Genomic DNA, 57,671 nt, shown 5'->3' with positions numbered 1-57,671 from the left:
GTGGCTCCGGGGCTGGGGGATAATGCCGGGCTTGCTGGGGCGATTGGATTGGTTAAAACACTCCAAACATGAGTGTTGAGTGATTTTTTGAGCAGAAAGACATATTTAAATTTAATTCATTGAAAAGGCCCGTCTTGATGGACGGGCCTAAGCTTTTCTATATTATTAAGAACCGTTTTTCTTGAATCCTTTAATAACTTTCCGTGAATCATTTATATCCTTCAAAATCCGATAAGGCTTGCTCACAACGCGCACGGGCAATGAAAATAAAAAATGGCTGAGGTCTGCCTGGTATTCTTTCGTAATCCTTTCCGGCTTGGTGGCGATTCGTTTGTAGATTTCTTTGTAGAATTCCCGGTTTACATCAATGTTGATTTCCATCTTATGATGGCATTCGAGGCATTCCACACATTTGATTTTCTCGTTGACGTAAGTGATGCTGTGCTCGACCTCTTCTTTACAATGTACACAAAATAAATCTGCTTCCATGTGTTTTATTTTCATACTAACCACCTTCTCGCTTTTTGAATATAAGACAGGATAGAATTATATTCCATTAAATCAAAAAGAGGAAATTTCTGCAATACACAGTTACTCTTATTATACTTTATTTTTATTATTTGTTTCCTTCTTTTTGAAATTTTGAATCAAAAAGATGGACATGAGTTTTCACTCATATCCATCCTTGGCATTATACCTGTACTTCTTTCTTTTCTGGTGAAGATGAGGAGATCGTTTCATCCTGCATACGGCGCAGCCGCCATATCGTTGATTCCTTCATTTGAACGACATCATCATATGTGACGATTTCCCCTTTTTTGATGTTCCGCTTTACTTGTACGTTCTGATCCACCAAACCGAGTGGGAGTGCGTTTTTCTCTTTTGCATCAGAAGCGGTTAAAATATGTCCGTAGACGGTGAATCCACCGATGCTGTCAAGATAGTCTCCTGCTTCCAGGTCTTTTTTTGCGACTGTGACCGTTTCAGCCTGGAGCCCTTCCCACGGAGCGATCGTTGCTTCGTTATAGATATGAGCCCTTGCAATTGAGATGGGGGTTTCCAAGCTGGTCAGGTGATAAGGGCGGTAGAGGACGTAGTTCGGTCCTTCACCCATGCTCAGGTAATTCATTTCATGATTGACTTCTTCCTTTTCAGAAGAGATGATGGCGAATACGCCCGGTGCCACACCGTTGATGTATTCGACTATCTTTTTATTGTTCACCTGGCCTCCGTCTTCCTTCAGCTTGAATATCTCCGGAAGCTCAGCGACTGAACCAGTAAACCCGTGCATGCCGGGCTGATCCGGAAGAAATCCGGTGGCATTTGCGACTGCCGTCATCTCAACCATCGTTTTGGTACCGTCTTGGAAAGAAGCAAGCATTTTAGGGCTTGCCCCTTTTCTGGCAGCTTCTTCGGCCGCAGTCTCAGGATTAGCCGCCAAGTTAAGAGGATTGTTTTTTCCTTTTCCTAACGCAACTACTTCAAAACCGAGTGCATCCGCGAAATCGTAAAGTTCCATGATGGCACCTGGTTCGTCACCTGCAGAGCCGGTATACACGACACCGCATGAATCGGCCATTTTCTTGAGCAGCGGGCCGACGGTTACATCTGCTTCTACATTTAACATGACGATATGCTTTTTATTGAGGATTGTGTCCCAGGCGATTTTGGCTCCTATGTTTGGAACGCCTGTTGCATCTACGACCACATCTACTTCGGGAAGGGAGGTCACGAGTCCTGCATCCGTAGTGGCGACGACTTTCCCTGCCCTTACCGCAGAGGCAGCTTTACTTTCTTCACTTGTAACGATGATTTGTTTGGCATCGACGCCTGCTTTTACATAAGCATTGGTGACGTTATCGATTTGGATGTCTGCGGTGATGACGACCCTCATCCCTGCCATGCTTTCGATTTGCGAGATCATGCCTCGGCCCATCTGACCTGCCCCGACAAGACCTACTTTGATTATTTCTCCACTGCGTTCTAATTCTTCAAGCTTTCGATTGATTCCTAACATAGGATTCACCTCGCTCCTTTATTTTTTGACAATACGAATCTCTGAATCTACTGTTACGTTTGGAAGTGGCTTCTTTTCCACCGTCATGGTCCCCGGGAGATCAGCCGAGATTTCACCGTTGAACATGATGGTGCAGTGACCGAGCTCCTTCAGTGTGTCATTGACCTTGCTGCCTACAAACAGAATTTCATAGGCTTCCCCGGCTACTTCCAGAACATCACCTGCTTCAACGTCTTCAAGCAGATGTGCTTCTTTATGGATGACTCCGATCGTTCTCAGATCAGCCGGTGCGGTGTCATTGAAGATGACCATCATATTTTCTGAAAAGAAGATCTCTGCCTCTGCACCGACTTCTGTTACGGTTGATTGATATTTGTTGATCATAATTCCCTCCACGTGATGACCTCCTGTGTGTATTAGCTGTATAGTCCGAAACTGAATAGGTATGCGATGACGACTGCCAGTGGTCCAGTGATTAAGCGGGACATAAGAACCGCCGGTACCCCGACTTCAATTGTTTCCGGAGTTGCTTCTCCGAGTGTTAACCCAACCGGTACAAAATCCGCTCCAACTTGAGGGTTGATGGCGAATAATGCCGGCAGTGCCAGTTCAGGCGGGATGTTGCCTCTACCGATTTCAACCCCGATGAGGACCCCAACCACCTGCGCAATGACGGCACCCGGTCCGAGCAGCGGGGAAAGGATCGGGATCGCACATACGACTGAAATGATGAGAAGCCCAACGATATTCCCTGCGAGCGGGGATACGACGTTCGCAATCACATCACCGATCCCTGTGTAAAGGATGATCCCGATCAGGGTACTGACAAATGCCATGAACGGCAGGATGTTCTTGATGACCTGTTCGATCGTTTCACGGCCGGCCTGGTAGAAGACTCCGACCACTTTACCTGCACCGCGTCCTACTTTTTCAACGATATTGGTTTTCTTAGGCTGCTGGTAATGAGCCGCTTTCCGTTTTGCTTCTTCTTTTAACTCTTGAGGAGTTTTTTTCTGGGTGAGTGGGGTGTTCATTGGTTCGGCTGCAGCTGATGCTTCTCCTGTAGCGGCATCTTCTTGATCTGACGGAGAAATAGTTGATTCCTTTACACCCGAAACGAAATTCTCTTCATTGATGAACGCCATCAACGGACCGGATGGGGAAGTGGCGTTGACGTTAATTGTCATAACACCCATCTTTGGATAAACACCGCAGCGCGCTGTGCCGCCGCAGTCGATAATGACGCAGGCCATGGATTCTTTCTCATAGGATTTCTTAAAACCGTCCACGGCTTCGGCTCCTGTTAACTCGGCGATTTTCTCAGCGACCGGATGGATGCCTCCGCCTGTAACAGAAACGACGTACTTTTTAGTGTCAGTTGGATGGATGACCAGGGGACCGCCCCAGCCTCCCGGACCTTTTGAAATTTGAACGGATTGATATTGACTCATTTCATTTTCCCCCTCTCTATGCACTCATCGAGTTATTGTTTGTCGTGTCCATGCCTTTAGATTTCATCATCCGTACGGTCAGGAATTCAGTGACCACGCCGCGGATTAAGATGACGATGATCCCTACAATGAAGAAACGGATTGCGAGCGGTCCGAGTGACAGGCCAAGTTCTGTGATCCCTGCGGCAATCCCCATATAGACGAATAGCTCTGCCGGGTTCGCATGCGGGAATAATCCAGTAATCGGATGAACAAAGGAAACGGCTGAATCGTAGAAAGCCGGTTTTTGTTTTTCCGGCAGAAATTTACCGAAAGTATAGGCCATTGGGTTTGTTAAGAAGAATACCGCCAGAACGGGGAAGAGAGTATAGCGCAAGATGATGTTCTTGGTGGATTTTTGTGCGAGTCGGTTGATCCGTTCCTCACCAACCATTTTGATGATTGCGTTGACTGCGGTAATTAAACAAATAAGGGTCGGGATAATGCCGGTGAGAAGCCCCATAAAGGTTTCGCCGCCTTTTTGGAACATCCCGATAAAGCCTTCTGCTATCATGACCAGGAAATCCATAATAATTCCTCCTCTTTATCCTGCTTGTTTTTTCTTTCTTTGACTTTGAATCTTATCAAGTGCCATTTTAAAAGCCTGATCGATTGGTTCGTCTTTTAACTGCTGCTTCAGTTTGTTAATATGCATTCCTTCATATGCTGTAAATGGTTTGAATCTAGTGAAAACCGTGACACCTTGCATCACTTCACACTCTTCGATGGTTCCATTTTCGTTCGTGACAACAATGGCGATCACCCCGATGCCGATCTTTTGTTTTTGTATGCCGACACCAAGATAACCAGAAGGCCGCTTGCTCATTCGACGGATCGTTGCTTGATAGTTCTTCATCTGGAGCTTTGTTAGCAAGAACTGTATCAGCCACATCCCGATAAAGATGGCAATGAACCATCCCCAAGTATTCATTCCCCCAACTCCTTTACATATGTTCTATTGCGTGACCTTTGTATTTGATTATAAAAGCGCTTTCAGTATAAATCAATAGTAATTTTATAATTTTAAAAATTTTTAGGTAATTTAATGAATAAGGGAATTGGAACAGAAAAACTTAAGACAAATGCCGAAAAATCATTGGAAGGATCTATTTTAATGAGCGTTATAAAATAATTTTCCTGCTTCGAGCTGATGTTTGGAGGGGAAGAAGGACAATCCTTCTGGAAGAGTAAACAACTAGACGTTACGCAGGGAGGAGCGACCGGGGAGGCTCACAGGCTCCCCGCGGAAAGCTCGAAAGTGACCAGCTGTATTTAACACCTTATCGGAACATTTAATATAAGTGATTTATTAAAAGATTCTGTAAATAAACTTGACGAAGCGCCGGAATGATTTTATGATGTTTACAAATGTACTAAATACGAACAAATGTAAACAAGGAGGAATGGAGATGTTGAAAACGGTTGATGTTCCTAAACAGATCACAGAGGAAAAACTCGTGGGTCTCTATCAGCAAATGTGGCTGATTCGCTATTTTGAGGAAAAGGTGGATGAATTTTTTGCAAAGGGAATGATTCATGGGACTACGCATCTGGCGGTTGGCCAGGAAGCTTCGGCAGCCGGATCAATAGCGGTCCTTGAAGATAAAGATAAAATAACGAGTACTCACCGGGGACACGGACATTGCATTGCTAAGGGGGCAGAGGTCAATGGGATGATGGCCGAATTGTTTGGAAGGACGACCGGCTATTGTAAAGGAAAGGGAGGCTCCATGCATATTGCCGATCTTGATAAAGGCAACCTGGGGGCGAACGGAATCGTAGGCGGGGGATTTGCGATCGCGGCGGGTGCTGCGCTTACCTCTCATATGAAAAAGCTCGGCTATGTGGTTCTTTGTTTCTTTGGGGACGGTGCCTCGAATGAAGGAAGCTTTCATGAAGCCGTGAATCTTGCGTCAATCTGGAAGCTGCCGGTCGTCTTTATTTGTGAAAATAATCAGTACGGAATGTCCGGACCCGTGAAAGATATGGTGAATATTGAACATATAGCCGATCGTGCAAAGAGCTATGGGATTCCCGGGAAAGTAGTGGACGGAAACGATATCTTCGATGTGATGAACCACGTCAATGAAGCGGTACAGTACGCACGGAACGGTAAAGGCCCATCCATCATCGAAGCAAAAACGTACCGGTGGAAAGGCCACTCAAAGAGTGATGCAAAAAAATACCGGACCCGTGAAGAAGAGCAGGAATGGAGACAGAAAGATCCGATTGCACGTTTTCGTTCCGTGTTGATAGAAGAAGGGATTTTGACAGAAGAAAAAGCAGATCAATTGAAACAAGAGGCGAAACAGGCGATTGAAGAATCAGTGGAGTTTGCCAAAAACAGTCCGATGCCATCACTTGATACCTTATTGGAAGATATCTACGCGTAGGAAGAGGGGGAGAGACGAAGCATGAGAGAGATTACCTATTTAGAAGCAGTACGGGAAGCGATGAGCCAGGAGATGCGGCGGAATGAGGATGTATTTATTTTAGGAGAAGACATAGGGGTCTATGGAGGAGCCTTTGGCGTGACACGCGGCATGATTGAGGAGTTTGGGACAGAGAGAGTCAGGAATACCCCGATCTCTGAAGCGGCGATTTCAGGGACGGCCGTCGGAGCGGCTTTGACCGGGATGAGACCGATCCTTGAACTGCAATTCTCAGATTTCATCACGATTGCCATGGACAATATGGTGAACCAGGCAGCGAAGATCCGGTATATGTACGGAGGTAAAGGAAGGGTGCCGATGGTGCTGCGTACCCCGGCGGGATCAGGAACCGGTGCAGCGGCCCAGCATTCCCAGAGCCTTGAAGCATGGATGACCCATATTCCGGGTTTGAAGGTTGTTCAGCCATCGACTGCCTATGACGCAAAGGGATTGTTAAAGGCTGCGATCGATGACGACAACCCGGTCATCTTTTATGAGCATAAATTATGCTATAAAACAAAAGGGGATGTACCGGAAGAACAATACAGCATCCCTTTAGGGAAAGCCGATGTAAAGCGTGAAGGGACAGATGTGACGATTGTGGCTACGGCCATTATGGTCCATAAAGCGCTTGAAGCAGCTGACACACTCTCAAAAGAAGGGATTTCTGCAGAAATCATCGATCCGCGTACACTTGTGCCGCTGGACGAAGAAACCATTGTCGGGTCGGTGCGGAAGACAGGGCGGGTCGTGGTTGTTCATGAAGCGGTGAAAAGAGGAGGATTTGGCGGGGAAATTGCCGGTATGATTGCTGAAAGTGAAGCCTTTGATTACCTTGATGCCCCGATCAAACGCTTAGGCGGAAAACCGGTGCCGATCCCTTATAATCCGGAGCTTGAAAAAGCAGCGATTCCGCAAGTTGACGATATCATCCAGGCAGTGAAAGAAACATTAAACCGTGTGTAAGGAGGGATAGTGAATGGCGAAGGAAGTCTTTATGCCAAAGCTCAGCTCGACGATGGAAGCCGGAACACTTCTTCAATGGTTCAAGGAAGAGGGGGATTCGGTTGAGGTCGGCGATCCTTTATTTGAAATCATGACCGACAAGATTAACATCGAGGTCGAAGCATATGAAGAAGGAACTCTGTTAAAGCGTTATTTTAAAGAAGATGATGAAGTTCCCGTAAATCACGTGATCGGTTATATAGGTGAAAAAGGAGAAGAAGTGGCAGATGAGCCGCCTGGTGAATCCGGAGGGGAAGGTTCGGGAGTGAATCAGTCAGAAGCTGCTGCTGCCAGTGAGCCATCAGCTCAACTGAACGAAGAGTCAGAGATTCATAAGAGCGATAAAGTACGGGCAACCCCTGCGGCAAGAAGGGCTGCAAAGGAAGAAGGCGTAGTTCTTCAGGAAGTGACAGGTTCCGGACCCAAGGGACGTGTCCATGAAGCGGATGTGAAGGGATTCTCTCAATCTGGTAAAACCTCTCGGCCATCCATTACCCCTCTTGCCAGAAAAGTGGCTGAAGCAGAAGGCGTTGAACCCGGGGATGTTCAAGGAACAGGTCCTAATGGAAAAGTGTATCGCAGAGATGTAGAGAGCAGCCTTCGAGGTTCAGGAGAGAATTCAGGACCAGCTGCAGCCCGGGTGAAGATGGAAGGGATCCGTAAAATCGTTGCCAAACGGATGGTCGAAAGCAAAACGACGGCCCCGCATGTAACGCTCACGAGCGAAGTGGATATGACTGAAGCCATAAAGATGCGAGAGCAGCTGTTGGGGAGTATCGAGAAGAAAACGGGCTTCCGCCTCTCCTATACAGAAATCATCATGAAAGCTGCTGCTCATGCCTTAAAGGAGCATCCTGGTGTAAATGCATCCCTGGACGGGGAGTATATCGTCTACCATGATGAAGTGAATGTAGGGTTAGCCGTGGCTGTTGAAAACGGCCTGCTTGTTCCTGTGGTGAAGAATGCCGATGGAAAAGGATTGGCTGCACTGACGGAGAATTGCAAAACGCTTGGCAAAGCGGCGCGGGAGAACAAGCTGAAGCCTGACGAAATGAAGGGTGGCACGTTTACGATAAGTAATTTAGGCATGTATGCCGTCGATGCCTTCACACCTGTCATCAACCAGCCGGAGTCCGCGATTTTGGGAGTGGGCAGAATTCAAGAAAAGCCGGTGGGAGTGAACGGTCAAATTGCCCTCCGTCCGATGATGAGTGTCAGTTTGTCATTCGATCACCGCGTCATAGACGGGGCACCTGCTGCAGCGTTCCTTACTGACTTGAAATCCATTCTCGAACAGCCATTTGAACTTTTAGTCTAAGGAGTCGATATCAGTGAAAAAGTATGACATTGTCGTCATTGGAGGAGGACCTGGCGGTTATGTGGCAGCAATCAGGGCTGCTCAGTACGGGAAGAAAGTGGGGTTGGTTGAAGCGCGCGATCTGGGCGGAACCTGTCTGAACAGAGGGTGCATACCTTCTAAGACCCTGCTTCGTCACTCCGAGGTCATCGAAAGTATAGAAAAAGCGAAAAGCTGGGGGATCGAAACAGGCCCCGTCACGTTATCCTTAACGAAAATGCTCGAGCGAAAAGATCAAGTTATTCAAAAACTCCGTAACGGGATTTCTTTTTTATTAAAGAAAGGAAAGATTGATGTACTTAACGGGTACGGAGAGGTCATGCAGGATGGCAGTATCATCGTGAGGGCGGGGGAACAGGAAGAAACGATTACGGCAGGGAAAATCATTCTTGCCACCGGCTCAAGCCCCGTTATACCGGCTATTCCCGGATTGGACCAGGCCTCTTATTATACAAGTGATACCATTTTTGAAATAGAAAGGATTCCAGAGTCGATTGTCATCGTAGGCGGAGGGATCATCGGTGTCGAGTTTGCCTGCATCTTCTCGGGCCTGAAGGTACCCGTGACGATTGTGGAAATGGGGGATAGGATTGTGCCCGGTGAGGATAAGGATGCCGCAAGGGCTCTCGCGCAGTCTCTTAGAAAGAAGGGTGTCACCGTCATGACAAATTCGAAAGTGCAGGAGGTTGTGACGAGTGGGGGCAAACAGTCTGTCAAAGTAGAATCAGAGAGTGGGAAGGTAGAGATGGTAGAGGGTGAAGCCCTATTATTATCTGTTGGCCGGAATCCGAATACGTCAGCCTTCTCCCAATTAAAACTGGAAATGAACGGACCTTTCGTAAAAGTGGACCGGAAAATGCGGACCAGTCATCCCTCTGTCTATGCAGTGGGGGATGTAGTCGGAGGCTGGCAGCTGGCACACGTCGCCAGTGCGGAAGGGTTGATCGCGGCGGCAAATGCTTCCGGTGAAAAAGGAGAAGTGGATTATAAGGTTGTGCCCCGCTGTGTTTATACAAGCCCTGAAATCGCCAGTGTCGGCATCACTGAGGAAGAGGCTGAAAAACAGGGGCTCTCCTATAAAGTAACGAGAGTCGATCATTCAAGTAATGGAAAGGCCCTTGCTTCAGATGAAAAAGAAGGTTTTGTGAAGCTGATTGCTGACACGAAGTATGGGGAGATACTCGGGGTCACGATGGTCGGTCCTCATGTTACGGAAATGATTACAGAACCTGCAGCTTTTATGCATTTAGAAGGAACAGTGGAAGAGATGGCTTCAATGATCCATCCCCATCCGACCGTATCGGAGACTCTTTACGAAGCGGCTGCTTCCTGGCTGGGGAAAGGAATTCATCAGTAAGGTGACAGGCTCAAATGAAAAGCATTTGGGTCTTTTGCTTATTTTAAATTGTGTGAGTACATAATGATGTAATGCGTTAACATTGATATAATGAAAGAGGATTTTATTTTGTGTGAGTAGGTGTAAAGATGGTTAATTGGGAAGAGCGGAGATTGATTGTCAAAGTGGCGAACCTCTACTACTTTGAAGGATGGACACAGGCCCAGATCGCCAAGAAAATCGGCGTGTCCCGTCCGGTCATTTCAAAGCTTCTGAATAAAGCGAGAGAACAGGGAATTGTTGAAATTTATATAAAAGATGAGAATGCCCATACAGTCGAGCTTGAACAAAAATTGGAGAAGAAGTACGGATTAAAAGAGGTGATTGTCACCCCGACTGCCGGTTTGACAAGTGAGATGGTCAAGCGTTCCATAGGAAAAGCAGCATCCTCGTACGTATCGAAGCATATCGAAGGCATTCAATCCCTCGGGATTTCGTGGGGGAGTACGCTGTCAAACTTCGTTCAGGAATATCCATATGAGCAGAATCGCGGTCTTAAGATCGTTCCGCTGGTAGGGGGGATGGGCCGTGAGCTTGTCGAAATCCACTCCAATCTCCTTGCCTACCAGCTGGCGCAGAAAATGAACAGTTCTTGTTCTTACTTATACGCACCTGCCATGGTAGACTCGAATGAGTTAAAAGAAAGGCTCATCCAGTCCGAAGACATCGCCTCGGTACTCGAAGAAGGCCGGAATGTCCAGATGGCCGTGGTCGGGATCGGGAACCCCTTCAAAAATTCAACGATGACAACACTGAATTACTTGAAGGAGGAAGCTTTGGTGTCATTGAAGAAAGCAGGGGCTGTAGGAGATATCAGTTCCCGTTTCTACGATGCATTAGGAAAGCAGATTGACCATGAACTGAATGAACTGGTCATCGGATTGGATTTGGAAGACTTGAAGAACATACCGGAAGTTGTCGGAGTGGTTGAAGGTTGTCACAAAGTAGACAGTATTGAAGCGGCTTTGAAGGGTGAATATTTAGACGTTCTGGTCATTGACGATTCAACGGCCCATGCGCTGCTGACGGGGACAATCAATTGAAATGAAAGAACGGCAATAGGGAAACTCCTTCTTGCCGTTCTTTATTGGTTCTATTTTGTCAGCGTACGCTGTCTTTTTTGATGAAAATAAGCAATGACCAGCGAAATGACCCCAATGGCGATTAATCCGGCATAGCCAAGTTTAGCTCCCCATATAAAGATGGCAGTCGTAGGGACGGCCCCGTCCACGAGGGAAGAGATGGCTCTGGTGCCTTCAGGGAAATTGAAGTTTGCCGAGCGTGCCGCCTCCGTGAACAGCGGGGAAATGTAGGTCGCTAACAGTAGACCCAGTCCAAGCGCGATGGTACTGGCAAGGACTGTCCGGATCACATTTCCCCTGAAGATCGGCACCATCATACAGACGATGAACGGGATGGTGGCCAGATCGCCGAATGGAAGGACGTTGTTTCCCGGTACCAGTACGGCCAGCCCGAGGACGATTGGGATCAGGATCAAGGATGACGCAATCGCGGCAGGATGTCCGATGGCTAATGCAGAGTCCATTCCAATATAAACGTCCCGTCCCGGGATCTTCTTTTTAACAAAATCGCTGGCTGCTTCAGACACAGGTGAAAGACCTTCCATCAGGATGGCAACCATCCTTGGCAGAAGAAGCATGACGGCTGCCGTCGTAACTCCAAGGTTAAGAACGTCACTTACACCCCATCCTGCGAGTAACCCGATGATCACACCCAGGATAAGACCGATAACTGTCGACTCACCCAAGACACCCAGGCGTTTCTGGATACTTTCCGGATCTGCTTCCCAGCTTCGCAGCCCCGGGATTTTATCAAAAAGCTTGTTCAATGGGATGGCGATCAGATAGTAAGGGGAAGAAGTGCCGTGTGCAAACGTGATATTTTGATAGCCATAATAATCTTGTACGTGTTTCGCAGACAGATCGGCAAGCAGCAGCAGGACAATACAGTGGACGATCGACGTTACGATTCCCATTGTAAAGCTGCCGGTCATGATGCTTACCAGTGCTCCTGTAAACGCTATGTGCCATAAATTCCACAGGTCGATGTTTAATGTCCGTGTCAGGCCTACTAACAAGAGGACAAGGTTTACGGCCAATCCTATTGGAATTGCCAATGCCCCCACCGTCGACCCGAACGCAATTGCTGAAGTAGCGGGCCATCCGACATCGATGATGCTAAGGTCGACTCCGATCCTCGCGACCATATCCTGTGCGGCAGGTCCGAGGTTTTCCATCAATAAACCAATGATCAGGTTCACGCCGATGAATCCGATCCCCACAATGAGGCCTGCCCGGAAAGCGGACCCCGCTTTCATCCGGAGCAATAGACCGAATAGAAAAATTAAAATCGGAAGCAAAACGGAAGGACCTAAATCAACCACACTTTGCAACCATTCCATCATAACCCCTCCAATTCCATTATGTTAAAGCATTTTCAATTTCAGCGAATACTTCATCCTTCCCGACACCCGTCAAGATCGGTACCGCATTGATCACCCTCACCTGGGATGTGATGGAAGGGGGGACAATCGTAGTGGAAATGACGACATCGTACTGTGAAGCGATATTCAGCACGTCGGTGACCTTTGACTGCTTCAATTCTGCAGCGATTCCTTTCTCTTTTAAAAATTGCTGAAGCTTGCCCATAATCACGGTAGAGGTGGCCACCCCTGTACCGCATATGACCAGAACTTTTTTCTTCATAAAGTCATCCTCCTTTCTTCTCTTCTGTATTAAGGACGTTCAAGTGAAAGATGTTCGGTTAGCGCCTGGACTACTTCCTTTTTACTCTTTGCGCTTTTCAGTTGCCGGAGGGCTTCTGGTAACTGGAAAACCTCCATTAATTGCTGCAGGACCTGTATATGGCCGGATGGGTCTTGGATCGCAAGCAGGAGGACGACCTCGACTTGTACGATTTGATCGGTCGTCCCCATGACGGTGAACTCCGTCGGATTCTTGAGGATGCCGACCGCGATTCCGGTGCGGAGAACATGATGAGAATCGGTATGGGGAATAGCCACTCCATAAAGGCTGGTGGGAAGTCCTGTAGGGAAGTGTTCCTCACGATCGGCCACCGCTTGCGGGAAAGATTCCCTTACATAGCCTTTTTTCTGTAAGAGTTTAGAGAGTTCGCAGATTGCCTCTTTTTTCGATTCAGCTGCCAAATTAATGGCGACTAAATCTTCTTGGAGAATTGTCCAATTCGGGGGCAATTTTTTTCACCACCTTTAGGTATATTTATATATGTATACGTTGTGGTGGACAGGGATATTCGTTGGGGGAAAGCGAGATTCCATGATTTTGAGTCTGTTTTGTTAAATGGATCTCGAGCATTACCCCTTTTAAACTATGAAAGATAGTAGTACAATCATCAGTAATCAATTTTTACGTCCCTTTCGCGAGGGAGGATTCAGGAGGAAATTATGAGCCAACCACTATTTCTACAGCCCGTATTCCAGGAGCGAATCTGGGGAGGTACGGCGTTAAAGGATCAATTCAACTATGACATCCCGTCAGATAAAACCGGTGAGTGCTGGGCGATTTCGGGTCATCCAAATGGGCAAAGCACGGTTGTGAACGGAGAGTTTGCTGGAAAAACGATTGGTGAGCTATGGAATGAGCACCGTGAATTATTCGGCGGACACACATCGCCGGTATTTCCTTTACTGACGAAGATCCTCGATGCAAACGCGGATTTGTCTGTGCAGGTCCATCCGGATGATACATATGCGAAGGAACATGAGAACGGTGAGCTCGGAAAGACCGAGTGCTGGTATATCATTGACTGCGATGAGGATGCCGAGATGATTTTTGGCCACACGGCTGGGACGAAGGAAGAGTTTGTCAAGCTGATCGAAAAGGGCGAGTGGAATGATCTGCTCCGCCGTGTTCCAGTGAAGCCGGGAGATTTCTTCTATGTGCCGAGCGGGACGATACACGCGTTATGCAAGGGAACACTGGTTCTCGAGACACAGCAAAGCTCTGATACGACGTACCGAGTGTATGACTATGACCGCAGCGATGCTGAAGGGAACACGCGTGAACTTCATATTGAGAAGTCGATCGAAGTGACGACGATTCCCCACCGCAATGCGGACGTGCAGCCTTCTGTCGAGAAGCGCGACGGGGTTGAAGTGACGAAATTTGTGGAGGCGGAGTACTTTTCCGTTTATAAGTGGCAGGTTGATGGATATTCTTCGTTTGTGCAGGATCAGCCTTTCCAATTGGCGAGTGTGCTGGATGGAGAAGGGACGCTGAGGGTGCAAGGAGAATCGTATGCTTTGAAGAAAGGCGACCATTTTATTCTGCCGGCTGATGTTGAAACGTTTGAAGTTGAAGGGAATTTGGAATTGATTGTTTCGCATGTTTGATGTTTGGAGCGGTTGGATAAGAGAAGGGCGAAGCCTCCTGTGGAGGGGGCTTTGCTCTTTTTTGTTGTATTTAAATTTAAACAAACGTTTGATTAAATAGCTCAACCCTTGAAGCTGGAAAGAGTGAGCAGGTTAAACAAACGTTTGATTAGAGCGGGACAGTGGTCGGTACTGTACCTAATCCTGTAATGGAAATTCGACATGAAGGGCACAATTAATCATTTGAAGGGCGTAATTAGTTCGAAGAAAGGCGCAATTATTTTCTAAAGGGCCTATTAAATCGTCGGAGAGGCACAATCACGAAAGGGAAAGGCACAATTTTCTTTTAAGACCTCTTTTTTATTATAACCACGTCCCTAAATAGATGTTTCTAAGCTCAATCCTATCAAACAAACCGCAACAGTATGTGGATTCATGAATAAAATCGAGCAAAAACAAAGGGAGGGAACAGGTACCGTGTTTCACCGCTAAAAAAATGGGACAAGGTACCTGTCCCTCCGTCCCATCCTAAAGGCCTGTCCCCATCACTTCATCACCGTCTTCAAATAACACTCAAAAATTAAATCAATCAGCACGACGAGTGTGGAACGCGGTGTCAAATCATACCCTGCAAACTGCACTTTTTGCACGTCAGCACTGATGGAATTACGGGTAATCTTCGCCAGCGTGCTGTCCGCAGAGTTGGTGATGGCAAGGGAGTCTGCGTTCTTATAGCGGATTTTCTCGGCCGCACCGACGATCGTTTTCGTTTCGCCGCTGGATGAGATGAAGACGATCAGGTCATTCGGCTGCACCATATTCGGGAGCAGGTCGATGATATGCGATTCGTACACATACGAAGTCGGCTTGTTCACCTGCATGAACAACTTGCTGAAGTACTCCCCGACCATCTTGGTCAAACCGACCGACACGATCATCACCCGCCCGGCGCGTTCGATCTGCCCGCTGATCTTCTCAAGCTCTTCCACACGAAGCGACGACAGCGTCCGTCCCATGTCCTGGCTGTAGCGGTCGAGCATATTTTCGGCCGGCCCCACGTTTTCATCAATGCTTTTCAGGACAAACTTAAACTCAGAGAAGCCTTCAAGCCCGAGCTTCCGGCACATCCGCACAATCGTGGTCGTGCTCACACTGTTGCTCTCGGCCATTGCGGTCAGCGACTGATTTTTTGCCGTATCCAGATGTTCCTCGACGTAAAATAATACATGCTTTTCCGCATGCGTCAGTTCCCCGATGCTCGATGCGAACCGATCCAATACCTTCCCCATAAGAAATGCTCCTTTATAAAACCGTTCATTGTCATTACATTCATTATACCCAATCAGAAACATGACAAGGCTTTCATTCTGTACAATTATACTTTTTATGTACCGTTTCGACAAGATTCGCTATGTTATAACTAGATTGTAAGGGATTTCATAAATATCATTCATTTTTAAAATAGAGAGGTGAACCTCACATGGAACTAAGAAAAATGACAGATGAACAGCTTATCATGTTTGACGTCGATTCAACATCAAAACACGAGATCCTCGAGAAACTCGCCGGGGCACTCCATGAAAAAGACATACTTACTTCCAAGGAAGATTTTTTGAAAGCAGTTTTAGAGAGGGAACAGATTTCCCCGACCGGACTTGAAGCGGGGCTTGCGATCCCACATGGGAAAAGCCCTTCCGTCAAGAAAGCGGCGTTCGCCGTAGCAAGGCTCAAAAATGGAATCGATACGTGGGAAAGCATCGACCCGAATAACAAGGTCCAGCTCGTATTCCTGCTGGCGATCCCGGATGCAGAAGCTGGCTCGACCCACCTGAGCGTCCTGTCCGAACTGAGCACAAGGCTAATGGACAAGGCGTACATCGACAACCTAATGAACGCAGCGACACCGGCGGAATTCCTCGCAGCTCTCGACCGCAGGGAAACAGCGGTTGAAGAACCACAGGAATATACCAAAACGGTCCTGGCCATCACGGCATGTGCAGCGGGCATCGCCCACACATATATGTCCGCCGAGGCGCTTGAAAAAGCAGGCCGCGAAATGGGCATCCGCGTCATCACCGAGAAACAGGGTGCGAACGGGATTGAAGATGCCCACAAGGGAGCAATTTTAAAAGAAGCCGATGCTGTCGTATTCGCAACCGACATCGCGCCGAAGAATAAAGAGCGCTTCGCAGGCAAGCCGTACGTGCAGACACGTGTGGCAGAGCCATTGAAGAACGCAAAAGACATCCTGAACCGCGCATTGACGAACCCGGACGGAACTGTCGCGGGTGACGAAAACGAAGAAGACATGACAGCATCTTCCGGCAACAAGCAGGGTCTACTCGCCGAAATGACGCAGGCCGTCATGACGGGTATCTCGTACATGATCCCGGTCCTCGTTGCGGCAGGACTCATGATGGGGATCGCGAAACTGGCAGCGATGCCGTTCGGTCTCGTCGATCAAATCCATGACATCAAATATGCGACCCATTCGAACGAACTGTTCGTCATCCTGCATCACCTCGATAAATTCGGGGGCATGATCTTCAAGTTCATGTATCCGATCTTCGGTGCATTCGTCGCGTATTCCATCGCCGACCGCGTCGGACTCGTTTCGGGTTTCATCGGAGGGGTGTTCGCAGCAGGACTTCACTACACATTCTGGGGAGTGGAAGGCGGTATCCCGTCAGGTTTCCTGGGAGCATTGATCCTTGGTCTCACGGCCGGTTATGTTTCGAAATTTTTAAATGAAAAAATCAAGCTCAACAAAAACCTGATCGCCATGAAGCCGATGCTGATTATCCCGGCGATCTCGGTTCTGACCATATTCTTCTTGAATTTCTATATCGTCGATCCTGTCTTCGGAGGATTGAATGCATTACTGAGTGATTGGATCACAGCTGCACAGGGTGCCGGCAACGTCGTACTGGCAAGCATCATCGCCGCCGCGACTGCCTTTGACCTTGGCGGACCGATCAACAAAGCAGCAGGAGCCATCGCAATCGGCCTGGCTGCAGACCAGATTTATCCGCTGACAGCACGCGTACTGGCCATCGTCATCCCGCCGATTGGGCTTGGCCTGGCAACGGTCATCGACAAATACGTCGTCGGCCGCCGCGTATTCGACGCCAACCTGCGCGTCGCAGGAAACACATCACTGCTGCTTGGCTTCATCGCCATCAGTGAAGGGGCGATTCCATTCATGCTCCGCAACCCGCTGATCACGATCCCGATCAATATCATCGGTGCGATCCTCGGCTCAGTGACCGCAGTACTTCTAGGTGCCGTCCAATGGTATCCGCTTCCGGCTGTATGGGGATGGCCGCTCGTGGATAATCTCTGGGCATACCTGATCGGACTTGTCGTAGGTGCAGGCTTCATCGCCTTTGCGAACATCTTTATCCGATTTGCTATTTTGAAAAAAAATGAACGATGACAGGGGCTGCGCGGGGAATTGGCCGGACTTCCGGTCCGACCGCCGCGTATGGCCATTGTCACGAATATAACTGCAAAAACATAAAAGGGGGCCCGGGTCGAGTTTTTGACCTGGACTCCTTTATCTATTATTGGAGGGAACATCATGAAGAAACGTGTCTACGTCGTACCGCACTCCCACTGGGATCGCGAATGGTATTTTACAATAGAAGATTCAAACGTCCTGCTCGCGGAAAACCTCGATCATCTTTTGGACGTCCTTGAAAAAGATGAAGACTACACAGGCTACGTGTTCGACGCGCAGGCAAGTGTCGTCGAGGAATATCTGAAGGCCCGCCCGGAAAACCGTGACCGTCTGAAGCAGCTGGTGGAGGCAAAGCGGATTTTCATTGGGCCGTGGTACACCCAGACCGACTCGCTATTGGTGAATAAAGAATCGATCATCCGTAACCTGTTGTACGGAACAAAAATTTCCGGCAGCTTCGGCCACAGCATGAACTGCGGCTACCTCCCGGATATTTTCGGTCAGAACCAGTACCTGCCTTCAATTTTCAAAGGATTCGGCATCGACAACAGCGTGCTGCAGCGAGGGATCTATACGGATCAGCTGAAAGGCGACCTTAACTTCACATGGAAATCCCCTGACGGCGAAACCGTGGATGCAAACAACATTTACTTCGGCTACGGCCCGGGGAAATTCCTTGAAGCAACGGAAGAGTATAAGGAAGAGCGACTGCTCCCTATTTTGGAGAAACTGGCTGAAATGAATACGAGTACAGATAATCTGTTATTGCCTGCCGGCGGGGACCAGGTCCTTGTGCGCGAGCATTTTCCTGAAACAATCAAGAAACTGAACGAAGATTCTTCTGAGTACGAGTTTGTGCTGTCCGATTATGAAACGTTCATGAAGGAAACTTGGGAAGACGATGCCGGGTTTTCGAATGTAATCGAAGGCGAAATGACGGCTACCCAGAAGTCACGGATCCACAACACGATCCGCTCGCAGCGTTATGATATCAAGAAACTGAATTACGAAGTGGAACATAAAATCTTGAACGTGCTTGAACCGCTGGCGGTCATCGGCCAGTCACTCGGATTCCGCTACCCGCAGGCATGGCTCGACGGCATGTGGAAACAGCTATTCGATGTTCACGCCCACGACAGCATCGGCGGCTGCAACTCCGATGACACGAACCGCGACATCGTCCACCGCCTCGAGAAAGTGAACCGCATGGCGGACGGGCTTTTGAATATTTTAAAGAAGCAGATGACGGAAGCCGTCAGCCGGAAGCTTGGTCAGGATAATGTGTTTGTTTTCTTCAATACGAATGCTGACGTGTTTGCCGGTTCGGTTGAGGCTGTACTGTTTACGAAATCCAGTCATTTTAAGGTTTGCTGTCTGGATGGATCCGAGGTGTCCGTTGAAGCGGTCGACCAGGAATATATCAGCGGCGGGAAGAAAATCGTCGTAACCGCAGAAGGCGAGAAGCAGGTCGAGGTGCCGGGCTATTACCGTACGGTGGTGATGGCTGATGTGAAGGATGTTCCGGCACTTGGTTATCGCACGTTTGTGGTCGAGGAAGTGGAAGAAGGGTTGCGCAAGCTTTCGGAAGATGATGCGAAGACTTCGATTGAGAACGACCACGTGAAAGTGGAGTTTGTGGATGGGAATGTGACGCTGACTCAGAAGGAGACGGGTATCGAGATTCCTGGACTGCTGCGTTTTGAAAATGTAGCGGATGCCGGCGATTCTTATGACTTCTCACCGCTTGAGGGTGACGAACCGATATTGCTTGAACAAGGGGAATTGCTGTTTGTTGAGAATGGCGCATTGTCTGGGAAAATGATGATCAAACATGAAGCTCTCGTTCCTGCGAATCTCGAAGATCGCCAGGCCAAGATTAATTCCGAATCATTGGTCATCGTTACGACGCTCGAACTGCGTAAAGACGAGAAGGTCGTGCGAGTCCAGCATACAATTGACAACTCAGTCGAGGACCACCGCGTGAGGGTGCTTCTGAATACTGGAGTGGCCAATTCTGCATCGTCATTTGCCGATCAAGGCTTCGGTTTAATTGAACGTAGCGTTGAAAATCCTTATATGAAGGATTGGAAAGAGAACGGCTTCGCCGAAGCACCGGTTCCGATTTATTCGTTAGAGAACTTTGCAGGCGTATCCAAAGATGGCGTAACATTTGCAGCCATCACCCGCGGCATCAAGGAATACGAAGTCGTCGGCGGCTCATTGGCACTGACCCTGTTCAGAAGCGTCGGTCTTCTGGGAAGAGACGACCTGGCATGGCGCCCGGGCCGTGCATCCGGCATCAACAACAAAGTCGTATACACACCGGATGCACAAATGAAGCAGAAGATGGTGTTTGAATACGGGGTATACGTTGGATCTGAGGAGGCTGAGACGCTGTTCGGCGAAACCGATCACTTCGTCAGCCGCCATGTATCGTACCAGAAGCAGAGTTTGAACACATTTGAAGAACGCCTCGAGCGATTTGAAATCCCATATCCTGTGGCTGAACTAGATGATTCGGTGTCGTTGCTTCGTATCGTAGACAACCCTGCAATCGTGATGAGCAGCTGCAAACGTGCATACGACGATACTTCAGTAATTGTCCGGTTCTTCAATCCGACAGACGAGGTACAGACGTTTGAACTGGACAGCGTGTTTGACTCTATTGTCGTTGTTAATTTAGCCGAGGAAGTACTAGCTGGAGCCGGAAGTAAACTTGAGATTAAGCCTAAGGGACATTTGACGTTGAAGTTGTCTTAAAGTGAGCCAGGGGGACAGGTACAGTGGTCCAGATTGACATAAGGTGAGCCAAGGGGACAGGTACAGTGACCCAAAAACGAGCTATGGGATGAACAAGGTTTCAGGTAGTAGGATGCTGGACCTGTTCCAGCGTGTCTCACCCCTGCCAGATAAAGAATTTTCGACAATTGGCTCAATTACAGAGTGAAGTGGCGCAATTAATTTGAAAGTTGCGCAATTATCCGTAAAGAGGCGCAATTATTTCAGAACTGGAGCAATTATTCTGCAAAGTGGCTCAATCCAGTGGCCGAGACTGTGTCTCCTGCTGATTTTCACCCAATTCTTTAGAGTTAAAAAGCGGGTTTGACAAATTAATGTTTAAAATATGAGGTTATCCGTGCATCTCCAATGAGAAAAGCTGGATCCAGGGATGGCATCCTTAATAGGAGACACAGTCCCATCGACCGAAAAAAGAAAATCCGACATGAAGGGCACAAATAATAGTTTGAAGGGTGCAATTAGTCCGAGGAGAGGCACAAATAAATTTTTAACGGCCTAATAAATTGGTGAGAGGCCCAATTATCTGTTGGAAAGGCCTAATTGTCTTTAAAACCGCTTTTTGATGAAAACCAAGTCCCTAAATAAAGGGTTCCCACCCCAAGCCGATCCAACAAACTTCAAAAGAAGGTGAAACGATGACAAAAAACGAACTACTAACCAACATAGAAACCAGACTCAAAACCATTTACGGCAAAGAGTATAAAGAAGAGTATCTAACAAGCTTCAAGGAGCTGCTGGAAAAATGGAGCGGCCATTCCTTCGAAAAAACAGCTCCTGTTTCAGAAGAAAACGTCTACCTGATCACTTACGGCGACAGCATCTACGAAGAAGGAAAACCGACGCTTGAGTCGCTGCGCTCTTTTTTAAGCGAAAAAGTGAAGGGCACGGTCACAGATGTCCACCTGCTTCCGATGTTTCCGTTTACATCGGATGATGGTTTTTCAGTTGTTGATTATCGTCAGGTGGATTCAAACCTTGGTGACTGGACCAACATCGAGGATCTTTCTGAAGATTACCGCCTGATGTTCGATTTCGTGGCCAATCATATCTCGAAATCCAGCGAGTGGTTCCAAGGATATTTGAATGGTGATGAAAAGTACCAAAATTATTTTATCCCGAAAGATGACTCCTTCGATGCAAGTGAAGTCGTGCGTCCGCGGACGTCGCCGCTTCATCATGAGTACGAAGGGAAAGACGGCGTGAAAACGGCCTGGACTACGTTCAGTGAAGACCAGGTTGACGTCAATTTCCGCTATTTCCCGGTGCTCGTCGAGATGACGGACATCCTTTTGGAATACGTGAGCAAAGGCGGGACAAGCATCCGCCTCGATGCAATCGGATTTATCTGGAAGGAGTCTGGCACGACGTCGATCCACCTTCCGCAGGCGCATGAAATCATCAAGCTTTGGAGAGATGTTGTCGACTTTTTCAAGCCGAATACACAAATCATTACAGAGACCAATGTGCCCCATAAAGAAAACATCAGCTACTTTGGCGACGGCACCGAGGAAGCGAATATGGTGTATCAATTCTCGCTTCCTCCGCTCGTATTGCACTCGTTGACCACCCATGATGGTGCCAAGTTGACGGAATGGGCGAAGACAATTGATACTGTGTCGGATACGGCGACTTATTTTAATTTCCTTGCGAGTCATGACGGAATCGGCATGCGTCCGACGGAAGGCATCCTGACCGAGGATGAAAAGCAGATGCTTGTTGAAAAAGTGAAGGAAAACGGCGGCCGCGTGTCGTATAAAGCGAATAGTGACGGCAGTCAGTCCGTTTACGAACTGAATATCAATTATTCAAACGCGCTTGTGAATAAGGGCGAGGATACGACTGAGGAAATGGAAGTGGCAAAAATGCTCGCTGCCCATTCGATTCTTTTATCCTTTGTCGGTGTTCCGGCTATTTACTATCATTCTTTGCTTGGTTCCAAAAATTACGAAGCCGGGGTGGAAGAGTCGGGCATCAACCGCCGGATCAACCGCGAGAAGCTTGAACTCGGAACCATTCTGGAAGATCTGGATACAGACTCCCGCCGGAAAGGGATCTTCGGAGGACTGCAGAACATGATCGCAATCCGCCAAAAGGAATCTGCGTTTTCTCCCTATGCAGGGCAGGAAGTGCTGGAACTTGGTGATAATGTGTTCGGCTTGAAGCGTATGAATGATGACACGGGTGAAGAGGTTACATTTGTCGTAAACCTTGATTCCCGTAAAGGCGAAGTCGAACTTCCGGAAGAAGGAACCGACTTAATGAGCGGAAAAGAAATGAGCGGCAAGGTTGAATTGGAACCTTACCAGTTTGTGTGGATTAAATAAGGAAATGGGACGCGGGGACAGGTACACTGTCCCACCTGCCTATTTTCAAGACGGATTTTGGGACACGGTACCTGTCCCTCTGTCCCTTAGGAGTGTGTGAAGATGAAGTTTTTGATTGCGGCTGATTCGTTTAAGGATTCGCTTTCGGCGTTTGAGGTCGGAGCAGCGGCGCGGGAAGGAATCTTGGCTGCGTTGCCGGATGCTCAGGTTGAGAATTCCCCGATGGCGGACGGCGGGGAAGGGACGATTGAGGCATTGCTCGCCGGGATGGATGGTGAGGAAAGGGAAGTTTCAGTTCATGATCCGCTCATGAATATGATGAAAGCCCGCTATGCGGTACTGGATGAGGATACTGTTTTTATTGAAAGTGCACGGAGCAGCGGTCTTCCTCTTGTTCCTTTTAACCTGAGGAATCCAATGAAAACCAACACATACGGTCTGGGTGAGCAGATCAAGAATGCCGTCGAGAACGGCTACCGCACTATTGTCATTTCGCTTGGTGGAAGCGCCACGAATGACGGCGGGGTTGGGATGCTACAGGGACTTGGCTGGAAGTTTTATGATAATGATGGCAATCTCCTCGGTAATGAAGGAAACCCGTTACTGAAGGTGGCTTCATTCACGGATGAGGATCGTATCCCAGAGCTGGAACAGTGCTCTTTCACCATCGCCAGCGATGTCACCAACCCATTCTTCGGAAAAAACGGAGCAGCCCATATTTTCGCCAGGCAAAAAGGAGCGACGGACGGGGATATCGTTGAGTTGGATAGGGCCCTTCGGAATCTGGCCGTTCTTTTTAGAGACAAATATGGGATTGACCTCCAATCAGTCGAAGGCTCCGGTGCAGCCGGCGGCCTCGGCGGTGCTATCGTGGCCGGGTTGAAAGGCAAGCTTCAATCAGGTGTGGAAACCATCGCCGGACTGACCGGCCTGGAAGAAAAGGTCTCAGCAGCCGACGTGATCTTCACCGGGGAAGGCAGCCTAGACAGCCAGTCCCTCATGGGCAAGGTCCCTGTCGGGGTTGCGAAACTCGCAAAGAAGCATGGCAAGAAAGTGATCGGAATTGCCGGCCGTGTGGATACGGATTTGAAAGAAGTCAATCAGTATCTGGATGCGGTGTTCTCCATTCAGACCGAGTGCCGGATGCTTGAGGAGGCTCTATTAAAAGAGGTTTCCAGTGAGCAGGTACGGGTGACGGTGGAGCAGATTGTGAGATTGATCAAATAGAAGAGTGAGGGACAGGTATTGCGGCATTTAGCCACGGTACCTGTCTTTTTAGTAAAACGAACGGGAACCACGGTGCCTGTCCCCATGGTTTCTGTCCCTAATAATTGAATCGCCACCCCCACTTCTATATACTTTCCTTAAAAGAACTATTCGAGGTGAAAAGCATGACTGATGAACTAGCCTTAAAAAGATGGAAAGCATTAGAACCGGGGCTTAGAAAGAAGCTTGAATCGAATGTTTACTGTGGGAAATGCGGAGTGACGACAATCGTGGACTATGAAGTCGAGTACTCCAATTCCCAGTTCACATTAAAAGGCTCCTGTCAGAAATGTCATGGTTCGGTAGCAAGAGTGGTCGATTAGAGGGGACAAGGAGGGGAAGTGGACCACCGTTCCTGTCCCCAAGGTTCTGGCCAATCAGAAGGAAAAAAGATGTGGAAGTGGGTCGCGGTACCTGTCCCCGCGGCTCGTAAAGTAGGTGTAATCATGAACGATAGACAGCAGGAAATGGTGGGCATTCTTTTACGTCATTCGAATCGGTTTTTGCTTGTGAAGGACATTACTGAAGAATTGCATTGTTCTGAGAAGACGGTGAGGAATGATTTGAAAGTGATTGAAGCGGAGCTAAAGCGGTATTCTTCGGCGGCGCTGGTGAGGAAGCCGGGGCTGGGTGTCTGCCTTGAAGTGGATGAAAACGATAAAAGTTGGATTTATCGTGATTTTTATATAAGCGGTATAAAAGAAAACCGCATGGAAGAAGGGGACAGGCTGATCGAGATGGCCTTTGAACTGCTGATGAACCCCAGTGCCGTTACGGTTGGGGAACTTGCAGCTAAGTTTTATGTCAGCAAGTCTGTTATAAAAAAAGATCTGGACCTGCTTGGAAACTGGCTGGGTTCATTTGATCTGACTATGGAGACGAAACAGAGGATCGGACTGACGCTTGAGGGGACAGAAAGGGATAAGCGTTCGGCCTTGTCCCGCCTGCATGAGCTTGTGAACTCAAATATGCCAGGCAATGATTTTATTATAAATCAGTTCTCTCCTCATGAAGTCACTTCAATCACTGCCTGGATGAGGGATCTCCAAAAGAAATATGCTCTTTCTTTCACGGATGATTCCTTTGATCGGATTGTCATCCACACGCTTCTGATGTTGAAGCGGACCAAGCTCCAGCAGTTCATTGCGATGCCGGAGGAAGAGATTGCATTTTTAAAAAGGCATAAAGAATACCGCTGGGCCGTTGAGTTACTGAAGAGAATGGAGCAGGCTTTTTCCATCCGTTTTCCGGATTCGGAGCGGGCTTATCTGACGCTGCATTTCCTTGGCGGGAAATTTTTGCAGAGAAATAGTGTGGAGTCAAACGACAGTGACGAACTTCTTTCAAAGGTCATTACGGCCATGGTCACTTCTTTATCTCGAACGCATGAGGTTGATTTTAAAAAAGATGAAGAATTGTTGGAGGGACTGCGTGTTCATCTGCATTCCACCCTTAATCGGCTGAAGCACGGGCTGCCGGTTTCGAATGTGATGCTGCAGGAAATCAAGAAGATGTATCCCTATCTGTTTGATCAGATCCTTTTTGCAATCGATGAGATGAACCAAACACTGCCTCTGGAGATACCTGAAGAGGAAGCGGCTTATCTGACCCTGCATTTTCAGGCGTCATTGGAAAGGCTCAAGAATAAACATCTCGCCGTGAAAAAAGCGGTCATCGTCTGCCATATGGGAATCGGGATGTCACAACTGCTGAGGACGAAGGTGGAGCGAAAATTCCAGACGGTGCAGGTGGAAGACTGTATTGCGCATTCTGAATTGCAGGCCTTCTTGAAGCGGGACGAGGTTGATTTTATCATCAGCACAATCTCGCTGGAAGCTGTAGAGAAGCCTCATATTGTGGTGTCTCCCTTATTTGGTAAGGGAGATGAGGAACGACTTGCTGAAATGATCAGTCAGCTCGGGAAAACGCCGCGATCAAGCGAAAACTCAATGATATTAAGCTACACAGATCCATTCTTGGTATTCCCAAACCTTCAGGAAACAAATAAATATGAAATCATCAAAAAGCTCTCACTGGACCTTTTTAAAAAGGGTTATGTGGAAAAAGAGTACACGGAAAGCGCGATGATTAGGGAACGAATGGCGGCTACGACAGTGGGATCCGGGATTGCGATCCCGCACGGAAATCCCAAGTATATCAGGCAGTCCGTCATTGCCATCGCGACCCTGCCGGAACCGGTTGAATGGGGAGCGGAGAAAGCGTCACTAGTCTTCCTGCTGGCCGTCCGCGATGATAAGCAGGAAAAGGTGAAGCAGCTGTTTCGGGAGATTTCGCTGTTAAGTGAAGACCCGGACCGCATACAAGCTCTTTTAAAAGAGAAGGATCGGTTGCAGCTTCTATCAAAATTTAATGGATCTTAAAAAGATGGAGAGAAAAGTACTTTAGACTAAAACCCGAACTGATTTGCCTTAAAGCTAGCAAATTAGTTCGGATTTTTAGTATGAATGTACAGATATTTAGCACTTTCCAGCGGTTGATTGGAGTGCAAGACGGAGACTCCTGCGGGAAGAGTAGCATATGTGAGACTTGTCTAGCTACGGGGCTTAGAGGCACATGTCATAAGTCAAATCGGCCAAGAAGGCAAAGAACGCCTTCGTGGCCGATTCGCCTTATGCCAACCGCCTCTAAACAAAGCCCCTCCGCTTTTCTTCCCGCAGGCTTGCCGAGGAGGCTCACGGGCTACCCACGGAAAGCGAAGTCTTGCACGGAAATCAATAGCGGTGTAGAGAGCTATTTTATTTTTGCCATTTTACCGCAGCCTCCGGTAAAAGTTACTCCTTTTTAACTGATAATCAAGCGTTATAGTAAATGTAAGCGATTACGAAAAAGGAGAGACAGAGATGAAAATTTTAGCCATTACATCATGTCCAAACGGTATCGCCCACACTTATATGGCTGCTGAAAACCTTGAGAAAGCAGCAAAAGAGATGGGCGTCCAGTTAAAAGTCGAAACCCAGGGTTCGATCGGGGTGGAGAACGAATTTTCAAAGAAAGACATTGAAGAAGCGGACGGTATCATCATTGCCGCCGATAAAACAGTCAATAAAGACCGGTTCCACGGGAAGAAATTGCTCGTGGCCGGAGTACAGGACGGGATCCGCAAGCCCGAGCAGCTGATCAAGAAAGTGATGAGCGGCGATGTGCCTGTCCATCATTCGAGTTCTGCAGAAACGGCGGACAAGAGTGAGAAGAAGGAGAACCCGATCTACCGCCACTTGATGAACGGGGTTTCCTATATGGTTCCGTTCATCGTTGTCGGCGGATTGCTGATCGCCGTGGCGTTGACCCTTGGAGGCGAGAAGACGCCGGGCGGACTCGCCATTCCTGACGACTCGTTCTGGAAAAGCATCGAAGCGATCGGCGGGGCTTCCTTTACCTTCATGGTGCCTATCCTTGCCGGATTCATTGCCTACAGTATCGCGGACAGACCGGGGCTTGCACCTGGTGTAGTCGGCGGTTACATCGCAGCGAATGGAAGTTTTTACAATAGTGAAGCAGGGGCAGGATTCATCGGCGGGATCATCGCCGGTTTCCTTGCAGGTTATGTTGCCCTTTATATTAAGAAAATCAAGGTACCGAAGGCGCTCCAGCCGATCATGCCGATCATCATCATCCCGGTGCTCGCATCGCTGATCGTGGGACTCGCCTTTGTATTCCTGATCGGGGCTCCCGTAGCGGGCGTTTTCACCGTGCTGACGGACTGGCTCGCAGGTATGCAGGGGACAAGCTCCATTCTGCTCGCGCTCATCCTCGGAGCGATGATCTCCTTTGACATGGGCGGACCGGTCAACAAGGTAGCCTTCCTATTCGGTTCTGCCATGATTGGAGAAGGAAACTATGAAATCATGGGGCCGATCGCGGCTGCCATCTGTATCCCACCGATTGGTCTTGGACTAGCGACCTTCATCGGTAAAAAGAAATTCCAGGCCGCTGAACGAGAAACAGGAAAAGCATCGTTTACGATGGGGCTGTTCGGCATTACAGAGGGAGCGATCCCGTTTGCCGCCCAGGATCCTCTGCGAGTGATCCCAAGCATCATGGTCGGGTCGATGACAGGTTCCGTCATTGCCATGCTTGGCCATGTAGGGGACAGGGTCGCCCATGGGGGACCGATTGTCGCTGTTCTTGGAGCGGTCGATAATGTGCTGATGTTCTTTGTTGCTGTGATTGTTGGTTCGCTCGTTACTGCAGTAGTTGTGAATCTGTTGAAGAAAGATGTTAATGCTGAAGGATCTTTGGCTTTGGCTGGAGCAGGTAGTGCTGAAGAGAGTATGGAAAGTCAGGGGGTTCAACCTGAACCGGTTGAGGAAGAGATCGATAGGACAGTGACAGAAGTAAAGGAAATCAATCAACTGACAGACATTACAAACCTGGATCTGATCAACATTGATCTCGAAGGGTCGACACGAGATGATGTCATTGACGAAATGATCCAGCTGTTGAATCAGACCGGCAGTATCACGTCTGCCGCAGCATTCAAAGAAGCCATCCTGAATCGTGAAGCCGAAAGTACGACCGGAATCGGCATGAACATCGCCATTCCGCACGGCAAGTCGGATGCCGTTACAAAACCAAGCGTCGTCTTCGGAATCAAGAAAGCCGGAGTGGACTGGAACAGCCTCGACGGCTCCGATGCGAAACTGATTTTCATGATTGCCGTTCCTAAAGAAAGTGAAGGGAATGAGCATTTGAAGATTCTTCAGCTCTTGTCACGTCAGCTAATGGATGAAGAGTATCGTGAGAAGCTGTTAGAGGTTGGAAGCAAGGAAGAAGCTTATCGATTGTTGGAAGAAATTAAATAAACAACAAAAGGCCGTCCCTCGTTTAGAGAGGCGGCCTTTGTGCAGTAATTTGATGGCACGGTTAGTGCTTTGCTATCTAGTGCTGCAGCAGCGTTCCCGAATAGATGGCATTCGTCCTGACGCCAGGTTTGATTTCCCCATTGATTGAATAAATCGTTTTATTCATTAGAACCAAGCCTTCGCCACAAGGAGCATCGAATGGAATCTTTCCGATTGATCTCCATGAATCCTTTTTGGCATTGTAGATGAGGATTTCTTTATTCCAATTGAACTCTTGCGGGTCTGCATTGAAATATTGGGTTCTGAAAACGGCTAATTCTTCTCCTTGCAGGGTACCAAGTTTTTCTACGGCATCATCATAGACAGCCTTATTGAATCCGCCGATCACCAGCATTTCATGTTTGTTTAACGGAACCGAATTCGCCCCAAGCAATGAGATTTCCTTTCCGTCTGCTTCTACAGAGGCAGCTTTTGACCAGGAGTTTTTTTCGATATCATATTTGTATCCATCGGTATAAGCGGTTGAGCCTCCTCCGCTGAATATATAGAGATCTCCATTTAAAAGTTGTGCCACACTTTGGTTTCGGACACTTTCCCCTGGAATCGGTGCCAATTCTTTCGTTTTAGAGGTCTTCAGGTCATATTCATAAATCTTATTGCTGGCATTTCCATTTTGCTGACCGAGACCGATATATAATTTCCCGTTTTTCTCCACGGCGATTCCGTTACTGATCGTGAAGGGAAGGTCGCCGATTTTTTCCACTTTTAATTTTTTATCTTTATCAATCGTCAGGAAGAGGATATCGTCTGCATATTCTTCTTCTGGACTCCCGCCAATATAATAGACTCCTTTTTTGGTAGTGATCGAAGAACCATATCCGATTTCATGATCAAGGTTCGTGTGTTCTACCATCGATAATTGATTGTTTTCTTTTTTCAAGACGTAGATGTCGGAGTAGTGTTTTTTGGGGCCTCCATTTAAAACAGATTCATAGGGGAAGTTCGCACCGCCGCCAACGATTAAATAATCTTTGAACGATCCTGACAACACTCCTGCCGTACCGATATTTTCTTCAAATCCCTTTTGTGCTTCCAGCTCCCCTGCATGTTCCCAGGTAATTCGCTCGATCGAATTTGCATGCTGGACAGCACTTGCTGAGACTTTTCCACTTTCACTTTTGTTGGCGTTTGCATTCAAGCCCATGAACCCTCCGACAATAAATATTGACGCGATGGCGGCAATCTGAAATTTTTTCAAAATCAATTCCTCCTTTTTTTTCGTCTCCAGTGCTTCCAACTGAATCATGTTTGATAGTGTTTACTGCGGGAAGACCTGAAAAAACAGGTCCTCACCCGCAGCGTTGCTGCATTTATTTATCAGCTCTGATGATGACTTTTTCTGTGAAATCCGGCGAGCCTTCAAATAGTTCTCCGTACACATTATAGATGGAAAGATTGTCATCAAACTCAAACTTTGCTGTGTAGGCTTTTGGTTTCAGATCCGGGACGATTCCTTCGAAAACGAAATGGGAATCATCGATGCTCTCAACGAGGGTAAGCGGTATTTCCTTCCCGTCAATGGTTCCGGTTATCTCTTGCTCTCCCATTAATATGACAAAGTCATCAAACTCGACTTCTACTTGAATGCTCTCTCCCGGACGGTAAGGGACAGGTTTTTTAGCTTCCAGATTCAGTGATTTGACGGCTGGTTTTGGTGCCGGTTTATATCTCTCCCATTTCATGAAATCAAGATTGAATTTCATATAATCCATCACGGTATTGGCCGTCCCCTCATAAAACAGACCAATTTCCCCGTTCTGTAAGTTTGTGAGACTGGAATATCCATAGTGGCCTTCTTTTACCAGCTGGCTGTATTTCCAGTCAAATGAATACTTGGTCTCGCCATTTTCATGGGTTCCATCTTCTTCTATCAGTCCGACTTTAACGGTTCCATCGACTCTGCTGCTCGAATCACTTGCACTCGAGAAAATGATGGCTTCCTTGCCATCAACCTGTCCCTCATAACGGATAGCAGACATTTGACTGTATGGTGCAGTCAAAGCCTCTTCTGTAACAACTTCTGAATCCCATGTTTCGCCGCCGTCAAAGCTTGTTGCAATTTGCGCAAAGCCTGAATGATTCCTCATGAATAGCTTCAGCTGACCATTCGGCATTTCGACCACTTGCGACTCGGTGATTTCTTCTGAATAGCCAGTGAAATATCGTTCATTAATAATCTCTCCATCTACCACTCTTCCTTCATTCGGAGATTCGCCTCGGTTCCAGGTTTTTCCGTTATCGTCACTATAAATGACGGCGCTCGCCTGTCTGTTATATTCATTTAGGAAATATACCGGGAATACCAATCTACCGGCATTCCGTCCTTCTGTTAACTGAATGCCGTTTCCGGGACCTGTTCCCAAGAAGATCATCCATTCTTCTTTTACCTCATCATTCAAATCGATCGGACCTTCCCAGGTTTCTCCCTCATCATCGCTGTAATACAATTCAAGATAGGATGTTTTATAAGGCTTCAGGGGAGAAGTTTGACTGAAGTAATTGTCAATTTTATCGCCATCTACATATAAATTTCGATCCTCATCAACTGAATAACTGGTGGGATTACCCTGTTCATCATAGACGACGCCGTTTTCACGAATCGTATATTCATTGTTGTTTTCATCTTTCAAATACAAGTATTGCTGTCCATCTACACTCTTGAAACCGGTGCCTTTATAGGCGTTATTTCCAAAGCCGCCCATCAAGCCGGCCCCATGAGGGAACCCGTCAACGAGTGAAAAGATCCGGCCATTTGTTTGATCTTGCAAAAAGGACAAATCAATATTCGACGCTTGGTCAGGATAATCGTTGATCACGATCCCGTCCTCTTCCCATGTCAGTCCCTGGTCAAAGCTTCGGCGGATGACAGCATCAATATTGTTCGGTGAATCTCCTCCGTGCTCAACCCGGCGGTCAATTCCTGCGATAAGTGTTCCTTTCTGACTCTGAAGTAATGCAGGGATCCGGTAATTATTGGAGTCCATAAACCCCGGGTAAAAAACGGGGAAAGGCTCTGTGACGCTATCAGGCAATGTATTTTCTAATGACTTGGCTTTTGTTTCCCCTGTAACGGCTGTCAGAACTTCATTTGAAAGCGGCTCGTTGTATATCTTAGCGAAATCAATATTCCCGCTGAATGGATACTGATTGCCTGCTGCTCTTTCCGTCCTTCCCAGTTGAGAACTGTTTGGTGAATGAATATTACTTAGGAACTTTCGAGGTGATTGTTTATCCTGCTTGATTAACTCCCCATCTAAAAAGTACTTGTATCCTTCCTCCTTATCCATCACCATCGCGAGAGTGTGAACGGCATTTTCCTTAAGGTTCACTGGTGCACTCACGTGGACATTCGTCTTCGTTTCTCCTGCTTTCTGATAACGATTTTCACTTCCTATGGCAGAAGGCGAAATGTACAGATGAAAATGGCCGTCCGGGACTAGATTGTTACTTAAAGAAAAAAGGGACATTATTGATGAGCCCGTATACTGGAACCTTACAATAATGGTCCCTTCGTCGAGTGTTTTCAGCTTGTCGACCTGATCATTCAGGTCTGTGTAGTAACCATCTTTGATGATTTGGTTTTCAACAGATACAACCGGCTCAGGCATGTCTGCAGAAACGAAATGATCCGTACCGAAGGAGGAAAGCGTAAGAACCAAAGAAAATAGGACGATTAAAAGTTTTTTCACCAAGAATATTACTCCCTTCAAAAATGTTGTGTGATACCTTCTCCCAAAACTTCGTGTGTGAGCGCTTACAACTTTTCGCTGCTGATTCTCGTCATTTACACCTCCATCGTCGTGATTATTTGTTGTCATGATAGTAAAATTCCGGAATGTAAGTAAGATCGTAACAGAAATGACACTTAATTATCTAATTATTTTAAAAAATGATAATAAACTATCATTTTGGGTGTGCGATGTTCAAGGACGAAAGGATTACTGGCCTTACGGGGGTTCTGCTGATATTTATGTCCACCGATACGGGAGATGGAAGGTGTTTTATTTTTGACAATTAAAAATCATTTTTGAAATAAATATTGACGGTTTACTTTCAAAAACTTTATACTAAACTCACATCGATGAAAACGCTTTTTTCTATTCAAATAAATGAAAAGCGCAAAGGGAGGGAAAATGAACAAAGGGAATGAAACGTCGGGGAGTTTGGTCATACTGGCCGGGATTCGCTGATAGGGAGAAAAGAGGAAAGTTCATTCATGTTCAAAATAATAAAAAGTGAAAGGGGTTACTTGAAATGAAAAGTACTTTTTTGAAGTTTGGAATTATTTTAGTTGTAGTCTTTGGCTTGATCGCATGTTCCAATGATGAAGCGTCAAACAATGCTGAAGGGGAGAGCTTCGAATTGAAGTTCGGCATGGTCGCCGGTAACGCGCAAAATGAATATAAGGCTGCCGAAAAACTCGCTGATTATGTAGAAAAAGAAAGTGATGGTCGTTTGAAAGTGAAAATCTACCCAAGCTCGCAGCTTGGCGATGACCGTGCGATGCTTGAACAGACACGCGAAGGTTCTTTAGACATCACCCTTGCTGAAATGGGCCGCTTTGGTATCTGGGTGCCTCGTGCATCCTTGATGGGATTACCTTATGTAGTCGATGATTTTGATCATCTTAAAAAAGCAATCAATGATACAGAATATGGCGAAAATCTGCGAAAAGAATTGGAATCAGAATACAACTGGAAAGTGATGGGGACCGCATACAATGGAACCCGCCAAACCACTTCTAATCGTGCGATTGAGTCATTCGAGGATATGAAAGGCTTAAAGCTCCGGGTTCCTGAAGCAGACACATTATTGGATTATGCAAAATATACAAAAGCTTCTGCAACTCCAATGGCTTTCACGGAAGTATATTTAGCGCTGCAGACAAATGCCGTTGATGGACAGGAAAATCCATTATCAACGATTGATGCACAGAAATTCTACGAAGTTCAAGATTACCTGGCACTGACGAACCATGTGGTAAATGACAATGAGTATGTGGTAAGCAAGCAGACTTGGGATAAGTTACCTGAAGATTTGCAAAAGGTCTTGGAAGAAGGGATCAAGGAAGCTGCCGATTATCACACATCCCTTTTTGAAGAGCAGGAAGCAAGCTTGATTGAAAAGTTTAAAAAAGAAGGCATGAAAGTAACAGAACCTGATTTAGCTCCATTTAAAGAAGCGTTGGAAAAAGCATATCCTAAATACCTTGAGAAGATTGACGGAGATGCAGAAGGCTACCTAAAACAAATTCAAGAGGCGAATAAGTAAAAAAATTGGGTGATTAGGATGAAAAAGCTGTTTGATAATGTAGAGGAAATAATCGGCGGTACCTTGTTTTTAGTCATGCTGGCCGTCCTGACTGTTCAGATTTTTTCCCGGCAAGTATTCGATCATCCATTAACTTGGTCCGAAGGCTTGGCTAAATTTATTTTTATCTATGTCGGGTATCTCGCGGTGGCAGTTGGGATCAAAGAAAACGGGCATGTATTTATCGATTATTTCGTAACCAAGTTTCCCGTGAAGATTCAAAGGGTGATCAATTATGTATTTCAGTTCCTCATCGGCGCGGCCATTATATTGATGGGGTATATCGGCTATGAAATGGCGATGCGGAAAGTGCCGGTAGACATTGTTTCACTGAATATTTCTTATGTCTATATGTATATGGCATTGCCGCTGCTATCTGTTTTAATGTTATACCGTTTGATTGAACGGAATATAAAAGAAATTCGCAACAAAGGTGAGGAGGTGGGATAATTGGATGTATTGGTAATTTTTGTTGGCTGGCTGCTGCTTTTGTTTTTGGGGATGCCAGTGGGATTCACGTTGATTATTGCGGCATTCAGTTATTTTGCCATCACTGACTGGTCGTTGGTTTATTTCTCCGGTGCGAAGTTAATTGATAGTATTGACAGCTTTGCCCTGCTGGCTGTTCCCTTCTTCATTCTGACAGGGACGCTGATGAATTCATCGGGCATAACTCAGCGGATATTCGGCTTTGCCAAATCATTGGTCGGACACTACACCGGGGGGCTTGGACACGTCAACATCATGGCGAGTCTGATGTTCTCCGGGATGTCCGGATCTGCCCTGGCAGATGCCGGGGGGCTCGGTCAGCTGGAAATAAAATCCATGCGCGATGAAAAATATGATGATGATTACTCAGGGGGATTAACAGCGGCGTCTGCAATCATCGGCCCAATCATCCCGCCAAGTATTCCATTGATCATTTATGGCGTGATTTCGGACCAATCCATTGCAGACTTGTTCCTGGCAGGGGTTGTTCCCGGACTCTTGATGACGGTTTCCTTAATGGTCGTTGCGTATCTCTTTGCAAAGAAAAGAGGCTATCAGAAGGCTCAAAAGGCAACATCAAGTGAACGTTGGACTTATTTCAAGAAAGCATTTCTGGCTTTATTGACTCCGGTCATCATCATTGGTGGTATCTTTTCGGGTTATTTCACACCGACAGAAGCGGCCGTGATTGCAACGCTGTACGCGATGTTCTTAGGATTTTTTGTCTATAAAGAACTTACATTAAAAAAGTTATTCTTAAATGTTGTAGATTCGATGAAATTGACCGGCGTCGCTGTTCTGATGATCATGGGTGTTGAGTTCTTTGGACAAATGATCGCACACGAACAGGTCGCGATGAAAGTGGCTGAGTTTTTCTTATCGATCTCAGATAACCAAATCTTATTACTGTTTTTAATTAATCTACTGCTTATCTTTTTGGGGATGTTTATTGAATCCCTGGCGTTATTGATTTTATTGGTTCCAATACTTGTCCCGGTCGCAGTAAGTGCCGGTGTCGATCCAGTTCACTTTGGAATCATTGTTATTCTCAACTTGATGATTGGAATTTTAACACCCCCTATGGGGATGGCGTTATTCGTCGTATCGCGTGTCGGCCAAATACCGGTCCATGTGATTACGAGGGGAGTCATTCCGTTTATTATCCCGCTTGTTGTAGCATTGGGATTGATAACGGTTTTCCCGGAGATTGCGTTATTTTTACCAAATCTCTTTAGTCCTTGAAAATAGGAAGAGGAAAGCCCTGAATGGGTTTTTCTCTTCTGTATTTTACCGGGGAGGGGAGGAGAATGAAGATGTTGCTGGGTGTTTTTGATATTGGTGGAACATCAATTAAATATGGGGTTGTGAATCCGGAAGGACAGCTCTTATTTCATGATTCCCTTGCGACTGAAGCTCATTTGGGCGGCGAAGCAGTCATTGAAAAGGTGATAAATGTTTCAAAGGATTTAATGGACAGGTGGGAAATATCCGGTATTTCGATTAGTTCGGCGGGGCAAGTGAATTCTGAAACAGGAATGATTGTGTATGCGACAGATAATATCCCCCGATATACCGGTTTAAATATAGTCGATCTTGTAAAGGAAGAAACTCATCTTCCAGTAGTGGCAGAAAATGATGTCAACTGTACGGCATTGGGCGAATATTGGCTGGGGGCAGCCAAAGGCATGGATGATTTTGTTTGTGTGACAATTGGGACCGGGATTGGCGGGGCATTATTTTTAGATGGAAAACTGTACACTGGTAAAGGTTATTGTGCAGGAGAAATCGGCCATATCACGTTATATCCCGAAGGGAAAGAGTGTACTTGTGGAAGGACCGGCTGTTTCGAGAGCTATGCCTCAAGTAAAGCACTAACAGAGCTTATCACTCAGGAAACAGGTGAAATCGTTCCGTTGATTCAGTACTTTGAAGAAGTGAAAAACGGGGATACGGAATCTATGGCGCTGTTTGATAGATGGCTTAACGATTTAACAACCGGCCTGAGCTCAATTGTGCACCTCTTGAATCCTGAGCTTATTGTTCTTGGCGGCGGCATTTCCGCACAGGGAGACTTTTTATTGGATGCCATAAAGCATGCACTCTTACCGAAACTAATGCCGTATCATGCCCGTACATTGAAAATCAAACTGGCGGAAAACGGGAATGGCGCAAATCTCTTGGGAGCCGCCCAAAACTTTTACATGCATTCTACACATGGAGGAGAGAGTTAAATGGTGCAGGGTCAAACGGATAAATTGAACGGAATGAAACCAACGATGCTTATAGAACAACATAAGCATACGTTTACTAAATCAGAAAATAAAATATATGAATATATTATCGAAAATACTGACAAAGTTATTTATCATTCATTAACTGAACTTTCGGAGGCTTGTGAAGTAGCTGAAGCCACGGTGCTTCGTTTTTTTCGAAAATTGAATTTTAAAGGATTTCAGGATTTCAAATTTTTATTGGCGCAAGAAATTTCACAGACCAAACAGCACACCGGAGAAGAAACGTTTAAAGAAAAGATCATGAATAATATCATCCAGGCCATCACCGATTCTTCAGAACTGGTTCAAGTAGAAGAATTGAAAAAAGCGATTGACCTCATTGATCAATCCGATGATGTTGTCATTTATGGAATCGGATCTTCCGGGATTGCCGGCCTGGATATGCAAAATCGACTGATGCGCATAGGTAAGATCACTACGGTCATCACAGACTCCCATACACAAATCATGCGGGCTTCTTCAATGAATGAGAATACCGTGTTGATTGCGATCAGCTTAACAGGAAGCACAAAGGATATTGTCGATGCGATAGAAACTGCCAAGACCAATAAAGCAACCGTCATCGCGTTGACAGCATATGTGAAATCACCGTTAACCAGGTATTCGGATGTGGTGTTATTATCTTCGGCGAAAGAAAGTCCCCTCGATAGCGGATCATTAATATCTAAAATCTCACAATTGTATTTGATCGATCTTATTTGTACGGGGCTGTCGATGAAAAACGCTGACCAGGCAGAAACGATTAAAATGAAAATTTCCGATAACTTATCAATTAAGCTTTATTAACCTTGAATACCTACCTAAGGGGCGAAAAAAATGAATAAAAAAAATATATTAGAAAGTTTGAAAGGAGGGCTGGTCGTTTCTTGCCAAGCGTTGGAACACGAGCCGCTGCACAGCTCATATATTATGTCGAAAATGGCCCTTGCCGCTAAAATGGGAGGCGCAGCAGGAATACGGGCAAACAGCTACGAAGACATTGCCGCGATTAAACAAGAGGTCGACCTTCCAGTCATCGGCATTGTAAAACGGGATTATGAAGATAGTTCCGTATTTATTACCGCCACGATGAATGAAGTTGATGAAGTGATCCGTGCAGGGGCAGAGATTGTAGCTTTGGACGCAACAGTTCGCCTAAGACCGAATCAACAGACGCTGGAGCATTTTTATCATGAAATTAGAAAAAGATACCCTGATGTCTTATTAATGGCCGATATCTCAACGTTCGAGGAAGGGATGAAGGCAAGCGGGCTTGGATTTGACCTCATTGCCACCACCCTTTCAGGCTACACGGAGTATACAAGGGATATACAGCCCCCGAATATCCAGCTGGTTGAATCCCTGGCTGAAAAGGTGCATGTACCGGTAATGGCAGAAGGCGGGTACTGGAAACGTGAAGATTTACAGCGGGCCATTCTGGCAGGGGCATATGGCTGCATCGTCGGTTCGGCGATTACCAGACCGATGGACATTACAAGGCATTATGTGGACTGCTTGCAAACAGAAGAAATCAAACAATAAGAGGGAGCGATATTCATGGATGGAATATTTACAGCATTAATGGTTTCGTACGATCAGGACGGGACTATCAATGAACAAGGACTGCGTGAGATCATCCGCTACAATATTGACGTGTGTAAAGTAGACGGGCTCTATGTGAACGGCAGTACCGGAGAAAACTTCATGCTGTCAACCGAAGAAAAGAAGGAAGTTTTTCGGATCGTGAAAGATGAAGTGAAGGATCAGGTGAAGTTAATCGCCCAAGTCGGTTCCATTAATTTAAACGAAGCAATTGATTTAGCGAAATATGCAACGGATTTGGGCTATGACGCACTCTCTGCCGTGACGCCTTTCTATTATAAATTCGATTTTGAAGAAATTAAACATTATTACAACAGCATCATCAACTCAGTTGATAACAAAATGATCATCTACTCAATCCCGTTTCTGACAGGTGTCAATATGAGTTTGGATCAATTTGCCGAGCTGTTCGAAAATGAAAAAATCATTGGTGTTAAATTCACGGCCGGCGATTTTTATTTATTGGAAAGAATGCGCAAGAAGTTCCCATCCAAGCTCATTTATGCAGGATTTGATGAAATGCTCCTCCCAGCTGCTGTGCTCGGAATCGATGGGGCAATCGGAAGTACTTACAATGTAAACGGACAAAGAGCCAAGCAGATCTATGAACTTGCCAAGCAAGGTGAAATAGAGCAGGCAAAAGAGATCCAGCACGTGACGAATGACCTGATATCGGAAATCATAGAAAATGGTCTCTATCAGACGATCAAAGAAATCCTAAAAGATAAAGGGGTCAACGCAGGCTTTTGCCGCCAGCCGATGAAAAGATTATCAGAAGAAAAAGTGGCAATCGCTAAAGATATTTCGAAAAAGTACTTATAAGCGGTTGAAATTTCATTGACCTGGTCTAAAAAAGTGAGGAACGGTTGAAGGATGAAGTGAGGCGGCTTTCCGCGTGGAAGTATGTGAAACGGTTTTAGGAGGAGCAGGAAATGAAGATTATTGAAGTGAAGAATTATGAAGAAATGAGTAAAAGAGCCGCCGATTATGTGGTTGAAAAGGTACGCAGCTTTCCCGGCATTACATTAGGTCTTGCAACCGGGGGAACCCCGCTGGGTCTTTACCGCCATCTGATTGAAGATCATCGGAATAACCTGACTTCCTATCAAAACGTGACAACCTTTAATTTAGATGAGTATGCAGGCTGCGATGAAACCGATCCCCACAGTTATCGTTACTTTATGAATGAAAGCCTATTTAATCATATTGATATCAATAAGGCTAATACCTTTATCCCCCGTGGAGATGGGGAGGATATGGAACGGGAAGCACAGGAGTATGAACAATTGATTGCCAGCCATGGAGGCATAGACTTGCAAATCCTGGGCATAGGTAGCAATGGCCATATTGGATTCAATGAACCTGGTACTTCTTTTCAATCCCAAACCCATATTGTCGAGCTGACAGATTCAACGAGAGAAGCGAATGCCAGGTTTTTCGATCGAATCGAAGACGTTCCTCTAAAAGCGATTACCATGGGAATCGCCACCATTATGAGGAGCAAAGAAATTCTGTTGCTCGTTTCCGGACCTAATAAGCGCGAGGCATTTTCCAGGCTGATGCATGAAGAAGTGAATGAACAATTTCCCGTTTCCGTGCTTAAGAACCACCCGGCAGTTACCGTAATGATCGACCAGGCAGCAGGATGTCTTGATTATACTCCAGGGAGCGGGGACCTTGAATATGTCCCGCATGATTGACCGGGGCTCTATATTTCTCGTTGAATAGTAGTGATAGGGACCGGTCCGAATGGGATAGGGGATTGTGTGGCGGGAGATAATAGCGATAAAGGGAGCTGGGCCAGAATTTTTCTGACTCGGCTCCCCATATTAGTTTATAGCAAATTTTCGGCTATTAACGAATGATTAATAAAACTTCCCATCATTTTTCTATCAGCGAAAACTTCAATCCCGGTGGATTTCTCCAGAGGGAACACCCGCGAAGTGAATACCGTTTCTCCTCCGTTGATAAAAATCTCTACGATGCTGCGGTCAACAAAGATCTGGAGGTCAACAGATTCGCCGATTTCAAGTTTTGAGCTTCTTTCAAAGCCATACTCTCCGCCGAATGTTTCCGCGAAATTCTCCCGGTTCAAGGTGACGGTCTGCTCGGAGCGGTTGAACTCCAGCACAAGCCCCTCGGTTTCAGAAGAGAAAAGCCTCAAACCGAAAATCTCGGCTTCTATTGATTCCAAGGAAAGTTCAAGCTCATATTGATCAGAGCCTGCACCGATTTCTGTGGTTCCTTGAGACAGGCTGAACTCGCCTTTCGCTGGCTCCGTGCGAAGTTTCTTAAGCTCCTTTGCCGGCTTCTGAATCAGCCTGCCGTCCAAGACATCAACCTCGCGCGGAATCGTCAGGCAGTGCGCCCAGCCTTCCTTGTCTGAAGGATAATCCATCTCGCCCATGCCGGCCCAGCCGAATAGGAGGCGCTCCTTGTTTTTTCCTTCAAAGGTCTGAGGGGCATAAAAATCGAAGCCTTTGTCCAGTTCATGGTGGCTTTCGACCTTGAACGTGAGGTTTTCGATGTCCAGTTCACCATGAACATAGATGACATTATAGAGGTTCTGATAGGCATGTTCCTCGGGCTCAAGCCCCTGGGGTGAAACCACGAGTACATCCTGCCCGTTCAATTCAAAATAGTCGGGGCACTCGAGCATGTAGCAGGTGTCAGGCAAATTCAAATCCAGATCCAGTTCGCCTTTAAACGACCAGTCACGCGCATTGCTTGATTCGTACACAATGATGGCACCGGTCAGGTTGGAACGCTGTGCTCCGAGCAGCATATAATAGGTGTCATTTTTCTTGAATACCTTCGGATCGCGGACATGTCCCGTATATCCTTCGGGAACACCCTCGATGATCGGGTTCTGCTCATATTTGCGGATCGCGCCATCCTTGTCCATGATGGCAAGGCACTGGTTCGCCGACCGTTCTTCGGCGCTGTATTTAATGTTGCCGGTATAGTAAAGATAGAGTTCTCCGTCGACTTCAATCGATGCCCCGGAATAAGCTCCGTGTGATTCGTAGTCTTCGACAGGGACGATTGCAGTGGGAAGCCTCTTCCAATCTATTAGATCTGTTGATTTCACGTGTGCCCAGTGCTTCATGCCATGAGTGGGACCGAACGGATACCATTGGTAAAAAACATGGAATTCGCCGTTGAAGTATGCAAGGCCGTTCGGATCGTTCATCAAGCCGTAGCCGGGGTGGATATGATACGCAGGCTTCCACGTTGAAGACGTAGATTTTGCCTGCAGTTGATCGAGTTCATTTTCTTTAGCATCGTTAATGGTGCGGTATTTTGGTTCGGTGTATCTATTCATGCTTGTCAAATTCCTTTCGTGAAAGAGTTTTTCCCTTGCGCGGGAAGAATCGACGATAAGTGGATTTAGTTAAAAATATCAAATTGGTTTCGCTAATGAGGACTGGTTTTCGATATAAGGTTTAACGGTTTCGATAAAAGAACCCGGATTTTTGAAAATAAATCTTTTGATTTCGATAATAAAGTTTCGATTATCGATAATAAAACGGATGATGGTCATTCGGTGCCTGCCGGAAGTCCCTCAATTCAGGCTGGAACGCCCTAAGGCCACACCGAAACGCCTGATTCGTACAAAGTTTTTACCGTATAACTCAAAAAACCGGCCATATAACGCCAAAACCGACTCCCCTATAAAAGAAAAGCAGGCAAGTGAACCCCCACTAACCTGCTTCTATCAACTTTTTATAAAAATCAAGCTTCTTTTTTATCTGAGTATCCAAACATCCAAGTCAGCACGAATGCCACTGCAATCGCGACAAAGTTGATTAGGATGTATTGCAGGATCTGCCCGTTCAGGTAGAGCAGCGTGCCTGGGATGACAGTGATGGCCATGCCAGTTGCTTTCAGTCCCATGATGGAAGCGAGGAATCCTCCGACTCCGCCACCGATGAGTGCCATGATGAATGGCTTACCGTAGCGCAGGTTCACCCCGAAAATGGCTGGTTCGGTGATACCGAGGAATGCTGAAAGGGAAGACGGCAGTGCCAGTGCTTTCAGTTTCTTGGACTTCGTTTTCAAACCAACAGCCAGTGCCGCGCCGCCCTGTGCCGCAATCGAGCAGGTGATGATGGCGTTGTACGGGTTGTTTCCGTATTTCGCGAGCAGCTGAATTTCGAGCATGTTAAAAATGTGATGGATCCCGGTGACGACGATGATCTGGTTGAGTCCGCCGATTAGAAAGCCGCTGATGCCGAATGGCCATTCAAGGACTGCGATTGTACCGTTCAAAATGACGTTCTCCAGACTGTGGAAGACAGGACCAATCACGAACAGTGCCAGTGTGATCATGACAAGCAGCGTCAGGAACGGCGTGATGATTAAATCGAGCGCTTCAGGCGTACGTTTGCGAATTTGTTTTTCCAGTTTGGCCCCGAGGATCCCGGCGATGAAAGCAGGGAGGACGGAACCTTGATAACCGACGACAGGGATGAATCCGAAGAATTCAAGCGGCTGTACGTCTCCGCCTGCAACTCCCCATGCGTTCGGCAATGAAGGGCTGACGAGCATCAATCCAAGGACCATTCCGACAATCGGGGTCCCGCCGAACACCCTGAAGGTCGACCATGCGACCAGCGCAGGCAGGAAGATGAAGGCCGTGTCAGTCAGGATCTGAGTATATAATAGGAAGTTCTCGGAGATATCATCGGGCGTCATGCCGAAGAGTGCTAGTATCTGCTCCTGCATGACGAGTCCGCGAAGTCCCATGAAGAGACCTGTGGCAACGAGTACCGGGATGATCGGTACAAAAACGTCACCGAATGTGCGGATCGCCCGCTGGAACGCGCTGCCGCTTTTCACGGCTTCCTTCGACTGTTCCGCTTTCGTCGATCCGGCGATCCCAAGGCTCCTCACTTCTTCATAAATGCGGTTGACCGTTCCGGTTCCAAGGATGACTTGGTATTGGCCGGAGTTGAAGAAGGCGCCTTTCACTTTATCCGTGTTTTCCACAGCTTCTTGGTCGATTTTTTCTTTGTCTTTCACCATGATTCGTAAGCGGGTGGCACAATGGGCGACAGACAGGATGTTCTCTTCACCGCCGACACCGGCCAGGATTTCTTCTGCAATCTTTCTGTTCTCTGACATTGTTTCTCCTCCTTTGTTCATGTGTGTAATCGATTTCACATCGGTTGAAAATAAATGTATCGGCTGATTGGATGCCCATACATAGTAAATAGAATAAGAGATATTGCTGGTGTGTAATCGATTTCACACCAGTTAAAAATAAAAGTACCGGTCTCTAGGATTCCAATACATAGTTAAAGGTAGTAGTGTAATCGATTCCACATACGACATATCGTTATGAAATCGATTACATACTGAAATTATACACTATCTTTTTTCACGAGTCCATAGTCTAATACAATTTTACTCGTCGGGATTTCCTTTTGACTGATCATCGAGAGGATCAGGTTGGCAGCTTCCCGGCCGGCTTTGTTGTATTGAAAATCGATGGTCGTGAGGGGAGGTGTGACATATTGGGACAGCTCGGATGCTCCGACTCCTGCAAGTGCGATGTCATCAGGGATCTTCAGTCCCTTTTCCTTCAGGTAATTCATTGCTCCAATCGCCAGGCGGTCCGTCACCGCGAACACTGCGGTCGGGAGTGTGGAGGATGATTCCATGATGTTTTTCATTGCCTCATACCCGGATTCCACATCAAAAACAGCGGTCTGGATCCAATTTTCTTCAATCGGAAGTCCGTGTTTTTCCATGGCGGCAAGATATCCTTTTTTCCTCATCAGCCCGACTGCACGGTCGGATTCGCTCACACCGATGAACGCCACTTTTTCATGACCTTTTTCGATAAGATAATCGATCATCTCTCCAGTCGCCATGATTTCATTGAACACTACCGACGGGGTGCCCGGCATATCCTGACCGACGACCACGAAAGGGACCTTCAGCTTCTGGATTTCTTCCACAAGCTGTTCGTTCGTATTGGTGGCAGACAGGACGATTCCTTCGACGTCCCTGCTTTTCAGCAGTTTAAGGAACTCGATTTCCTTGCCGGCGTCCAGATTCGAATTTGCCAGTAAGATCTGGTAGCCTTCCTCAGCAAGCACCCGGTCGAGGCCGTTGACCATCCGGCTCGTCGTCTCGGACCCGAGCTTCGGCAGGATCACCCCGATTACCTTCGTCTTCTTCGTCCTCAGCGACTTCGCATTCTCGCTCGGCACATACCCCGTTTCTTCTATTACTTTAAGAATCCTTTCTCTCGCTTCCTCGCTCACATACCCGGATTCATTCAGCATCCGCGAAACCGTCGCACTGGAAACATTCGCCCTCCTGGCCACTTCCTTAATCGTAATCACACAGCGTCCTCCTTGTGGTTTCTCTTGGGTTTATTTTACTTGATAGGAGAGGGGATTGAAAGAGTGAGCCGCGGGGACAGGTACGGTGACCCACTCCAGTCATTCCAGATTGAAACCGGGTCAGTGTACCTGTCCCCTTGACCCATTTTAATCCAGTTGTATTAGTATTCCTGTTTTATCGTCGTGTTTTTTTAGGCGCGGGTAGGTGATGCATGCCGGGTCTTGTTGTTCGGCGGTGTGTATTTCGTCCAATAGGGCCTGGACGCCGTGGGTGAAGGCGAATTGTGCGCTTTCTTCCCAGCCATTCTCGGTTTTGTTCATTTTCAGACCGTCTGTCAGTAATAATATGCTTTTTACGTTCATGAGGGGAATGCTGCCGGATTCCAGGAAGCGCAGGGCTTCGGGACTTCCGTCGATAACCCCGTAGCCGCCCATTGTGTTGAGTTTGTTCCGGTTCTTTTTTAACAGCTGGGATATGCTTTCCCGGCAATCGCTCAGCACCTGTTGAAGTTCAGGCGAAGGCAGTGAGTTCAAGGACTGCTCCAATTTAGATTCTTTTTCTGTCAGTAGCTGGTGGAAGGCGGCGATGGATTGAGCATCCAGCCGGTCTAAATGATCAAAGGTCATTTGCCTGATTGTATGGTCATGATGCTCAATGAAAAGCATGCAGTCTCCGGCAGAAATGAATCGGATGGTTTCGTTGTTACTGATTTGAATTACGGATAATCCGCAGGTGCTTCTTTTGTATTTAGGGATTGCTCCGAGTTCTGTCCCCGTTAATTGCTGAGTTTCTTTGTTGAGGTGATGGTTTGCCTCTTCAACTAAGGATAAGAGGGGGCTTGAAGGACTGCTTTCGAATGTTTCTTTAACAATCCTGGACGCTACGTCTCCCGGTAATCCGCCCAAACCTGTTGCGCCGTCAATCACGGCAAACAGGCCGTGATTTTCGTTTATGGCATAAGCATCTTCATTGTTTTTATTTGAACCTTGTTTGTATACATATTTAACGGTGTAGTTCATGTAGTCACTCCTAACGAGATAAGTAGTGAAAGTATAGCGGACCAGCGATTAGTAGCAGTCCTATTAAGAGAATGAATGTCTGGTGCTTCCATGGAAATTTCTTTTGCTGCAGGAGCATCCCGAGGCAAAGGTATCCTACAAGGATGCAGCCTGTCAGAATCATAATCAGGAAGGCAGAATCGAGAAAAGGCTTGTTTCCGATTAAATTGAATGAGCCTATTGTCAAGCTGATGATGGCTACAAAGAAAGCAAGGGATTGCAGGTTATCCTTTTGCATCTTATCCATTGAAATTTTTAATTCACGCTTTGATTCTTCTAATTCAGTTCTTGTTCTTTCTAATTCCGCTAAAATCAATGAAGAAGATTCAGCTGCTTCAATTCTGCTGAGATGAGCCTGGTATTCATTCAGCCGGATGGCGTAGTCCGTGCTAGAAGAGTCTTCCTTGTCGATGGCCTTGTGGATGGCTGTTTTGGCTTCCCGGTATTGTTTTAATATCGCAAGCAATCTTCCTTTTGTACAATGGAATTTGGGATATTGATAATCCAGTCTGATAATCTGATCCATCTTTTCCCTGGCATCCTCAACGACTTCTTGTTCGATTTCTAATCCGCGTTCTTCGGCGGTAACAACAGCTTCTACATAGCAGTGAAGAACCCCCACTTGATTAGGAAGGTTTTCTACCGCTTTCCTGCTATAATGAATCGCCAGTTCCATATCCTCGGGCGTATCATATTGTTTGTGAAACAATGACACAATATGGGGATAAAGAAGTTCCCCTTCAAATAATTCTCCGTAATCCCTGATCAAATCTTTATGGGTAGAGTGATTTTTCATTCTTCGGGCGTATATACATAAAACAAAAAATACGGAGAACAAAACAGGATTCTCTGCATCATTGCGGTCTTCATTTCGTTCTGCACTTCTTTTCAACCAGTCTGATAAAATCGCACACTCATGTTTGGTTAATTTGTTGGATGCATACTGAGCCAAAGCAGTTTCATATTTTCGCAGCTTGCGGTTAGGCAGGGTGGAAGCGAATTGAATGAAATCTTCAATTACTTCATGAGATGATAATACGGTCATTGGATTCACCTTATTTACTAGTTAATAATGAATATTTTACCATATGGAAAGGTAGAAAAGTGCACGGCAAAAGAATATTTTGGGACCGTTTCTGCTGCCTCAGGTATAATCCTTTTACATTGAAACTTATTCACTTTAACATGACAGTGAAAACATTTTTACTTTTATATTTGAAAACTAAAAACTGCAGTATTCAAACCAAACCAGAGGAGGACGTTCATATGAAAAAAATTATCAACGAACCGGATACGCTGGTCACCGAAATGTGCAGGGGTATGGCCATTGCCCACCCGGAATTGGAGTTTCTCGAAAAGTATAAGATTATGAAGAAAAAGGAATTGGATAAAAACAAAGTGACCTTGATAAGCGGAGGCGGCAGCGGTCACGAGCCGGCACATGCTGGGCTTATCGGGAAAGGGATGCTCGATGCGGCAGTATGCGGAGACGTATTTGCTTCACCGTCACAGATCCAGGTTTACCAGGCGATCAAAGCAACGGTGAACGAAAAAGGAACCCTGTTGATCATCAAGAATTACAGCGGCGATATCATGAACTTCAAGAATGCCGCCCACATGGCTAAAGAAGATGGCATTCCTGTTGATTATGTGAAGGTCGATGATGACATCGCGGTTGAGGACAGCCTATATACAGTCGGACGCCGAGGTGTTGCCGGAACCGTGCTCGTACATAAGATCGCAGGGGCGGCTGCGGAAGAAGGCAGGGGACTGAATGAGGTTAAAGCCGTAGCTGAAAAAGCAGCGGCAAACGTGCGGAGTATCGGTATCGCCCTGACTTCGTGTACTGTTCCGGCGAGTGGGTCGCCTACTTTCGAATTGGGTGATGACGAGATTGAATATGGAGTCGGAATCCATGGTGAGCCTGGCATCAAGCGGGGCAAGATGGCGACCGCAGATGAACTGGCGGAGCGGATGGTCGATGACGTGCTTAAAGATTTGAAGGTGGACGAGTCTTCCGAAGTGGCTGTGCTGGTGAACGGCTTTGGCGGGACGCCTCTGCAGGAACTTTACTTATACAACAATGCGGTGGCAAGAATTTTATCTGAAAAAGGGATTCGCATCAACCGTTCATTTGCAGGCAATTATATGACGAGCATCGACATGGACGGGCTTTCCTTGACTGTGATGAAACTGGATGATGAACTGAGAACGCTGTTGTCCAAGGAATCTCAGGCACCTGCGTTCAGAGTGGACGGACCGGTGCCAGCGGTGGAATACAAGAGTGCGGACCAAGTTGAAGAGAAAAGACCAGTATCATTTGAAGTGGAGACAACGGCAGAGTATGCAGAGATCAAGGATGATGAGGTAACGTTAGAAAACATGATTTACCTGGTGGATAAGATGAGCGAAGTCATCATAGAGAATGAGGTCCCATTCTGTGAATTGGATTCCCATGCGGGTGACGGCGATTTTGGAATGAGTGTCGCCAAGGGCTTCAGGCAGCTTAAACATGAATGGCACTCGATTCTTGAGCAGGATAATCTGACGATAGGAAGCTTCCTGGATGCATGCTCCATTGTAATCATGGAGTATTGCGGAGGAGCTTCCGGCCCGATATGGGGCTCGGCATTCCGCGCTGCAGGTAAATCAGTCGGCAATCAATCAACGATGACCGTTTCTGACTTTGCGGCCATGCTTCAAGATGCAGTCGAGGGCATCCAGCGTACTGGCGAGCGTTCATTTGGAAGAGGCGCGGAAGTCGGGGACAAGACCCTGGTGGATGCCCTTGTGCCGTGTGCGGATGCGTGGACTGAAAGTGCAGAAGCAGGAAGCGACTTTAAGACAGCTTTCGTAAAAGGAGCCGAAGCCGCCGTCTCGGGGGCAGAGAAGACGAAGGACATCGTTGCCAGGATGGGGCGTGCCGGAACAGTCGGTGATCGGAGTCTAGGACATCCGGATGCCGGGGCATATGCTCTTGGTGTTATTTTTACCGAGCTTAAAGATAGTTTGAAATAGGGATGAATGGAAGCACGGGCTGGGTCTCGTGCTTCTTTTTTTGCGGGACAGGGGGACATGTTAGCTGTCCCATCCTTAAACATTGGAAAAAGTATCATCCAGAGGCTCTTGGACCAGGGACAAGGTACCTGTCCCCTTGTCCCGCCCTTCAGAGACGGGACATTTTTTCATTGAGGAAAGTTACGTTTTTGTCATTGCCGCGAAGCTCAAACATATGAAGGGCACGAGTGAAATAAAGTATTGCTTTTTCCATTTCATTAACCAGCTCATAGTTGTAACCGATTTGATAGTTTAATTCTCCGAGTCCCCACAGAAGCTCCTCTTCGATGCACCAGTTGAGGGCTTTTTTACAATAGTCGGTCGACTCACCGTATTTCTCGAGGCGGGTCAGCACCCGGGCGATATTATAGAACAAACGGGGCTTGATGGTTTTATCATATAATTGTTCAGTCGCTTTCAGACTGGATTCGATTTGATCATAATAATCAAGGGCCTCGTCGTGTTGGTGCAGGGAAGAATGGATTGTCCCTATGCTCAGCAGGATTTCCATTTCTCTTTCTGTCCTGGCTTTCTTTTGGCCTGCTGTCAGGTAAAAAGCCTCGTTAAGCAGAGAAAAGGCCGCTTCCTCATCCTTTTCAACTTCAAAAGCATAGATACCCTTGTACCAGTAAAGAAGCTGCAGTTTTTCAGGATCATTATAAAAAAGCGGGTTCTTTTCTTCTGTCTTTACCAGCTCCAAAATTTCATCGAACTTGAAGTTCACCCTCAGATGTTTCAGTTGCTTTTCAACCTCTAAAACGTAGTCAAGGCGCGGGGTGGTGCCAATCTCAAAGAAGTAATTCACATCGACACCCAGCTTTACAGAAATTTGATACAGGGCTGCAGCACTTGGATAAATATCACCCTTCTCCATCCGGCTGACAAGAGCCTGCGTACAAATCCCTTCCGCCAGCTCACCCTGAGTAAGCCCGACTACCTTCCTCAACTCCCTAATCTTCTTCCCAATTGCCGAATAATCCATTTCAAAACTCCTCACAAAAATCATAGTGGGACAGGGGGACAGGTACCATGTCCCATCTCTAGTATACTAATAGGTTCTTCAATAAGGAAGGTGGGACAACGTACCTGTCCCCCTGTCCCGATTGGGTCTGTATTTGGGAGGTTGGTGGAGGGGGAGTGATGGAGGAAAGGTATTGTGGTATAGGATTGGGGAGTTTGGCAGGTTGGGAGTTTTGGATTAGTAGAGTCACTTGAATTGAAGTTTTTTCGTTATCTAGTAGGTAAATAGGAACGTTGCCACGTAGCTTATCCACTTTTGAACCGGTGGGAAGGGGAATGGGAATTAAAGACTCTTTTACGTCAATGCTTCCTAACCCTTTTAATGGTAAGGGTTCATCTATAGTTCACCTTATAATTTACAAAATTTTCTAAATATAATATTGGTTTCATGCCTCTCCTTACGTATCATTATGGTTGAATGGATAAGCCATTTATGAATGATAAGGAGGAAGGTATTTAATGAAGAAAATCTTCATCACAATCATGGTTTTGCTGCTGATGCTGCCAGGAACTTTGAATGGAAAACCGGCTGGGGCGGAGACCTCCGGCAAACTGAATTCCACCTATTTCGGGGCGCCTGAGGAACTCCTGACTCCGCTGATGGATGCAATCAGTATCTTCGACGGGGCGGTCGGGACTGAAAATGGTAAGCCGGTGATGTATACCACCACCAAGGGACTGCCGGCACAGCTGAATGTCATTGATATCAATTCTGAGAAGCTGTTGCGGGTCATTCCACTCGAGGGGGCAGAGAATACATGGGCACATGAAGTGCTTCCGAACGGAGACCTGTACATTGCGACGATCGGCGGTGGAGCGAAGCTATGGAAATACACTCCGGGTGCAGACAACGCCGAGGTTGTAGCGAGGTTTTCCGGTGAGACCTTCCCATTTTCCATTACATCAGAACAAGGAAAGATCTATGTGGGGACCTATCCAAGCGGGAAAGTTTTTGAGTATGATCCTGCTGACGGATCTGTCGATGATTACGGCCGCATGATCGGCGAGTCATCACAAGAATATATTCGGTCCCTGGCTGTCATAGGGGACGATGTGTATTCCGGAACAGGCCATGGGAAGATCATTCATTACAATAAATCAACAGGTGAAAAAGAAGACATCGCGGCATCCATCGGAGAGCCCGGCCATATTTATGACTTGGACAAGGTTGATGACCGTTATCTTTTCGCTAGATACGAGCTTTCGAGCAATGCCTATGTCTATGATACACAGAAAGGGGAATGGCTCGATGTAGTCATCCCGAAAGCACGCGGACTTCATGTTCCCGAACAGTCGGAGGATGGGAAGGTTTATTTTATGAATACGGAAAATAAACTTCAGACCTTCGACCTCGGTACATTGGAAGTAGCGGACACAGGAATTACGTATAAAAGCGGGTTCCGCGGAGTTGACTGGGTGGAGTTCGGCACACCTGAACTGCCGGGCAAAAGTCTTGTCACGATTAATTTCAGCGGGTTCGTTACCATCCTGAATCTGGAGACTAAGAAGACGGTCACTACTCCGGTCCTGGCTGAAGGGACGGCGAATGTGATGAACAAAATAGAGACGGGTCCGGATGGAAATCTCTATATCACCGGTGTGCAGACAGGCAAGGGAGCTATTTATAACCCCATTACTAAGGAGAAAAAAGTCTACAATATGGGCCAGGGCGACAGCATCGGCACTTTCGGTGACAAGCTGCTCTTTGGTGTGTATCCGGACGGAGATATCAGGGAGTTCGATCCTGCGCTCGAGCCATCTGATTCAAACCCGAAGAAGTTATTTACGATCGGAGAGGAGCAGAACAGGATAAGCTCGATCACAGAAGGGGACGGCAAAGCGTATATCGGAAGCATCCCGTTCTATGGGGAGCTGGGAGGCGCTTTGACGGTTTATGACCCAAATGCGGCGGAAGCTGATCAGGTGAAGGTCTTCCGAGATGTGGTGGAAGATCAGAGTGTGAACAGCCTTGTTTACAAGGATGGAAAAGTATACGGCTCTACCACGAACAATGGCGGGCTCGGAGCTGACCCGACAGCGGAAGAAGCAAAAATTTTCGTGTGGGATACAGAGACGGAAAAAGTGATCCGGGAGGTTTCCCTGTCGGTTGAAGACCTTGAAAAGCCGGAAGCCATTGGTGAATTGTCCTTTGGACCTGATGGACTGTTATGGGGGGCTTCGATCAATACGATTTTTGCGATGGATCCTGAAACACTCGAAATCGTTAAAAGCCGGAAGCTGTATGATTCCCTTCCGCTTTCAGCGTGGAATAAAATTGAACTAGAGTGGTCGGATGGACTTCTCTATGCTGATTTCAGCGGGAACCTGACTGCCATCGATCCCGAGACGCTGGAAAGCAAGCAGATTGCCAGGGTATATGATTTTTCAGTGGGTCCTGACGGAAATCTATACTACTCCTCGAGGGAAAACAGGACGATGCTTCATAAAATGGAAGTGAAGAAGGTATCTGGCAATGAAGAAATGACGGTAACGAATCATCAATTCGAACGGCCGGTCGATGACGGCGGGATCCCGGGGTGGACCTCAATGTTCAACACGGATGATCATGCGATGTATTCCGTATCGGGAGAAGAACATTCTCATGGCAGACAAAGCCTGAAGCTTGTGGATACCGCGAGAAATAAATCGGTTGCTTTAATGAGTGACAGCATCAAGGTAGAGGCAGGTGAGGTTTTTGAATCATCCGCAAATCTCTTCATCAAAGAAGGAACGGGAAGCTTCATGGTGAGATTTTACGATGAAGAAGGAAGGTCGATCTCAGATAAACCGGTCCATACGAGTACCGGCCTGAACAAATGGCAGAACATCTCCATCACAACAGAAGCACCAAAAAACGCCGCCGTCATGAGAATCATCTGCTACACAACATCCTACTCAATAGGAACCATCTACTACGACAAGGTAGAAGTCAAAAAACTGTTTTTTGATTGATTGAGTTGGGACGGGGGGGACAGGGACGGTGTCCCACTGAGAGAAGACTTGAAAGGTGTTTATTTGAGGAGGGAGAGGGACAGGGTTCCTGTCCCTCTGTCCCTCTCCTTATTGTTATTATGAATCAGGCAGCACAAAAGGTTTGGGAGTCAGCGTGCCTACTTCTTGACCAGTCACAAACTCTACCATTTTAAATTTCCTCATCCATTCCTTCTAATAATTCCAGCATTTCATCATAATAGCCTTTTTCAAAAATCATGACAGCTTCTACTTTGTTGTAAGGAGTGTATAAACTAATTCCCGCTTTTTTTTGAGAAGGCCATATCCTCAAGGTCAATCATTTCTTCATCTAATTGAAGCAATAACTTTTTTGCCTTTATCGAAGGCATCTTCATAAAGTGAATGCCTTCAATCACTGGATCCCTCTGGTCTGTCAATTCAATTGAGTCACATTTTCCATCTGCTTTGTAATAAACGAGAATACCTGCTTCTACATAATGATCGGAAAGCATCATATCATCATCATGTTTTCTAAAACGTTTAGGCTCTTCCTTTAATTGTGCTGCAATTTCCTCTGAAGTCATATGTAATTTCAAACTGCCCACAGAAGTATAAGGAATAATCTCCATTATGCCACACCCTTTAAACAAGATTAGTAATCTATTTTATCATAAAAAAGCAGGAGGCATGGTATGGTGAACCAGCGGAGTTGGAGGTGAAAAGTGGAGCGAGGTACCTATTCCCGCGATTGCACCCACGTCTTCAATTCGCAATTATGTGTTGACAACTCCAAAAAGAATTGATAGATTAATAAAGGTCTTCACCAATTTTATATGATTTCACTTACGGAGGATTAGCTCAGCTGGGAGAGCATCTGCCTTACAAGCAGAGGGTCGGCGGTTCGATCCCGTCATCCTCCACCATGGATTTTATACGGAGCGACAGCAGAGTAAAAAGATCCTTCCTTAACCTTGCGAAGCGTGGCGGAGCATCACTACGCATAGCCAGAAAGTTTAAATTATGTTAATAACACACGGAGGAATACCCAAGTCCGGCTGAAGGGATCGGTCTTGAAAACCGACAGGGGTGTTAAAGCCCGCGGGGGTTCGAATCCCTCTTCCTCCGCCATTTTTTCTCTCATAATCATGGAGGGGTAGCGAAGTGGCTAAACGCGGCGGACTGTAAATCCGCTCCTTCGGGTTCGGCAGTTCGAATCTGCCCCCCTCCATATAACTTTTTTACGTAGCGAGAGCGGAGTAAAAGAAGCATCCTTAATCTTTGCGCAGCGAAAGCGGAGCAATACGCTCAGAGCGAATAGCGCAAAATTCACATTTACATCACAGGGGCATAGTTTAACGGTAGAACGAAGGTCTCCAAAACCTTTGGTGTGGGTTCGATTCCTACTGCCCCTGCCAATACAAATTTCATATGCGGGTGTAGTTTAATGGTAAAACCTCAGCCTTCCAAGCTGATGTCGTGGGTTCGATTCCCATCACCCGCTCCAAAGCGTAATCCACAGGCCAGTTCTCCAGGGAACTGGCTTTTTTGTGTTGTGGCGGTACGGTTAAGGTGCCGACGGGACAAGGGGACAGGTACAGTGTCCCAAGAACTCTGGAAAATGACAGAGTGGGACAAGGGACCTGTCCCCCCGTCCCATTTCCCCCCGTCCCATTGACTATTTCCGGTTTTTGTAAGATAGTTACTATTGATATTGATAGTAAAGCTGGTGGGGGAACGCAATGAAGGAATTTCAGGATGGGCTGCATAAGAAGAGTTATTATTTGATTGTTTCAGTGATTATCGCCTTGATGGTGCTGGGGGTAGTGATTGATAATACGGTGAATATGCGTTTTATTGCACATGGACTGATGGTGACGGTCGTGTCTGGCTGCCTGCTGTTATATCCCCGCTATGAAAATACTATAATGAGATATACAACGGTGTTCGCTTCTACGGGCTATTTATACAGCCTCTTTTACTTATATCCTGAGGTATGGTCTGGATTTGTGCTGCTTTGTTTTATCCCGGCACTTTCAATCCTCTTTTTCGATCGAACGCTTTTTTACTTTTCGCTGGTTCTAAATGCAATGTTAATTGCGTTTACTTTCAGCTATATCATCATCATCGATCAGGGGAGCAATTATCCTTATGTCATTTCTGACATCGCAGAGAACCTTGTGAATTTTATCGCGAGTCAAGTCATTCTATATTATGTCTTTCATTTGTCGAATGAAAGAATGAAGAAGCAGCGTCTCTATTTTGAACAAGTACAGCAGGCTGAACGTTTGAAAACGACGGGGCAGATGGCGGCAGCCGTAGCTCATGAAATAAGGAACCCGCTTACTGTTGTAAGGGGTTTTCTGCAATATTATAAGGAAGATCCTGAGCTTAACGAAAATTTTAAAAGGAATTTCTCCTTGATGATCGATGAACTTCAAACGGCAGAGCATGTCATTACGCAATTCCTCTCCATGGCCAAACCAGATCAGGCAAAGTTAACGAATTCTGTGGATATTGAAATGGTATTGAATGATGTCTCGGAGCTTTTGAATACTTACGGATTACCCAGTGATAACAATATAGAGCTTTCAATAGATACAGGTTGTTACGTCAATGCTAATCATATTGAACTCAAACAGTTATTTGTAAATGTAATTAAAAATGCTATTGAAGCCTCTCCAAACGGAACAGCCGTCTACGTAATGGCAGAAAAAATAAAAGCACATATAGAAGTCAGAATTATTGATAATGGTAAAGGTATGACCCAAGAAGAAGTAAATAGCCTTGGTACCCCTTTCTACTCTTTAAAAAGCAAGGGGACGGGGCTGGGACTGATGATCTGTTATAACATAGTAGAGAAATATAACGGGACCATAAAATTCGAAAGTCAACAAGGAATTGGCACCACCGTCACCGTACGCTTTCCTATCAAATAGGGACGAGGGGACAGGTACCGTGTCCCGCTTGAAGCAGATTTACAACGGACCTCCCCTTTTCTGCTATAATGGAATCCTATAGTATGAAGAAGGGAGACGAATGGTATTGAGGCGTGTTTTTTTAAAGGGAATAAGTATAACAGTATTATTACTTTTCGGCTTGAGCTTCCCTATTCAAGCACAATTTGGGCCGGATGAATGGACACAATACAGGCTCAACACAGAAAACAACCCTGTATTCAATAGTGAGGGGAAGAAGGGTTCTTATGATCTGAAATTGAAAACTGAAAATGAAATTCGTTCAACTCCAGTAGTGGTAGGAGACAATGTGTATATAGGAAACCACAAAAGTGGAGATATATATTCCTATAATCTAGAAAGTGGGAAATTGAACTGGAAGTCTAAGGCTCCTAATTGGCTCCATTCTGAAATCATATATGTGAATGATCAGTTATTTGTGGGTTATGGAAACCGTTTTTTCCAAAAAGATGGAACCCGGGGCACTCAGGAGAGCGGATTGCTGAGCCTTGATCCTGAGACTGGTGAGATTCTTTGGGATTTTGACACAAAAGGGGAAGTAATGCCCACACCTGCATATTATAAAGATACAGTATACATAACAACGGGAGACCGTCATTTATATGGTGTGGATCCTAAAACAGGGCAGGAAAAGTGGAACTTGGACCTTGGAAATGTTGTGAGTATGTCTTCGCCGAATATTAAAGATGGAATTTTATATGTAGGCGGTGGGAGGCCTCAGCCTTATACTTTTTTTGGGGTTGATTTAAGAAAAAGAGAAATTTTGTGGAAGACAGAACTTAAAGGGGTAATGTCTGGACTGGATGATGTTCCGCCTGCCATATACGGGGATTTGGTTATCACCACGGCCGTTGAGGAGACCGACAACAAAATTGAGTTAAGAAAAGTATACGACCATGATGGCTTGGCAGCAACGTATAAAGAGATGCTGAGAAGGGCAGCAGGAGAAGTTCAATCCGATAAACAGCTATACGAACATAAGATCTATGCCATGAATACAAAAAGTGGCGAAATCGTTTGGGAAAAGAGCCTGGGCGTGGGAGAGATGGTCCCTAACAACAAATCAGGTGCTCCGGTTGTGTACAAAGATTCTGTCTATGTAGGGAGCCCTATTACAAAGAAGTTTTACTCGCTGGATGCGAAGACTGGTAATGGAAATTGGGGATATTACAGTAATGTGACCAAGGCACCGCCTGCTGCGGATAAGGGAATTGTCTATTTTACGGACGTAAAAGGGCTGGTCTATGCGTTTGACACAGAATCCGGAAAACTACTGGGCAAGAAATTATTTGGAGGGAAGTTGGCTCCGTCCGGCCCTGTAATTATGAATGATCACCTGATTGTCGGCAGTCAAGATGGGTATGTGTCTGTAAAGCCAACGGAATCGATTATGGGCAAGTTTGATGTCGTAAAAGGAGACGTAAGTACAAAGGAAGCTTCTGATATTGAATATTATGGTCTTGTCTACGGAATTCCAATCGCTATAATAGTGGCATGTATCATGCTTTTAAGTTTGATTATCATAAAAAAGAAAAAATGAGACAGGGGGACAGGTACCGTGACCCGCTTCAAAAGCGGGACAACGGACCTGTCCCCTTGCCCCTCTATTGGATTTTCAAGCTTTCCCCGACGTAGATGCGGTCGCTGATGAGCTTGTTGGCTTTTTTAAGTTTGCTTACGGTTGTATTGTACTTTTTGGCGATGGCAGAGAGTGTATCGCCTTTTTTGACTTTATAGGTAGTGGTTTTAGGCTTGCTCGGTACTGTGCTTTTGCTCT

At 46.5% G+C, this 57,671-nt stretch carries 45 protein-coding genes, 5 tRNA genes and 1 pseudogene (1 of these 51 running past the window's edge); 31 read left to right on the top strand and 20 right to left on the bottom strand.

The window, feature by feature from the left end; all coding sequences use genetic code 11:
* A protein-coding gene (locus AS034_RS15895) for an ROK family protein (RefSeq protein ID WP_058299276.1) crosses the window boundary here: on the top strand, positions 1-72 show its 3' portion. It extends 801 nt beyond the left edge of the window; the window shows 72 of its 873 coding nt (coding positions 802-873); the start codon falls outside the window, past its left edge; the stop codon is at positions 70-72.
* Between the two features lie 93 nt (positions 73-165).
* Here the strand turns inward: AS034_RS15895 and AS034_RS15890 are convergent, their stop codons facing one another.
* The 6 genes from AS034_RS15890 to AS034_RS15865 all read right to left on the bottom strand — a co-directional run bounded on the left by AS034_RS15890 (position 166) and on the right by AS034_RS15865 (position 4,438).
* Positions 166-504 (bottom strand): hypothetical protein, encoded by a 339-nt coding sequence (locus tag AS034_RS15890; RefSeq protein WP_032086824.1) that lies wholly within the window; start codon positions 502-504, stop codon positions 166-168.
* Between the two features lie 187 nt (positions 505-691).
* Positions 692-2,017, bottom strand: a complete 1,326-nt coding sequence (locus AS034_RS15885; protein ID WP_058299275.1) for an NAD(P)H-dependent oxidoreductase — start codon at positions 2,015-2,017, stop codon at positions 692-694.
* 18 nt (positions 2,018-2,035) lie between these two features.
* On the bottom strand, positions 2,036-2,413 hold the full coding sequence (locus AS034_RS15880) for a PTS glucitol/sorbitol transporter subunit IIA (RefSeq protein ID WP_058299274.1): 378 nt from the start codon (positions 2,411-2,413) through the stop codon (positions 2,036-2,038).
* A 20-nt stretch (positions 2,414-2,433) separates the two neighbouring features.
* Positions 2,434-3,468, bottom strand: a complete 1,035-nt coding sequence (srlE, locus tag AS034_RS15875; RefSeq protein WP_058299273.1) for a PTS glucitol/sorbitol transporter subunit IIB — start codon at positions 3,466-3,468, stop codon at positions 2,434-2,436.
* A 16-nt stretch (positions 3,469-3,484) separates the two neighbouring features.
* Positions 3,485-4,036, bottom strand: a complete 552-nt coding sequence (gene srlA, locus AS034_RS15870; protein ID WP_032086821.1) for a PTS glucitol/sorbitol transporter subunit IIC — start codon at positions 4,034-4,036, stop codon at positions 3,485-3,487.
* 15 nt (positions 4,037-4,051) lie between these two features.
* The gene (locus tag AS034_RS15865; protein ID WP_058299272.1) at positions 4,052-4,438 is read right to left on the bottom strand and encodes a transcriptional regulator GutM; all 387 of its coding nucleotides are present in this window, start codon (positions 4,436-4,438) and stop codon (positions 4,052-4,054) included.
* Between the two features lie 478 nt (positions 4,439-4,916).
* On the opposite strand from AS034_RS15865, the gene AS034_RS15860 reads away from it, so the two are divergent.
* The 5 genes from AS034_RS15860 (at position 4,917) to AS034_RS15840 (ending at position 10,740) form a co-directional block, all read left to right on the top strand.
* A complete protein-coding gene (locus tag AS034_RS15860) occupies positions 4,917-5,900 on the top strand; it encodes a thiamine pyrophosphate-dependent dehydrogenase E1 component subunit alpha (RefSeq protein WP_058299271.1) in 984 nt (327 codons plus the stop codon).
* A gap of 21 nt (positions 5,901-5,921) precedes the next feature.
* Entirely contained in the window at positions 5,922-6,905 is a 984-nt protein-coding gene (locus AS034_RS15855) for an alpha-ketoacid dehydrogenase subunit beta (RefSeq protein ID WP_058299270.1), read from the top strand.
* 13 nt (positions 6,906-6,918) lie between these two features.
* Positions 6,919-8,262: a dihydrolipoamide acetyltransferase family protein gene (locus AS034_RS15850; protein WP_058299269.1), complete on the top strand. Its 1,344-nt coding sequence runs from the start codon at positions 6,919-6,921 to the stop codon at positions 8,260-8,262.
* Between the two features lie 13 nt (positions 8,263-8,275).
* On the top strand, positions 8,276-9,658 hold the full coding sequence (gene lpdA / locus AS034_RS15845; protein WP_058299268.1) for a dihydrolipoyl dehydrogenase: 1,383 nt from the start codon (positions 8,276-8,278) through the stop codon (positions 9,656-9,658).
* 128 nt (positions 9,659-9,786) lie between these two features.
* Positions 9,787-10,740 (top strand): sugar-binding transcriptional regulator, encoded by a 954-nt coding sequence (locus AS034_RS15840; RefSeq protein ID WP_058299267.1) that lies wholly within the window; start codon positions 9,787-9,789, stop codon positions 10,738-10,740.
* A 50-nt stretch (positions 10,741-10,790) separates the two neighbouring features.
* On the opposite strand, the gene AS034_RS15835 is transcribed toward AS034_RS15840, so the two are convergent.
* From AS034_RS15835 to AS034_RS15825, 3 genes are read right to left on the bottom strand one after another with little or no spacing between them, the layout of a single operon-like run.
* Positions 10,791-12,119 carry a PTS galactitol transporter subunit IIC gene (locus AS034_RS15835; protein WP_082641716.1) on the bottom strand — a complete coding sequence of 443 codons (1,329 nt, stop codon included), beginning with the start codon at positions 12,117-12,119 and terminating at the stop codon, positions 10,791-10,793.
* Between the two features lie 19 nt (positions 12,120-12,138).
* Positions 12,139-12,423 carry a PTS sugar transporter subunit IIB gene (locus AS034_RS15830; RefSeq protein WP_032086813.1) on the bottom strand — a complete coding sequence of 95 codons (285 nt, stop codon included), beginning with the start codon at positions 12,421-12,423 and terminating at the stop codon, positions 12,139-12,141.
* A gap of 29 nt (positions 12,424-12,452) precedes the next feature.
* Positions 12,453-12,932: a PTS sugar transporter subunit IIA gene (locus tag AS034_RS15825; protein ID WP_058299265.1), complete on the bottom strand. Its 480-nt coding sequence runs from the start codon at positions 12,930-12,932 to the stop codon at positions 12,453-12,455.
* Between the two features lie 210 nt (positions 12,933-13,142).
* On the opposite strand from AS034_RS15825, the gene manA reads away from it, so the two are divergent.
* Positions 13,143-14,090, top strand: coding sequence for a mannose-6-phosphate isomerase, class I (gene manA / locus AS034_RS15820; protein ID WP_058299264.1), 948 nt, complete (start codon positions 13,143-13,145; stop codon positions 14,088-14,090).
* A gap of 524 nt (positions 14,091-14,614) precedes the next feature.
* Here the strand turns inward: manA and AS034_RS15815 are convergent.
* On the bottom strand, positions 14,615-15,358 hold the full coding sequence (locus AS034_RS15815; RefSeq protein ID WP_058299263.1) for a MurR/RpiR family transcriptional regulator: 744 nt from the start codon (positions 15,356-15,358) through the stop codon (positions 14,615-14,617).
* A gap of 191 nt (positions 15,359-15,549) precedes the next feature.
* Here AS034_RS15815 and AS034_RS15810 point away from each other — a divergent pair, with 191 nt between their 5' ends.
* The 7 genes from AS034_RS15810 to AS034_RS15780 all read left to right on the top strand — a co-directional run bounded on the left by AS034_RS15810 (position 15,550) and on the right by AS034_RS15780 (position 28,741).
* On the top strand, positions 15,550-17,505 hold the full coding sequence (locus tag AS034_RS15810) for a fructose-specific PTS transporter subunit EIIC (RefSeq protein ID WP_058299262.1): 1,956 nt from the start codon (positions 15,550-15,552) through the stop codon (positions 17,503-17,505).
* Between the two features lie 144 nt (positions 17,506-17,649).
* Positions 17,650-20,289, top strand: coding sequence for a glycoside hydrolase family 38 N-terminal domain-containing protein (locus AS034_RS15805; protein WP_058299261.1), 2,640 nt, complete (start codon positions 17,650-17,652; stop codon positions 20,287-20,289).
* Between the two features lie 674 nt (positions 20,290-20,963).
* Entirely contained in the window at positions 20,964-22,652 is a 1,689-nt protein-coding gene (locus AS034_RS15800) for an alpha-amylase family glycosyl hydrolase (protein ID WP_058299260.1), read from the top strand.
* A 102-nt stretch (positions 22,653-22,754) separates the two neighbouring features.
* The gene (locus tag AS034_RS15795) at positions 22,755-23,879 is read left to right on the top strand and encodes a glycerate kinase family protein (RefSeq protein WP_058299259.1); all 1,125 of its coding nucleotides are present in this window, start codon (positions 22,755-22,757) and stop codon (positions 23,877-23,879) included.
* Positions 23,880-24,043: 164 nt separating this feature from the next.
* The gene (locus AS034_RS15790; RefSeq protein ID WP_058299258.1) at positions 24,044-24,241 is read left to right on the top strand and encodes a hypothetical protein; all 198 of its coding nucleotides are present in this window, start codon (positions 24,044-24,046) and stop codon (positions 24,239-24,241) included.
* A gap of 69 nt (positions 24,242-24,310) precedes the next feature.
* Complete coding sequence (locus tag AS034_RS15785; protein ID WP_058299257.1) at positions 24,311-26,299, top strand: BglG family transcription antiterminator; 1,989 nt, start codon at positions 24,311-24,313, stop codon at positions 26,297-26,299.
* A 480-nt stretch (positions 26,300-26,779) separates the two neighbouring features.
* Positions 26,780-28,741, top strand: coding sequence for a PTS fructose transporter subunit IIABC (locus tag AS034_RS15780; protein WP_032086805.1), 1,962 nt, complete (start codon positions 26,780-26,782; stop codon positions 28,739-28,741).
* Between the two features lie 76 nt (positions 28,742-28,817).
* On the opposite strand, the gene AS034_RS15775 is transcribed toward AS034_RS15780, so the two are convergent.
* Both AS034_RS15775 and AS034_RS15770 read right to left on the bottom strand, forming a co-directional pair.
* Complete coding sequence (locus AS034_RS15775; protein ID WP_205629793.1) at positions 28,818-29,999, bottom strand: cyclically-permuted mutarotase family protein; 1,182 nt, start codon at positions 29,997-29,999, stop codon at positions 28,818-28,820.
* A gap of 112 nt (positions 30,000-30,111) precedes the next feature.
* Entirely contained in the window at positions 30,112-32,490 is a 2,379-nt protein-coding gene (locus AS034_RS15770; RefSeq protein ID WP_244888191.1) for a sialidase family protein, read from the bottom strand.
* Positions 32,491-33,055: 565 nt separating this feature from the next.
* Between AS034_RS15770 and AS034_RS15765 the strand changes: the two genes are divergently transcribed.
* The 8 genes from AS034_RS15765 (at position 33,056) to nagB (ending at position 40,175) form a co-directional block, all read left to right on the top strand.
* A complete protein-coding gene (locus AS034_RS15765; RefSeq protein WP_032086804.1) occupies positions 33,056-34,072 on the top strand; it encodes a sialic acid TRAP transporter substrate-binding protein SiaP in 1,017 nt (338 codons plus the stop codon).
* 18 nt (positions 34,073-34,090) lie between these two features.
* Positions 34,091-34,561, top strand: coding sequence for a TRAP transporter small permease (locus tag AS034_RS23200; RefSeq protein WP_032086803.1), 471 nt, complete (start codon positions 34,091-34,093; stop codon positions 34,559-34,561).
* Positions 34,562-35,842: a TRAP transporter large permease gene (locus AS034_RS15755; protein ID WP_272867407.1), complete on the top strand. Its 1,281-nt coding sequence runs from the start codon at positions 34,562-34,564 to the stop codon at positions 35,840-35,842.
* Between the two features lie 65 nt (positions 35,843-35,907).
* On the top strand, positions 35,908-36,831 hold the full coding sequence (locus AS034_RS15750) for an ROK family protein (RefSeq protein WP_244888177.1): 924 nt from the start codon (positions 35,908-35,910) through the stop codon (positions 36,829-36,831).
* Complete coding sequence (locus AS034_RS15745) at positions 36,832-37,680, top strand: MurR/RpiR family transcriptional regulator (protein WP_176716107.1); 849 nt, start codon at positions 36,832-36,834, stop codon at positions 37,678-37,680.
* A gap of 30 nt (positions 37,681-37,710) precedes the next feature.
* Complete coding sequence (locus AS034_RS15740; RefSeq protein WP_032086802.1) at positions 37,711-38,415, top strand: N-acetylmannosamine-6-phosphate 2-epimerase; 705 nt, start codon at positions 37,711-37,713, stop codon at positions 38,413-38,415.
* Positions 38,416-38,430: 15 nt separating this feature from the next.
* A complete protein-coding gene (locus AS034_RS15735) occupies positions 38,431-39,297 on the top strand; it encodes an N-acetylneuraminate lyase (RefSeq protein WP_032086801.1) in 867 nt (288 codons plus the stop codon).
* A gap of 110 nt (positions 39,298-39,407) precedes the next feature.
* Positions 39,408-40,175 carry a glucosamine-6-phosphate deaminase gene (gene nagB, locus AS034_RS15730; RefSeq protein WP_058299255.1) on the top strand — a complete coding sequence of 256 codons (768 nt, stop codon included), beginning with the start codon at positions 39,408-39,410 and terminating at the stop codon, positions 40,173-40,175.
* 134 nt (positions 40,176-40,309) lie between these two features.
* On the opposite strand, the gene AS034_RS15725 is transcribed toward nagB, so the two are convergent.
* The 5 genes from AS034_RS15725 to AS034_RS15705 form a co-directional block, all read right to left on the bottom strand.
* Positions 40,310-41,800: a glycoside hydrolase family 32 protein gene (locus tag AS034_RS15725; RefSeq protein WP_058299254.1), complete on the bottom strand. Its 1,491-nt coding sequence runs from the start codon at positions 41,798-41,800 to the stop codon at positions 40,310-40,312.
* A gap of 410 nt (positions 41,801-42,210) precedes the next feature.
* Positions 42,211-43,602 carry a sucrose-specific PTS transporter subunit IIBC gene (locus tag AS034_RS15720; protein WP_058299253.1) on the bottom strand — a complete coding sequence of 464 codons (1,392 nt, stop codon included), beginning with the start codon at positions 43,600-43,602 and terminating at the stop codon, positions 42,211-42,213.
* Between the two features lie 239 nt (positions 43,603-43,841).
* Positions 43,842-44,831 (bottom strand): LacI family DNA-binding transcriptional regulator, encoded by a 990-nt coding sequence (locus AS034_RS15715; RefSeq protein WP_058299252.1) that lies wholly within the window; start codon positions 44,829-44,831, stop codon positions 43,842-43,844.
* Between the two features lie 147 nt (positions 44,832-44,978).
* Positions 44,979-45,851 (bottom strand): protein phosphatase 2C domain-containing protein, encoded by an 873-nt coding sequence (locus tag AS034_RS15710; RefSeq protein WP_058299251.1) that lies wholly within the window; start codon positions 45,849-45,851, stop codon positions 44,979-44,981.
* A 10-nt stretch (positions 45,852-45,861) separates the two neighbouring features.
* Positions 45,862-46,935, bottom strand: coding sequence for a DUF3450 domain-containing protein (locus AS034_RS15705; RefSeq protein ID WP_058299250.1), 1,074 nt, complete (start codon positions 46,933-46,935; stop codon positions 45,862-45,864).
* Positions 46,936-47,156: 221 nt separating this feature from the next.
* On the opposite strand from AS034_RS15705, the gene dhaK reads away from it, so the two are divergent.
* Entirely contained in the window at positions 47,157-48,908 is a 1,752-nt protein-coding gene (dhaK, locus tag AS034_RS22425; protein WP_074440041.1) for a dihydroxyacetone kinase subunit DhaK, read from the top strand.
* Between the two features lie 148 nt (positions 48,909-49,056).
* On the opposite strand, the gene AS034_RS15695 is transcribed toward dhaK, so the two are convergent.
* Positions 49,057-49,929 (bottom strand): helix-turn-helix domain-containing protein, encoded by an 873-nt coding sequence (locus tag AS034_RS15695; protein WP_058299249.1) that lies wholly within the window; start codon positions 49,927-49,929, stop codon positions 49,057-49,059.
* Between the two features lie 497 nt (positions 49,930-50,426).
* On the opposite strand from AS034_RS15695, the gene AS034_RS15690 reads away from it, so the two are divergent.
* Positions 50,427-52,919, top strand: a complete 2,493-nt coding sequence (locus AS034_RS15690; RefSeq protein ID WP_058299248.1) for an NHL repeat-containing protein — start codon at positions 50,427-50,429, stop codon at positions 52,917-52,919.
* 293 nt (positions 52,920-53,212) lie between these two features.
* On the opposite strand, the gene AS034_RS15685 is transcribed toward AS034_RS15690, so the two are convergent.
* A complete protein-coding gene (locus AS034_RS15685) occupies positions 53,213-53,548 on the bottom strand; it encodes a hypothetical protein (RefSeq protein WP_058299247.1) in 336 nt (111 codons plus the stop codon).
* 218 nt (positions 53,549-53,766) lie between these two features.
* Between AS034_RS15685 and AS034_RS15680 the strand changes: the two genes are divergently transcribed.
* The 7 genes from AS034_RS15680 (at position 53,767) to AS034_RS15650 (ending at position 57,434) form a co-directional block, all read left to right on the top strand.
* Positions 53,767-53,842, top strand: a tRNA-Val gene (locus tag AS034_RS15680).
* A 112-nt stretch (positions 53,843-53,954) separates the two neighbouring features.
* A tRNA-Ser gene (locus AS034_RS15675) sits at positions 53,955-54,047 on the top strand.
* 19 nt (positions 54,048-54,066) lie between these two features.
* Positions 54,067-54,147, top strand: a tRNA-Tyr gene (locus AS034_RS15670).
* Between the two features lie 113 nt (positions 54,148-54,260).
* Positions 54,261-54,334, top strand: a tRNA-Trp gene (locus tag AS034_RS15665).
* Positions 54,335-54,349: 15 nt separating this feature from the next.
* Positions 54,350-54,423, top strand: a tRNA-Gly gene (locus AS034_RS15660).
* Positions 54,424-54,658: 235 nt separating this feature from the next.
* A complete protein-coding gene (locus tag AS034_RS15655) occupies positions 54,659-55,855 on the top strand; it encodes a sensor histidine kinase (RefSeq protein WP_058299246.1) in 1,197 nt (398 codons plus the stop codon).
* 100 nt (positions 55,856-55,955) lie between these two features.
* Positions 55,956-57,434, top strand: coding sequence for an outer membrane protein assembly factor BamB family protein (locus AS034_RS15650; protein ID WP_058299245.1), 1,479 nt, complete (start codon positions 55,956-55,958; stop codon positions 57,432-57,434).
* 70 nt (positions 57,435-57,504) lie between these two features.
* Here AS034_RS15650 and AS034_RS22420 read toward each other — a convergent pair.
* Positions 57,505-57,671, bottom strand: a pseudogene (locus AS034_RS22420) (LysM peptidoglycan-binding domain-containing protein); the annotation flags it as partial.

The sequence above is a fragment of the [Bacillus] enclensis genome (assembly GCF_001456935.1).
GTDB lineage: Bacteria > Bacillota > Bacilli > Bacillales > Bacillaceae_B > Rossellomorea > Rossellomorea enclensis.
This window is presented reverse-complemented; position numbering and strand designations above follow the sequence as displayed.

Coding starts and splice junctions, on each gene's coding strand:
- AS034_RS15890 (WP_032086824.1), bottom strand. CDS start 504: ATGAAAATAAAACACATGGAAGCAGATTTATTTTGTGTACATTGTAAA.
- AS034_RS15885 (WP_058299275.1), bottom strand. CDS start 2,017: ATGTTAGGAATCAATCGAAAGCTTGAAGAATTAGAACGCAGTGGAGAA.
- srlE (WP_058299273.1), bottom strand. CDS start 3,468: ATGAGTCAATATCAATCCGTTCAAATTTCAAAAGGTCCGGGAGGCTGG.
- srlA (WP_032086821.1), bottom strand. CDS start 4,036: ATGGATTTCCTGGTCATGATAGCAGAAGGCTTTATCGGGATGTTCCAA.
- AS034_RS15865 (WP_058299272.1), bottom strand. CDS start 4,438: ATGAATACTTGGGGATGGTTCATTGCCATCTTTATCGGGATGTGGCTG.
- AS034_RS15860 (WP_058299271.1), top strand. CDS start 4,917: ATGTTGAAAACGGTTGATGTTCCTAAACAGATCACAGAGGAAAAACTC.
- AS034_RS15855 (WP_058299270.1), top strand. CDS start 5,922: ATGAGAGAGATTACCTATTTAGAAGCAGTACGGGAAGCGATGAGCCAG.
- AS034_RS15850 (WP_058299269.1), top strand. CDS start 6,919: ATGGCGAAGGAAGTCTTTATGCCAAAGCTCAGCTCGACGATGGAAGCC.
- AS034_RS15840 (WP_058299267.1), top strand. CDS start 9,787: ATGGTTAATTGGGAAGAGCGGAGATTGATTGTCAAAGTGGCGAACCTC.
- AS034_RS15835 (WP_082641716.1), bottom strand. CDS start 12,119: ATGGAATGGTTGCAAAGTGTGGTTGATTTAGGTCCTTCCGTTTTGCTT.
- AS034_RS15830 (WP_032086813.1), bottom strand. CDS start 12,423: ATGAAGAAAAAAGTTCTGGTCATATGCGGTACAGGGGTGGCCACCTCT.
- manA (WP_058299264.1), top strand. CDS start 13,143: ATGAGCCAACCACTATTTCTACAGCCCGTATTCCAGGAGCGAATCTGG.
- AS034_RS15815 (WP_058299263.1), bottom strand. CDS start 15,358: ATGGGGAAGGTATTGGATCGGTTCGCATCGAGCATCGGGGAACTGACG.
- AS034_RS15810 (WP_058299262.1), top strand. CDS start 15,550: ATGGAACTAAGAAAAATGACAGATGAACAGCTTATCATGTTTGACGTC.
- AS034_RS15805 (WP_058299261.1), top strand. CDS start 17,650: ATGAAGAAACGTGTCTACGTCGTACCGCACTCCCACTGGGATCGCGAA.
- AS034_RS15800 (WP_058299260.1), top strand. CDS start 20,964: ATGACAAAAAACGAACTACTAACCAACATAGAAACCAGACTCAAAACC.
- AS034_RS15795 (WP_058299259.1), top strand. CDS start 22,755: ATGAAGTTTTTGATTGCGGCTGATTCGTTTAAGGATTCGCTTTCGGCG.
- AS034_RS15790 (WP_058299258.1), top strand. CDS start 24,044: ATGACTGATGAACTAGCCTTAAAAAGATGGAAAGCATTAGAACCGGGG.
- AS034_RS15785 (WP_058299257.1), top strand. CDS start 24,311: ATGTGGAAGTGGGTCGCGGTACCTGTCCCCGCGGCTCGTAAAGTAGGT.
- AS034_RS15780 (WP_032086805.1), top strand. CDS start 26,780: ATGAAAATTTTAGCCATTACATCATGTCCAAACGGTATCGCCCACACT.
- AS034_RS15765 (WP_032086804.1), top strand. CDS start 33,056: ATGAAAAGTACTTTTTTGAAGTTTGGAATTATTTTAGTTGTAGTCTTT.
- AS034_RS23200 (WP_032086803.1), top strand. CDS start 34,091: ATGAAAAAGCTGTTTGATAATGTAGAGGAAATAATCGGCGGTACCTTG.
- AS034_RS15750 (WP_244888177.1), top strand. CDS start 35,908: ATGAAGATGTTGCTGGGTGTTTTTGATATTGGTGGAACATCAATTAAA.
- AS034_RS15745 (WP_176716107.1), top strand. CDS start 36,832: ATGGTGCAGGGTCAAACGGATAAATTGAACGGAATGAAACCAACGATG.
- AS034_RS15740 (WP_032086802.1), top strand. CDS start 37,711: ATGAATAAAAAAAATATATTAGAAAGTTTGAAAGGAGGGCTGGTCGTT.
- AS034_RS15735 (WP_032086801.1), top strand. CDS start 38,431: ATGGATGGAATATTTACAGCATTAATGGTTTCGTACGATCAGGACGGG.
- nagB (WP_058299255.1), top strand. CDS start 39,408: ATGAAGATTATTGAAGTGAAGAATTATGAAGAAATGAGTAAAAGAGCC.
- AS034_RS15725 (WP_058299254.1), bottom strand. CDS start 41,800: ATGAATAGATACACCGAACCAAAATACCGCACCATTAACGATGCTAAA.
- AS034_RS15720 (WP_058299253.1), bottom strand. CDS start 43,602: ATGTCAGAGAACAGAAAGATTGCAGAAGAAATCCTGGCCGGTGTCGGC.
- AS034_RS15710 (WP_058299251.1), bottom strand. CDS start 45,851: ATGAACTACACCGTTAAATATGTATACAAACAAGGTTCAAATAAAAAC.
- AS034_RS15705 (WP_058299250.1), bottom strand. CDS start 46,935: ATGACCGTATTATCATCTCATGAAGTAATTGAAGATTTCATTCAATTC.
- dhaK (WP_074440041.1), top strand. CDS start 47,157: ATGAAAAAAATTATCAACGAACCGGATACGCTGGTCACCGAAATGTGC.
- AS034_RS15695 (WP_058299249.1), bottom strand. CDS start 49,929: ATGGATTATTCGGCAATTGGGAAGAAGATTAGGGAGTTGAGGAAGGTA.
- AS034_RS15690 (WP_058299248.1), top strand. CDS start 50,427: ATGAAGAAAATCTTCATCACAATCATGGTTTTGCTGCTGATGCTGCCA.
- AS034_RS15685 (WP_058299247.1), bottom strand. CDS start 53,548: ATGGAGATTATTCCTTATACTTCTGTGGGCAGTTTGAAATTACATATG.
- AS034_RS15655 (WP_058299246.1), top strand. CDS start 54,659: ATGAAGGAATTTCAGGATGGGCTGCATAAGAAGAGTTATTATTTGATT.
- AS034_RS15650 (WP_058299245.1), top strand. CDS start 55,956: ATGGTATTGAGGCGTGTTTTTTTAAAGGGAATAAGTATAACAGTATTA.